The organism is Bacillus sp. PSXD-155 (assembly GCF_049310765.1).
Classification (GTDB): Bacteria; Bacillota; Bacilli; order Bacillales; family Bacillaceae_G; genus Bacillus_A; species Bacillus_A cereus.
This window is the reverse complement of sequence record NZ_JBMOWC010000024.1, coordinates 1-57,671: the sequence shown is the minus strand read 5'-3', so window position 1 is coordinate 57,671 and position 57,671 is coordinate 1. Positions and strand designations below refer to the sequence as shown.

Below are 57,671 nucleotides of genomic sequence, written 5' to 3'. Positions count from 1 at the left end.
CGGGGTCGTGTAAAAAACGAATGATTTGACCACATACCCCTTCTTCAGAAGGATTAAAATCAATATACAGCTTTGATGTTCCACCGTTGTTCATACAATCTGAAAAGTGAATATACGTGCCAGGGAGAAGACCTTCTGGATTTATCTTAGAGTCAACAGCATCCTCGTCATCTTGGTATTCAAAAAGATAGGAGACGTCTTCTCCTTCTTTTGAACTTTCGATCATTTCCTGTGTAGAAAGCAAATAATATGGATACTCTTCAACATCTGAACCTAAAATACATACCGTGACTTCGTTTTCTCCATATTTCCGCCAATATGTACCATCGATATTTTCAAGTAAAGTGATTAACGATTGTGGACAATTTGGATATTTCGTTCTTAATATATCAATATCCCCTTTTGTAGCACCGTATGCTTTATTTAGTGCTTCGAGATCATCTGTTGATAATGCTACTTTCAAACCGTTTAAAAAATTTTTTACCAAATCCATTATTTTGTCCTCCCCAAAAACGAATATAAATTTTCTTAGTCTATATACCTAACATAAATAAGATTTGACCTTTAACCGTTTACACATCTAATTTAATTAGTACCATTACGTTCTAGCTCTTCTCGATTAAAGTATTGTTCTAGTAACTCTTTACCTGTTTTGATTGTAGTATAGTACTCTCCACCATACAGTTTCCCTTCTGATGGTTTATGGAAATCTTCGTATTTAGGGAAGTCTTCATTCTCTTCAAATGATTTCTTTGCAACTTCCATGTCTTCTGCTTCTATTTTAGCAAACAATCTACCTATACCGAATAACCCTTCATCATCAATACTTTCTTCTATAAGATAGTGTTCCTCTTCCTCTATAGGTGTCATTTTACTTTTTCTAACAGAATATAGATGACCCGTTTCTTCTTCTCTTACCGTAATAAAAATCCAACCAACTCTTACAACTGTACAAGGTTCTAATCCTAATAGTGTATAAGCAACTACCTTTTGGTCTTTCACATATTTCCCCATTTTATCTACCCCTTGTTGTTTATTTTGTTTAAAAGTTAAAATATTTTCAACGTGGTGATACATATCTATAACCATATAAAACCGTAATTCCCTTTACTACAACTGTTTTTTTTCAATGCTTTTCACTACCTCCTTTCCTGTTAAACAATTCATATATTAAATATAAATTGCAAATTCTATAGGTTCCTTTTTATTCCCATTTTGGTCATCCTTTTCGTTCCTATTAATAATTTTTTCAACTTCTATTAAGCCAATTATTGTCTATGAAAACATTGAATATTCCCATTTTTATCATACAGGATAAAGAATGATTGCACCAATTATTACCATGCGTTTCTAAAGTTTTTTGAAATGACGTTATTACTTTTTAACAAGTTTATTATTCGCGTACATCAAGTGTACAATGATATTTATTTTGCCATTATTGAAACAGAGTAAGATAGTAGCTAGTTCATCTTAAAGCGAGCTTTTTAATTCTAAATACAAACTAATTTCTTGATTATTTTTTTATAAATCCCCACCAACTAAAACAAGTTGTAATTGTTCATATATTTCCTGTGTATCAGGTGTACTTTCTGCCTGCTTACGTTCACGTTTAACTGTAGTATCATTTTCCACTAGTATTTCTTCTTTAGTTTCTGCGACCATTTCTATGTGCTCTAGTACAGCTACACGCTCTAAGCCTTCCATTTCATCTAAATCTTCTACATCATCTGCATCGTCAATTATTTCTGATTCTTCTGTTTTTATAATCTCTCTCTGTTCTTTTTTCAATTCAATTACTGCTGATTGCTCTTGTACTATGCTCTCTTTTTCAAGGCTAAATTGAGCAACTTCAATTACCTCTAAAGGTTTATGTTTAGTATTTGCAATTTTATTTGCTTTTGCTATAGCAATTTTCACTTTCATCGCTCTTAATGAAGAGGATATTTTATTTAGTATTCTTCCTAATCCATAGAAACGAATTGCCTCAACTATAACACCCATTGCAATTCCAAAAATCCATGAGCTTGAAAAATACCCAACTAAGCTAAATGTTATAACTCCTGGTAAATATAAGCTAGCATAGGCTATTAAATTAGGTATAGCTTTTTCTACTGTTAATTTGAAGCTATATTTAATTATTAAATATATAGCACTTAACCCCACTATTAAACCAGCCAGATTTAATAATAAATTTTTAAAAGTTTCACCTATCATTATAATTTCCTCCCTTTATGAAAGAAAATGCTCTAAAGGCAAATCTATTAGAGGGTTATAGGATGGTTTCACCTCATGTAAAACCTTCTCTACTATAATTTCTGCATATTTAAGCATGTAGTCAGTTAAACTATTACCCTCTTCTAACACGCTTCCATAATCCACCTTCGGAAACAAGATTTTCTACTCTTTTACCATTTCACTAATACAATAATTCATTTCAAATTCATTGAAATTGAACTTTAACACCTAGAAATATTTAAATAACTTATTGTCATAATAACAAGGTACAGTCTCCATCTCTTTTTTTCTCTAATAATCTTTGATAAATAGGTTCTCCCAATTCTTTTAAAGTACCAATTCAATACTTTTCTCACCTATAACGTTACGTATTGCAGCAGCTGGTGATTCTTCAAATGAAAAAGGTATATGATCTTTCTCTTACCAAATCATGTACCCTAATGATTGGCTTACGGCCATTAATTATAATTAGAAATATTGTATATTTTCCCTTTTCAGCATAAAACTGAAACTGTGATTCAAATTAATAACTTATTGAGTTTTTTCTTCAGTACCAAACTTCAAATTGGAAATCCCATTATCAATTGCATCTTTTATACTTTGAACTGTACTCTCAATGCCCCCAATTATTGTGAAAAGTAGTAAGGAAACACACTGTCCTATATCCGCAACAACATGTGCAAAGCAAAAGGCAGATTGATATGTTTTACCTTCTACTAGAACTTCTATCATCTGCTGATGAGTAGCAGATCTCTCAACTTCCTCTAAAATCTTAGCTATTCGCTCAAATCCATTTAGTTCATTCGTTTTAGTAGTAACATACATTATTTTTACTCCTACTACTTAGTATGAAATTTGTTTAATAAGTTAGTGGAAGTGTTACAAACCCTTTAGAGTAACTGCATAATAAAATTCCTTTTCAAATATATACAACACCCTTCATCCTTTCCTTATGGAAATATCTATATAAACGGCATAAGCCTAATTGTTTTTAAACACAAAAAACCCTTTCGGGTATATGAATTTTTGTAAGCAAGGCTGCTTTACAAAGTCATTTCCCCGAAAGGGTTGTAGTATTTATGGATTAAGAAAAGAAAAAAGAAAGTCTTACATACATTATATAAATTATCATCATCATATTCAATTTATTTTCAACAGAATATTCAGACTCCTATTTGTATTCAAGTTCTATTTTTCTTTATAATATGGATATATTTTAAAGGATTAAGCTATAATTCCTCATTACCTTCTGATATGCATGTAGAAAAAAGTCAAGATTCTAATAATTTTCCTTTTTTACTATAATTAGATTGATATATGCAGACTATTTGTTTGCTATAGTTCCTTATCACTTCTTGATATTATATGATATTTCACCACTGAAGACCTCTAAAATAACATTATTTAGGGACCTCCAATTATGTATAAAAGCGCTAACTTTATATACTTAAAATATAACATGTGTAACTTTTGACTAAGTTTGATAATTCGCCTTTAACTATTAGTTCTATATTAGGAGTGGATCTTATGGAAGGAAAAACATTGATAAAATATATTTTTTACTTTTTTTCTTATTTACTTGTTTATATACCCTCATTTCCAGTTATAGTTATTCTTAGTATGGCTGGTGCTTCTCCTGATGTAGAACATACTATACTAGAATGGATAATTACGATTTTTGAGTTATCTGTTACAATTTTAGGTGCTTGGTTTTTTAACTTTATTTTCAAAAATATTATAGGAATTAAGAAGAATACAAAATTCACCTGGACTATCTGTATTCTTCATTTAATTCTTATTCCTTGGACATGAAGACTTCTTCTTTATTATTAAGTTATCAATCTTTTTTATTAATAAAACTACATTTCAAATCCTGATTATTTAATCGTGTACTTGCATACTAAAAAAATAAATTCCTGTGTTTGTCTTAAACAAATATTCTTCATAACAGCATGCATAATAACCTCCTGGATCTAATTTAATCCAATAAACCTCATCTGGTTCTTGTTTGTATACATTTAATAACTGCTCTATTATAAATTCCTTCGGAGTCAATCCATGTAAATCATATCCGCACGGTATTTTCCCAAACCAAGAAGACTCTCCATTGGAATATTGGCAAATTAGGAATTCTTTTTTCCATTCTTTCAAGCGGATGAGTTCTAATGTGTCATTACTAGTAGCATATGTCGCCTTTTTGGCAAGTACAAAAATATTGTCCTCTTTATTTTCTGACATAATACTAAGCTCATAATAATTCCTCACGTATTCATCTGTATTTATATCTGCAAAATCACTTAAGATTTTATTAATTGTATTCATTTTTTACTCCTTTTAAACGTTGCTTTAAAATAAAGTTTAATCAAAAATCTCTTACCAAATTAGATTCTATGACTCACAAAAAAGAATCGATTTAAAAAAAAGATTGATTAGAATCAACTCTTTCTTTAGGATTGCATGAACAGTTTTCATAAAAAAATTTGTTCATTTTCTGTTCATGTTCCTAGAAAATATAAACTTTTGGTTGATTCATTCTAAAGAGATATTTCATACTGATATAACTTAATTCATAACTTTATACTTTTTAAAATTATACGACTTTCATTTAAAAATATAGCATTTAGAACTAACATAACCATCTATCGTTTAAGAGTTAGATGGTTATGTTAGTTATTGAAAAACTAATACAAACTTTCATTTTCTGTAAAAAGCAGCAAAACCATTCATGCACTTTGCGTCGAAAAAACAAAGTTATCAATAGAACCTATTACATATTATTTTTGATATACAATTATTTTATAAGTTCATAGATGTTACTACTGTTTTGAACTTTCTCTGACGTTAGCCAGAGTGAATAGCTTGTTCTATCTTTGTTGGATACAAATATATCAAATTTCTCGTTATGTAGTTCTTCTTTAAGAATCGTGACCACCTTTGTCAAATCCTCCATTACATCGGGATCATTTTTATACTCCATAGAACTGTCATTAAAAACTATCGTAGCTTCATATTTTGGGCATTTCCCTTCCTTCGGATGTGCACAAGTAATATCTTTAATTACAAAGCGGTCATTTTGAATTTCTTTTAATCTTTCAACGACTTTTGTTTGAGTTTCAATTAAATATGTCCAATAACCGCTTACTGTGTCTTTCATTGTTAGTAGAAGTTCTTCTTTCGTTATACCCTTTTGCACATCTTCGAAAGGAAGACCAATCGATTTACCATTATGATCCTCAATTTCAAGTTCTGTTATCTTTCTATTACTCTTTTGATTGAGTTGAAATAATGTATGTAAACGATCTAATTCTATAGTTTCAAATTGACTATAATCGATTTCCTTACTCATTTTTAAGGTTAATAACAACTCATCTGTTGGTTTTTCTGCTGCATTGTTATAATCTACTATATATTGAAGAACATTTTTATTTTCAGATTCCTCGTAACCTAACTTTTTCATTTCTTCAAGAATGGGTTTGAATTTCTTATATTCCTCGTATGTGTTTTTCCCATATTCGTATTCATCACCTTGTATTGTGGAATAGAAGATACCATTTACCTCTACTCGAAATTGAATATTTTTATTATCCTTTGCCTGAACAGTATGGTACGTATGTCCCATATTTCCTTCATGTATCCCGCCCCAATCTGTTACAACAACATCGAAACCATGTTTTTCTTTTATATATTTTTTCACCTGATCTTCATTTTCATAATTGCACCCACTCAAACATAAGAAACATAACACTAATAACCATACATTTTTCATTCTTTTCATATAACCCCTCATATCCCTTCCTTACATAAGAAACGTTCTCTGGTTGAATACTGTAAAAATATTAAAAGGTAAAGTAATCTTTTGAATAACGTACTTCATTCGTTCAATTATTTTCTCGCTAGCGCCAAGGTAGGTTACTCCATAATCTCGGCGGGAAAAATTACAAAAAACATTGAATTGCTGAGAATTTCAATTCTTAACATTAAATCAGATTTGCATCATAAATGTACATCCTCATTTACCAGGTATTTTCCTTTATTAAGTCTTTGTCTTATAAATAATTCTGCAATAATTAAATTTGGTACCCATGCTAACCAAGCAATAACAGTGTAACTAACTTCAAACTGTTGTAATCCAAATAGCAATACAAACAAAGGTAGCCAAATTCTTAATGTAACTGCCGCAAAGGTTAAAGAATAATTTCTAATCACCCAATTTTGATGGTCTTGAATTTTCTTATTCTTAACTCTATTTAATGCTTGATATGCTGATGTTAGCCAAAATACGGATAACAAACCGAGACCAAGCTTTGCTACCAATCCCCCATAGCGTAAAAGGATAAGTACAGTCCTGAAACGCCGCCTAATAATATATCAACCATATAGATTCTCCCAACTATTCGATGACGGTTAATATTCTTTCCTCTAAATTTTGTGGATAATGTAAACGGACCGATTACTAATGCTACTATACTAGTTGTAATATGTATAAATAACATTATATACCAAAAAACAATTAATTTAGATACAAACATAAACTTCATTTTGATAAGTCCTGTTTGAAATCCATCCATAATAAAATATTGGGCCACAACATAACTAGCTACTAAAATAGCTAAAAAAATGAATATAAACCAAATTTTACTGCCCCCTTGTTACATTTAGGGACATTTGATTATACATTACTGTTCATTCTAGGAAGGAATAGAAAAGCCTTATTTAATTATCTATTCAACATATTGTTTTTTCATTAAAACAACTCTAATTGAAGTCTATAAAAAATGAAATTAGATATATTGCAAACAAAAATCGAGTTGTGAATATCGATTCATCGTTAAAACAACAAAGAACCGCTTCAGCATATTTACCTGAAGCAGCTCTTGTTATCTCAAAAATGGTAATGGTGCTTGCTGAATTCCGTTTTGAGTTGAGATATAAAAAGATTTTGCGAATCCCTCACTGTGAATACATTCATCTATTAAAAGCATTATAGGAATCTTTTGTAAGTCTAACATTAGCTCCTTTCTAACATGTTCTGCTAAAGCAAGATTAGATATAGATAATATAAAAATTCCTGGTAAACTCTTCGTATTTTCGAAATTCAATAAATTATTTGGTCCATTTTGAATTTGCTCTTCCCAAATTTTCAATCGCGATTTTAAATGTTGTGCATACCGCTGACCTTGTTGTACCCTTTCAAATATGAAGTTTTGATTTCCAATCGGAGTTTTAATTTCTCCAACAGCAATTGGATTATAACCAGTACCAGTACCTTGTAACTTTGGATACCAGCACCAGTTTTTTAATAATTGTTGGCCTATTGCAAACTCATATTTTATTTGATTCATAGTGACAAATCTTTGTACCCCCACTACTCCAAGTTTTAACCACTGTTCTGGCTTCAAAGAATAGTTTGTGTTGCGATTATGGTAAGCCCACATCATTAAATGACCAGCAGTATTTAATGTAATTGGAGCAGAAGTTTTGGGTTGATCCGGAAATAGCCCCGATTTTATCTCCCATCGACTAACAAATCCATACAGTACCAGTTTTTTCAACGATTCTGAAACCTGTGACCTACTAATTTTAGATTCCAAAAAATTTTTGATTTGTGCTTCAGTAATCGCTAATGAATCCCAAATAAGCTTTAGTATTAAATTATCTTTTTCATTTATAAAACCTGAATTAATCCTGTCATAAATACTACGTAAATCTGTGAGTGGTTTGAATTTATCTGGAAGAATTGGTCCCCCCTGCAAAGAGGGGTCATCCCAAAGTGATAAAGATTGGTCCCTATTAAGCCAATATTGAACCGCCTTTCCATTCTCTTGTACGGAAACCTGCGACGCACTCATTAGTTATATAAAAACGCCGTTGGGTCGTTAACTTTTTTGCGCCCAAAAGGAAACTTAAAGATAACCCCCGACCCTCTCTCTTTTTCTACATCCACATTCACAATTCTCATACTAACTACTTCATCCAATACTGGCTGTTCGATTGTTTTAGGGACAATTCCTTTAATTGTGCAGCCTTGGTCCAATTCAACAAAAACTCCAAAACGCGGGTCAACATTTACAACTCGCCCTACAATTGTGTCCCCTTCAGCTAATTCAGATAACAACTGATAAGGATTTTCCACTGCCGCTTTCCTAGAAACGTGAATTAGTCGTTGTTCCGGATTAAATTGTAGAACCTTAACTGGGATGCGTTCACCAATAGGCGCATAGCGATCCACAGCGTTTTTATATACCCTTCCATAGTTTAATTCATGTAATTTCATGAAGCATTCCGCACCATTAATGCGTAAAAATATAGTAGGAACCTGAGCGTTCATGTTGTACCCTGTTACTTCTGCTTCGTAAGTTGGCTCTTGCAATTTTTCATCCTGCTCCAATTCTATTAATTCACGAATTAAAGCGTCTACCGATCTCCTACTTGCTTCTTTTACTGATACCTGAACTTTATTAACATCCAGTTCATCAGACATCTGAGTGATTACTACATTAAAAATATTACCTGTGAATTGTGTAATACTTCTAAAAGAATAATCTGAGAAGTCTTCTTTTTTACAAATACCTATAATCTTTCCGTTTTCAAGGGCGAACTCAGCATATTCAGTATCTGGATCATCTTTATCTTGTCTTTTAACCGTTCTCAATACTGCTTGAATTGGCTCTTTATATCTACGTAGTCCCTGTAGCTTTTCATAAGTTTTTGAATCCATAAAAATATCTCCTCTCCCTCGTTCAATATTTATAAAGTTCAAAAATAATACTTCTACTTGAATTATTGATACTTTTAGCTAAGAAACTAAGCTTTTTAGAAATATTTTCTAAAATTTATAATCTTGCTATTTTTCATATTTATAATCTCTATTATTCTTTCATTATTTTCAAAAGGTGAAACTCAGCAAGAAGCAAAAGAAGTTGTAAACGACATTATTACCGGTCCTAATGGAAAAACACTCTTAATCGTCGCTGTGGTATTTGTAATTGGAGGAATATTTATTGTTGGTAGTATTGTAAATAATGACTATGAACCAAATACACATCCAAGTATGCGAAACGATCGTACCCCTTTGAAGTGTGCTCATTATGGTGGCGAATGGGACACTGGCGGTCTTTTTGGAGAAGCTAAATGTGTTTATAATAAAACTGATGAATCGGATAATAGATAATATACATAAAGAAAAGGCTCCCATATAAGGGTGCCTTTTCTAATAGTTTTTTAGCAGAAGCAAGAAGCTCCAACAATAATTAATAATATGAACAATACAACTAATAAAGCAAATCCTCCTGCAAAGCCACAGCCGCCACCGCAGCTACCACCAAAGCCCATAATAATTCCTCCTTTAAAGAGTAGGAGAAAAATAAGGAGTCACTCATGTATTTTAATGGATTCAAATTACTTTATGTTTTTATGGATTAAATGAGCATGGCCTTTTGAAAATAAAAAAAAGACGCTATAAAGCGCCTCCCATTTGGGTAAATAAGAAGTAAGGTTTCTAAGATAACTGAAAAAATAGATCAGGTGCTTAGATTTTATCACGATTTTTTTCAGAATGAACATGCATTATTACATATCACAATAAATCCCTCTATTTTCCATTTGATAAAATACAATTCCAATATTGTTAATAATTAAATAAATATTTATATAAATTGAAAATATTTACAAAATTTATATAAGTGATACATTTAAGGTGCAAGTTATAAAAAATATTTAAGGGGGATTTATTATGTTTAAGAAATTAGTAGTAGGAACATTAGCAACTGGTATCGTATTAACTGGAGGGATTGGAGCAGCATCAGCAAGTACAGAAGGTGTAGATAATACTAAAAATTCAGCACCAATTGTCCAACGTACCCAAATACTTAAAGATGATTTCAGCCTGATAAATGGTGAAAGAGAAGTATCGTTCGAGCATGTAAAAAAAGCGGATATGAGAGTTCATATGACAAACAATACTAAAGGTACACTTGACTGGTCTTTAAAAGACTCAAAAGGTAATGTTATTGGTTCTGGATCGTTAGCAGCAGGAAAGGGTTTTACAAATACGTACAATACTCTTTCAAAAGGTAAATATAAGCTTAAAGTTACTCACAGAAATGGTGGTTCTGGATCGTTCTATGCAGCTGCTCGTACTTTAGACTAGTATACATAGAACCATTTTAAGCGTATTGCAGAAGAACGATCAGAGAGTTTGGGGATTAAGGAGTTTTGTCATAATATCATCGTTTGCAAATACAAAGTCACAAAATGCCTACCTAGGGAAATAGGTAGGCATTTTTAATGCAGAAAAAAGACACCCAAAGGTGCCTTTTACGCTGTAATAAATTTAAATACATAGTACATAAAGAATAACAAAGATAGACTTGCTAATCTGCCAGCAATTGATTCTTTCATAAATTTCATAAGTATCACTTTGACAATCAATGCTAAGAATAACGGTATAAACAGTACCATAGCAAGTTTGATAGCTAAGTCGTTTATAGTTGGATTAAACGCTTCAAAGTTAATAATGATATTCACTTATCCCTCTTTTTATCTATTTATATTTATAATTAGATTTATATTGTTTTGACTAATAAAGAGACGTTAATTTGAGAACCATTTATTTTTGGATTATAAGAGTACTCTCACATTTACGACAAGCGATCTTCTCTTCTTCAAAAATGAATAGATTCTCAGCATCACATTCTGGGCATACAACTGCAAATGGTGTTTTTATATTTTTATAGCATAGGAAAGAAAAGAATGCCATGATTAGAGCAGGTATAATAAGCATCATAATTAAGAATAGGCCCGCAAAAACGCCTGTAATTATGGAAAGTGGTTTCATTAGTTTTCTACCTACGGAGTTTACTTGATTATCCTTTTTACGAAAAGCAGTAACAAGGTAAGTTTGGGTTTCTTTTACTGGCTCAAATGCATTTACCGTATTGTAATCTTGTTCATCCATAGTGGGATAGGAAGTGTTTGGTCCTTGATATCCTCGTTGTATATAATAATTGTTTGACTCAGCTATTCGTGGTGTATACGAGATTCCAGTTCCAGGTACATAAGTTGTTGTTCTTGATTCAGGTGGAATGGAGTTCCCTTCCATACCTGTGTATGTAAAGTTAATTTTCACACCCGGGGAAAACTGGATAATTCTACGAAATTTATAACCCATAATATTGTATCCTCTCTATCTAATTAGTATAATTAGCAAATAATTATATTAAATTTTTAATATAATATTAATATATTAAGTTAAAATAAACTAATAAAAAAGAGTAATATTGAAGTTTACTAATTTAAGGCGTTTTAGGAGTCCATTTTCACATGAAAAAGACACCCTAAAACGCCTTTCTCCGACTTGAACCACTTTAATTTTAATAATATGTATTGGACGCCAATCCAAATATTATTTTATTACTTGCTACACATATTTACTTTTTCTTGGTACTTTACAATACTTTCTTTTATGGCCGGATTCTGTTCGGCATTTTTTAATTGTTCAAGGACATTTCTCGCGTCATCACAACTCATTTTTTCTCGTTCTTTATCCTCAAATGATTGTGCTTTCCTTTTTGCATACTCCAAACCTTCTCGTTCCTGGCGTTCTTCTCTTTCTTTAAGTTCTTTTTCAATCTTTTGCTCATTTTCCCATTCTTTTTGAACGTGTTCACATGTTATTCCAACTTCTGGCGAACCGCAAAGTTCAGGTTCTTCTTTCTTTTGTTGCTTCACTTCACGTTGCTTTTGCGCTTGTTGTTTACGGGCTTGTTCCTGCTCTTGACGTTGTTGTTCTTCTTTCTCTTCTCTTTCTGCTTGTTCTTGCTTCGCTTTTTCTTCTGCCTGTCTTTGAGCTTCTGCTTCTTGTTTTGCTTTCTCTTCTTCCTCTTTTTTAACTTCTGCTTCTTGACGTTGCTGTTCTTCTTGCTTCGCCTTTTCTTCCGCCATCTTAGCTTTTTCTGCTTCTTTTTGTATTTTCTCTTCAGCTTTAGAGTCATTAGCTGTACTTGCGTTTTCGTTAGATGAGCATGCTGCCAATCCTATAATTAAAACGCAGCTTGTTAGTGCGAGTAATAGTTTATTGTTCATAATATGTATCCTCCGGTGTCTAAAATGTAAGATTACCTGAACTATGATAACAAACTATTAATCGTTATATTGTCATATTATGTCGAAAATGTGCAAAAAAAGACACACTAAGGTGCCTTACGAGTTGAACCACTTTAAATTAATGATACATATTAGGGGTCACGTCATCAAAAGTAAAACGGCCACTAGTGGCGGGCGTCTTTTTAAATTTTTTAAAGTTTATTTTTTTGTTGTAATCATTATGATAAAGGTAATTATTTAAAGAAGTTGATGAGAAAATTTAAAAGATTTTTATAGGCATATGTTTTTAAAAAACCTTAAAGAAATATGTATTGTATAATGGAAACAAGCCCATCGTATTGGCGTACGAAAGGCTTGAAGGGTGGTGAATCTACAATGGATGCAGACACTGTTATAGCAATTGGAACATTGCTATTAGTTGTTATTGGAATTGTTCAATTAAGTCAAAAAGAAAACAAATAGTTATGATAAAAGCTTTTCAGTATTGGCGTACTGAGGAGCTTTTTTCATATTTATCTTTACTTAAATCATATCATGCTATGCATCTTAACTACAAGAATATGAAAGGGGGCAACGTTCGTCATTAAATAATTTATATTAGGTAAATTCCATAAAGAAAAGACACCCTAAGGTGCCTTCCTCGGCTTAATAACCGTATTTTATTTTCCTCGTAGACTCTGTTCATATGCTTTAACTTCATTAGTTGATCCGAATGTTTTCAAGTCAAATATTTTGTTGCCATCAACACATACTACTAATAATCCATCTTTAGCTTGAATAACACTTCCAACATTGCCCTTTTTTAGAGAAATACTAAAAGGATGATCTACATTCATCGTTTTTTTCTTCTCTACATATTGATTAAATTCCATGCCAACTGGGAATGCCTCTTTTAATTGTTGAAGAGTATACTCAGTTGTAGTTGGCGGATCACTTTTAGGCTTTTCTTGTTCTTGTTCTGGTTGTTCTTGCGGTTTAGGTGTTTCTTGACTCGGCTGTGTCGTTTTTTGAAGTGACCTAGTTTGCTCTTTTTCATAGGAGTCTACTTTAGATTTCAACTCTTTGATTTGTGTTTTTAATTCTTGCTGTTCATTAAAGTGTTGATCGATAAGTTTATCCATATCTTTTTGTGAATACTTAGGTTTCATATCTTCTGATTTGGAATCTTTAAAAATAGCTACGGAAGCAATGATAGCTACTAGTACAGCGATAATTCCAATGATTAGTTTTTTATTCATTTATGTTCCTCCTAAAATACAATGATATTATTATATAACAATTAAGCGTTTATAGGTAGAAAAAAAGACACCCTAAGGTGCCTTCTTCTGACTTGGACTATCTTGTATTAATGCCGTTACTATTAATAAATTAAATTATAAAAATAATTTGTTATACTTCTATGTACCCTAGCTGATATAATGTATAAGGCAATTATTGGTTAATTAAAGGTACATATATATTAGGAGGTACATAAGTAATGATAGATATAATATTCTCATTCTTCTTAGTGGTTACTTATTTCATTATTTATCTCTTTTCAAGTGGAGAAAAGAAACAACAAGCAAAAGAAAATCTAAAAGAAGTTATTACAGGTGCGGATGGTAAACTCCTATTAGTTACTGTTATGGGAATTCTAATCATGGTAATCTGGTTATATTTTTATGGTTTAGGTTTATGAATATAAACTAAAATCATATCCAAGTATACGAGATAATGGTTCACCTGGGAAGTATGCGTATTATGGTGGAGAATAGGACACTGGCGATCTTTTTGGAGAAGCTAAATGTGTTTATAATAAAATTGATGAATCGGATAATAGGTAGTATATAAAGGTCTTATCTTTTTTATAGGAAGATAAGGCTTTTTTATGCATAAAGAAAAGACACCCAAAGGTGCCTTTCTCCGACTTGAACCATCTTAATTTTAATAATATGTATTGGATCCCCATCCGAATATTGTTTCACCGTATTTATCCATATCTTTAATTAGAAAAAAAGAACAGTATAGTATCTTATTACTGTTTGTTCATAGCCTTTATCTGTTCTTCATAAACATATTTAGTAGTCATGAAGTCATTAGGGAAGTCGTTGATCACTTTCTTCATAACGTTTAGTTCTTCCTGAGATTTGAGTTCAATACCATTTAGATAATCAAACGCCTTAGATTGTTCATCTGCTACATAATTCTGTGTCATGTAATCATCTGGGAAGTCTTTCTTTGCTTTTTCTTTGACGGCATTCATAGCAGCTGTTTTATCGATATTTTTTATAGGATTTGTAAATCCCGATGCAGATTGTTGAACATCTTGTTTAGGTTGTTCTTTCTTTTCTGGTTGAGCTTGAATATCTTGTTTAGGCTGTTCCTTCTTTTCTGGTTGAATTTGAACATTTTGTTTGGGTTGTTCTTGTTTTGTTTCTTTTTTGGGTTCGATTGGAGTTGTTGTAGCTTCTTCTTTAGTTTTTTTTCCGCCAACAACAACAATTACGACAACGGCAATGATAAACCAAAACCACCACTTTGTATAAAATGAGTTTTGCATAATTTGTTTCCTCCGATTATAGGGAATGTAGAATTTCTCCTCCAAGCATAACAAATCCAGTAATAACTGTTTTGTTGTATCATGTCGACGAAAATAAAAAAGAGAGCAATAGCTCTCACTCTCAATTAATAGTAACCAAAGATGCTTCAATGATGTATCGCTCAGGTGCATCCCCAATATAGTTAAATGGATAACATGTAGTTAGTGTTAATGTTGGTTTATCTCTTGCGATAATTACGGTACGATCATTCGCATCTGTAATCCAGTGTTTTTGAATTTGATAAGTATATATTTTTTTATCATACTCAACTAAAATATAGTCATTTTCTTGTAAATCTCCTAAATTAGTAAATACCGTATCACGATGTCCACTTAAAACAGTATGTCCATTTCCAGAAGGAGTGGTTGTAATGTCACTAACAAACATTCCTACTCCTTTTTTTAAAGTTTTAGCATCAGCACCCCAGTAAACTTGATATTTCTGTTTAGTTTTCGGTATAACCATGTAGGCAATTTGTTCTCCTATTTGATGTTGAACTTGAGAAGCTGGGATTTGTTTTGGTGATTCTGGTAATGGTTCACTAGTATTTGTAAGATTAGGTTCTTGATTTGGTAGAACATGTTGGGAGTGTTCTTTATGTGCTTCATTTTTGACATCTTGTTTATCATTAGTAACAGGTTGTATATCTTTATATTGTTGAATTTCAGTACTTGTTAAGGCTTCAACAGTTTTTCTTGCGTCATACCAATCTATAAAGTAATAAACAAAAGTAAAAGAGCCGATAGTAATTAATAAAGCTCCCAACCAAACAAGTTTGTTCAAACTTATCACTCCACATTAAAAACGACAGGAATATTCCTGCCGTTTTTAGGTATTAGTTTAGGCATTCGTTTTTTTACGACGGAATACAAGAACTGAACCTGCTAATACTAAAGCAGCGCTTGCTAGCATCATCGTAACACCGTTTGATGCTGTATTAGGTAATTTTTCACCTTGTTTTTTTGTTTCATTCTTTACAGCTGTTTGTTTAGTTTGCTCTTGTTTATTGTTAGTTGCTTGGTTGTTTTGTTGTGTATTTTCTTGTTTTACAGGTTCTTTTTTAGTATCTTCCTGTTTAACTGGTTCTTGTGGTTTTGTTTCATCCTTTTTCGTAGTTTGTTTGCTAGCTACAAATTGATCGTAGTCCCCTTTTTTCACTTCACAAGGTAAGCCATCATTGTCACGATCTAAGTCATGAGGATCGTTAGTTGCACTGTATCCATTGCTGTGCCAGAATTCCATAACCTCCTGTTTGTTTTTAAAGTGACCGCAATCCTTGTCGTTTGGATTTTTTTCTGCAAATGCAGCAGAACTGTACCCCACTGTTAATAGTGTTACCGCTGTTGCTGAAGCTAATAATTTTTTCATGATTTTCCCCATCTCCCTAAATGGTATGTATTTACATCGGAAATTTTCACATTTAAAAACTTTAAAATATAAGAATATTATGTAGATAAATGTAAGATTTCTATATGATAATAGCAAGCTATTTATTCGCATGTTGTCATATTATGTCGAAGGTAAATAAAAAAAACACCCTAAGGTGCCTTCCTCCGGCTTGAACCATCTTAAATTTAATAATAAATATTGATATTTTTATATATATGAATTAAAATCGTAATGTCTAAAAATTGAGGAGGCTTATATGAAAAATCCATTCTACTCGAGACGTAAGTTTCGCTGTATTGCTGTAGTTTGTATATTTGCTTTTACCCAGGCATTAATTTTAAACTGCGGCTTACACTTTCTAGGGTTTGTACCTTACATCATATTATTTTGTTCACCTGTGTACTTTATATTTAAGTGTAAGAAAGAAAAAAATAAGTGTGTTGAATTAGTATGCAATCAATATAATCAAGAAAGATTCGCAGAGATGGAGGTATACCATCCAAATTTAGAATGGGGATTTCTTGTTTTAACAAAGCAAGCGCTGTTTTTTGTTCCCAAAAAAGGGGGTATCTGGTCTATTAATTTAGACGAAATATCTCGTTATGGAATGGATGGTATTGGGACTGGAGTATTCAATTCAACAACTTCGTCACTTACTGGGGACACTACTACAAGAGAAGATGTAAATCGTATATTTTATGTGTATAAGGGTAAAGAGTGTTACTATTGGTATACTAACAAAAATGAATTAATGTTTGAAAATATGCAGATATTATTTGGAACACATACTAGTCAATTAAAAAGTAATTACTAAGTGAATTTAATGCAAATGCAATTATATATAATTAATTTTGTATTTTGATTTAAATTATTTTTTATATTTCCCCCTCAGAAATGAGGGGTTTTTGAGCTATATCTTTTCGGAAAATAATAAAAAAGACACCCTAAGGTGCCTTCCTCCGACTTGAACCACTTTAATAATATGTATTGGACTCCCATCTGATTTCCACTTCACTATAAAAAATGTAATCATTTTGATTTAAAATTACATTTTATGAACTTCACCAGTATTAGAATTCACATTGAACCAACCATAAGTTGCTGTATGTCCGCCTTCTTCGTCTGACACAATTTGATATACATGTATGACATACTCTTCACCTTCAACGCCTTCGTATTGGCAGTAAACTTTAGGATTGTTGGTAATGTTTAAAGTTTTTCTAACTTTGTTTTCTGCATCTGTAGGAGAGAGCTTTTGTTTGCTGCTTTGAGCGGTTTGCTTTTGCTGTTCTTTTGCTTGTTGTTGCTTCTTTTGCTCCGCTGCTTTTTTCTGCTCTTCTTGTCGTTTTTCTTCTTCCACTGCTGCATTTTTCTCTTTTTCCAGCTTCTCTAACTGTTCCGTTACCTTTTGATTTTGTTCCGTGAACATTTTATCTGAAGTTGTTTCTTGTTGTACTTTTGTCAATATTACCTTTGATTCATCAAATTTCTTTTCGCTTAGAAGGTCTTGAGCTGTTTGTAATTCTTTATTGTAATTCTCACGTTTATCTTTATATTGAGTGAGTGTTTCTTTCTCCTTCTTCGCCTCATTTTTCACCGTCTCTAAACCGTCTTTCATGGTTGAAACTTGGTCGAATAACTTAATTGCATTGTCGATGTCGAGTTTTTCTTTTGCAATCAGCGCTTTTTCCATTTTGGATGCTTGCTTTTGCAAAGTTTGAACTTCCTCGTCCTTTTTTTCTTTTAATGCAATTTCAAATGAAGCATTTGCATTTGTATATTCCTTATTTGCCAGTGCTAATTTTCCCTGTTCTACCGCTTTATCGAATGTTTCGTTACTACAACCGAATAATAAGGTTGCGATTAATAAAATAGAAAAACTCATCAAGAATTTTTTCAAATTTCTCCCGCCTTTTTATATGTATTTTCCTTATATAAGGATAAATAAATTAAATGTCGATGATTCGCTGCATCTTCTTTTTCTTCGCAGCCAGTCATCATAATCATAGCTAGCAATAGACTATATGCAGCGAAATACTGTTTTTAAACTTCGTAAAAATCTTATGTTTCAACATGGTGTATCCTCCCTGATTGTATGATTACAATGAAATCATTTAATATTATAATATTTTTATATAAAATGAACCATATCATTTTATTAAAAAATGCGATGTATGTAAAAAAATTGGTGGTAATCCTATTGTAGGTTGGGAATATAAATGGGACGCATCAAATCATCAAGAAGGGACTTTTGAATATCAAAAGACTTCAATAAACTATCCAAGAGATACGTGGCGCACTTCGTTATATATTAAATAATTAGTTATATATATTCGTAGCATGATAATCCCTTCACAATGTGTGGGGATTTTTTCATAAAAAAAAGACACCCTAAGGTGCCTTCCTCCGACTTGAACCACGTTCATTTAGTATAAACCTATCCGTATTATCCCTTTGTTATACGTGTAAACACATCCTATAAAACAGAATCGTCTATATACACCAGATTGCTAGTTCACAAAATATCAAGAGATTTGAAATCAATATGTTACGTCTTTCAAAAGAATCTGCTTTATAGAATGTATCTACAATATATATTTTACTACATGTAATATTTATATAGTGTATTTTTTTACAAATATGTATAATTGTATAAAGTTTACAAGAAAAATAGAGTATACTTTGGTATTGTGTAATAAAGATATAGCCCACCTCCGGAAATAGATGGGCTTGTTTATGTAATGTAGAATAGATTCAATGTATACTGTGAGGGGGGTCAGTAGGTATTAATCATAGCGCCAAACTTTGTTCATATTTCTCTACATCTTCCATAGTTTTAAATATTAATACATCAAAAATTCTTTTTTCATTCCCACATACGACAACAAAACCATCCGTTGCTTCCAAAACCCTACCGACGACGCCATCCGTAAGTTTAATACTGGTGAGATGTTTTACGTTCAGTTTTTCTTCTTTTTGAATATAAGGGATCACCTTACATGCCCATCAACTTAAGAAAACAAATCCACCCCAAAACGAAAAAATGAGCTTTTTCATTACAAATTAGCAAAAAATCTTGTTCTGGGGGTAGTTGCATTTTCTTAGCTTGATAGCAATGGGGTGGTACCCCTACTTGGCTAGAAAAAAACTTATAAAATATAAGGTAATAAACAAAAAAACCTACCAATATGAGGTGAACCCGAATATTGGTACATGAAAAAAAACACCTCCTGAATTCACATACTAAATATGCAAATTCAATGGAGGTGTTTTTTTTTCATCTCCCCTCTTCCAGTCGCTAACATTTAAAATACAGAAAGCCTTCCTTTGTTTTACTTTCGATATTGTAGAGAGATAAAACTTTTATAACAATTGAAGATTTTAGTAAAGTAACTTTGAATATATTTTTCATATAAAAATATTCCTTAACATACAATTTTCTTTTTTGGGTCGCGTGCTCCCTATAAGTTCTTGAACTAAATAACATTACCCTCCAAATGCTTTAGTATCAATATTGTTCTTATTAAGGAAATTTTCTATTTTTTTCTGCTCTCTTCCATTCACTACATCGACTTGATCAATTATTGGTTTCTTTGGAAGATCTCCGTTACTTACGTCATCTATAAAATGATCAAGTCTTTCATCTAGTTTATAAAGGGTCTCATTTAAAGCTGTGATGTACTGGCTAATTCTTTTAGATTCTTCTTGATAGCTTTCGGGCAATGTATTATTTAAAATATAGTTAGAAAAATTTTTATCATTTTCTTTTAGAAGCTTGTAAATTTGGCCTAATTTCTCTAATTCATTTCCTTGCAATTTTTTTTCTTCGTCTATAATCTCTTGAAATGGTTCACTAGCATTAGATAACTCTTCATAGCTATCCAAGTATGTTTTTATACTTGATTTTATTTCTTCTTCGTCTATTATTCTATTTTGTTTTTCAGAGGTAAAAATATTACTAGAAATCTCTACGTTTTGCATAGGAGGCATTTCATCTTTTGTAGTATCAACATTTTCATTTTCCTTTTGTGAACATGCGCTTAATATAAAAAGAATAAAGGCGCTATAAAAAATCTTTCTCATCATAGTTTATTCCCCCTGGCAATTAACATATTCCATCTCAAGTATTTAATGAATAGTCTAAAAAAAGACTTCCCAATATAATACCCTAGGAATGCTAAAATAGAACCCACGATAACCCCTTTTATAGAATCGAAAACTTCTCCAACTCCAATTGTACTAAATCCATTAACAAATCCCATTATAATTAAAATCAATGGAGACAGAATCATGATAGGGACACTGATGATATAAGCTAATATAAATGGTGTCAATATTACCAGTGTAATTAAACTCACTATAATAATAATACAATTTATTAAACTTAATCCCATAATTGACAACATTGCTGTAAGCATATTTTTAATATTTTTATGCTCGTCAACCTTCTTAATAGAATAAATTGCATTTAATTCTTTAGCAATCTCTACAGGATTTCCTAATTCTTTAGAGATTTCCTCTTCACTTTTATTTGTATGTTTTCCCTCAGTAAAGTGAATAAGATATTCAGCTATTATATCCTTTTTTTCTTTTTCAGGCATAAACTTCAAACTATTTTTGAGTATTTTCAAAAAATTCTTCTGGTTCAAGTTTATCATTCTCCTCGATAAAGCGATTAATTATTAGGAAAAACTCATTCCATTCAAATTTCAAATCTTCAAGTTTATCAACCCCATCCTTTGTGATTGTGTAGTATTTTCTAAATGGTCCTTCTGTTGATTCTTGATGATAGGTAGTTAGATGTTTTTCTTTGACTAGTCTTCTTAATATTGGATAAACAGTGCCTTCAGATATGACAATTTTACTCGATATTTTTTTTACTAATGCATATCCATATTCATCCCTTTTATTTATTATCAATAAGACTATTAACTCAAGTACGCCTTTTTTAAACTGAGCATTCATACTTTATCACCAGCATTTTTAATTATTTCTAATCGAAATATTCTAATAATAGTTTATATTAAAATGGAAAATAAGTCAAGAATTCCCTTTTAAGTAAGAAAACGAATCATCTTCGTTTTCTTACTTAAAAGAGAATTCTAAGAAACATATAACAAATCTTTGAACATTAGGCATACTAATATTCGTACTAAAAAAAGAACGTGAGGGGTATGGAAAATCAAAACTTATTCAAGTAAAAACACTATCAGTCTGATGCTGTTTCTATTTAAATACATATTGGTTTTCCATACTAGAACCACTTATTACATTACCATAGATATAAACTCTTTATATCTATTATTTATTTCACTAACTCTTTCATGTGAGCCTTTGCATACAATCTCTCCATCTTCAAGGAATAATATATTATCATCCGGTTTTACTTCTTCTAAATTATGAGTTACTTTAATTACTGTCTTCCCCTTTGTAAGTGTCTTTATAGACTCTAAGACTAAATTTCTGGATTCTATATCTAGATTAGATGTAGGTTCATCTAACAAAATTATATCCGGGTTTTTTAAGAATAATCTAGCTATATTCAACCTTTGTTTTTCCCCCCCTGATAATTTATCACCACTCTCGCCTATGTTCGTATCAAGTTTATCTTTTTGCTTTTCAACAAATTCTTCTAAATTTGCATATCTTAAAGCTTCTCTTATATTAGATTCATCAATATACTTTTCATCAAGACCATACAGCAAATTTTCCAAAATAGTACCACTAATTAATGAGGAACCTTGACTTACTATACCTATGTTTTTTCGCAATTCATAAGTATTCAATTGATTGATATTTACATTGTCTATCGTTATTTCACCATTTGTTGGAAAGTAAAACTTCTCCAATAAGTTAATTAAAGTTGTTTTTCCGGATCCAGACGGCCCAACAATAGTTAAAGCTTCTCCACGTTTTATATTGAAAGTAATATTTTTTAGAATCAAGTTATCTTTATATCCAAAGTTAACTTGTTTAAAGGATACCTCGTTTTGAAATGCATATTTAGTATTGCTAGTTTGTTCAATTTCATTATTATTCATTATAGTATTTAAACTCTTGATAGCACCGTTTGCTTTGTGGTACTCTCCAATAAATCCACTAATTGAGCTCATTGGGGTCATCATTTGAAATGCATAAATAACGAACGCAATTAATGTACTGATAGATAACGTTCCTACCGATATTCTATAAGCTCCATACCCCACCACTATTAATAAACCTAGAATAAGTAAAAGGCTCACTAAAGGTGCTACCATGGCGAAAATTTTACTTTCATATAAGTTTGCATTATACAGCCTGTCAATACACTTATACATTATTGACTTTTCATGCTTTTCTGCTGTAGAAGCCTTCACCATTTTTATATTTTTAAAAGTCTCTTGAGTTTTTGCAATAAAAACAGAAATTTCCTTTTGTTGTCTATCCCCCGTTTGTTCCGTCTTTCTCATAAGAGGAAAGATGATACCAAATATAAATGGGGAGATTATTAGTATAACAATTGTTAATTTCCAATCTAAAATAATTGTTAATGTTAATCCACCAAGTATCATAATAACACCCGTAACTAATTTAGGGATGTGGTATGTTATTAGATCCTTTATAATTTCCGTATCATTAACAATTCTACTGGACAATTCCCCACTATGGTGCTCATCAAAAAAGTCAACTTTAAAATGGAGCATCTTAGTATATATATTTTTTTGTAAATCACGAATTATCATGTTACCAAATTTCGCTATTATATACTGATTTACTGATTCAATTATAGACTTTGCTATTAGAAATAATACCAACCCACCAATCATCCATAGACTGATCTTATTAACTGAAAATTCATCAACGATATCTTTCACTAAAAGCGGGAATACTAGGGATGCTACTGTAAATAAAATTGATACAATTATTATCGTACTTAGAAGTAACTTTTTTCTTCTATCGTTAATTGCTAGAAGGAGCACTTTATATGCATTCATTTATATTCACCTCATTAAATTAAGACAATAAAGTTTGATTGATCAAACTCTATTGTCTTTATGGAGAAACAAGTATTTAAAGTTTAGCAGAAGAACCAGCTTGCATTGCTACTTGTTTTACATTGAACACTTTTAGAGGATTTCGCCTTCAGTTGAACATCTTTAGAAATAGATTCTTTTTGTAAAGATAGTACTTTATTCATTTAATACCCCTCCGTTCTTTCTATATTTGGTGTTTTAATGCTTAGCAGAAGAACCAGCTTGCATTGCTACTTGTTTTACATTGAACACTTTTAGAAGATTTCGCCTTCAATTGAACATCTTTAGAAATAGATTCTTTTTGTAAAGATAGTACCTTATTCATTTAATATCCCTCCGTTCTTTCTATATTTGATGTTTTAATGCTTAGCAGAAGAACCAGCTTGCATTACTACTTGTTTTACATTGAACACTTTTAGAAGATTTCGCCTTCAATTGAACATCTTTAGAAATAGATTCTTTTTGTAAAGATAGTACTTTATTCATTTAATACCCCTCCGTTCTTTCTATATTTGATATTTTAATACCTAGCAAAAGAACCAGCTAGTATTACTTGATGGGGAACACCCCAGACTTATGCTTGATTTTGCTGGATTTTGGCCCTTACCCTTTTGTTTTGTTTTATTCATTTTTTGTAATGCAAGAACATCTTTCATTTTTATCACCCCCTTTTATATAAAGTAATTTCCCTATCCGTGTAAATAATTCCTAAAGTAAATCTGATGTTTTTCTTTGGACTATATCGTTTATAAATCTCAGTATCCTTATGGTTGAAGGGTCATCTTACGATAGAAGAAAGGGGTTCAACTATATTTTGTAAACTTTCTTCTGTAAAAGTTGAAGAACTAAATACTTTTTCTAAATTGAGTATGGGTATCCATGAATGGTTCTTACTTTCTAAAATATCATTTATCGTTAACAATAAACCAGAAGAGCCAGACATGATATCACCAGAAATTCTAAAACACGAATCACCAGGAACAAATATACAATCAGCATCCTCTAATAAGTGTAAATTAAGTGTAAATAATGCCGAATTAACCAAACTACTTTTTTGGGTATATAACTCTAATAAATTTGCAACAGCTAAAATGCCCGTAGTTCCTTGAAATAATCCAGCATTATAAAAGCATTTACTTTTTGATATTTTACTAATACCCTCAATTTCTTTATTCCATTTCTTCAATTTTGCATTTATCTCTAATTCAACAATCGGTAAAGCTAAACCACTTCCCCCACCGGCAAGATAAGGTAATATCCTAAAATCATCATCAATTTGATACAAGCCAGTATCATCGAATATCCCTAGTTTCATTTCCTTTTCCAATGCCTGTTCTGATAATACTAACCATTTATTATCGTTTGTTTTTTTATACAGTGCAGTAAAATACAGGGAAACCCCAGCCCAACTGGTCATAACCCCTTTATCAACAACATCGTAATCATAAGTAATAATTGGTGCATCAGCATTCAACTTGTTTATTAATAATTCTCCGATATAGAGACAAATATTTAAATATTTAGGATCATTGACTTCGTAACTAAATCCTAAGTATGCAAATCCAATTCCACTTAAACCTGTTGCAAAAGAAATATCTTCAATGTGTTTAAAATCAATAAACGTGTCGAATAGAGCCTTTGCTTTCTCCTGATAACCTAGTTCCCATAAAACCGATGCTATCCCCATATTACCGGTGAATAAACCATTTTCTAATTGAATAAGTTTATTAACATCTTGATTTTCAACCCAATCTTTTGCTTTCTGATTTATTCCTCCAGTTCTATGTAATGCCATTGCAACACCAAAACCACCGGTTAACACATTTAGCATGCCTGTCTCCATTTCATATTGCCGAATGTCTCCAGGTAATAGCCTCTCTTCATTTTTAACGTCCTTTAAAATAGAATTACGCAATTTTAATTTCATGGCTGATAGGTCAAATTTTTGTTTCATTTGTCCATTTGTAGTCAGTAATTCTTCCATAGGACGTGATCCGTAAAATTCACATAATGACTCAATACGTTCAATTATTGTATTTGCTTTTTCTCCAAATACAACTCGAATCCAATTACTATGAATAGTGTCCATATTCCAGGATATATCTTGGACACAACCAATTGGTACAAATAGCTGTTTTGCTATCCTTAATAATGCAAACCAATCACTTTGTTCTTTATTCATTTCTTGATTCCCTATGAAACCGGGAGTCATTAATCCAGAAAGAGAATCGCTTGTTGAACTTGCAGTTTCAAAATCAATTAATCTAATTTTCTCTTCTGGTGTAATTATGATATTAGCAGGTTGTAAGTCCCCCATACCTATATCATTTCTATGAAGTTCGTGTATAGACTCAATTAGTTGATTGATGATATTTATACAAGATTTTGTATAAGATTCGTTTTTTATATTAGAACTAAAAGGGTAGTTCTTCACTAGCCATTCAGATAAAGAATCACCTTCAATATACTCTTCTTCTATAAAATAATGTTCCCAGGCACGGAAAGAACTTATTTTTTTAACTGGGTATTGTGCCTTTTCTAATTTATCTAATATCTCGCTTTCATTAACAATTCTAGAAAAGGCATCCTGCCCTTGAGCGTCTACTGCAGCATGAGGCCTTCCTTCTTTTAAAATGACTTTCATATTATTACTTTTATTTTTACAGATATAAACGCCACCACCATTACTAAAATGCAATGCTTCATTTATATCAAAATTATCTAGAGGAGATGAGGTGTCAACTTGATTCAACTCTTCATCCATTTTTCTAATTTCTATTGGCTCTTCTACAAAATTAGGTAAGTAATAGTAAGGAACTCTTTTATCTTCAATAAGTTCACCTTCTAAATTTTCTATAGCATCAACTTTCTCGCCATCTATATATACATACCTAGACATGAAAGCACCATATCTAAAATATATATTAGAGTTATACCATCTTTTGTCATTCAATATATAAGGGCCAGGTTTTAAATGGGCTAAGTTGCTTTCTAATAACCTCAATAAATCAATAAATTGATCATCATTTTCAGGATATATAGTTATAAACTTCCCTGACGAACCTCTATCTCCGTATTTAGAATCCTTCAGTACTAGCTCCTTATTACTTCGGACATATTTAAACGATATGTTTCTTTCTATCATTAACTTGGAAACAATATCTAAAGTTTTTTGCGATTCTCTGATATCCGTACTAACATGAATTTTCCATCCTTGTTTAGGGAGTCTTGCACTTTTAGGCATTAGGTTTGTCCAATGCTCACCATCAATTAATACATAATTATCAAATGGATAGTCTACGTTTAATAACCCTTGACTAATTTCATCAGCAACACTATAGTAAGGATTTTTATTTATATACTTTATATACCTATTATCCATTAGAACCCCCCTATATAATACATAAGCACAAATTAACTAAATTGATTTGTGCTTATGTATTTAAATTATTATTTAGGACTAACACAGAAAAAAAGGCTTAAACCACTTTGGGTTTTACAATTAACACTAACATTTGAACCAATGGGCTTATCATTATTTTTATGTTTTTTTAAACTTTGCAATGATAAAACATCAAATCTAGACATAGATATCACCACCTTTCTATACTGTGTACCAATTTTACTGTATCACCTTAATTGGCAACCTTATTCAACATGCGGATACATCAATTTTTAAAGAGGGCTTATATAGTTTATAAATATTCATAGTTTATAAATATTTATATTTTCTAAGTTACTAACCTTTTTATTTGCTTGTAGAAATAAATTTTCTATATGTTCTCCCCAATAAGGTCCCCAAATTATATCTTTAACACTATTAAATGACAAACTCGTATTAGAAAATTGAAAATATTCATTATTCATTTTCATTATCCAAGGACTTCCTGAACTGCCCACGCCCAACTTTCCTTTTAAACCTAACAATGTTGAATTATATATATGGTCTTCAAAAGTAATATTTCTTATTACCTCGACTTTTTTCTTTCTGAGGAACTTTTTACTTATGTAAGGTACTAATGCATTCTGTTTTTTTGATGAGTTATTAAATATAGGTTTGATTAAATTGTCCATTTCTACAGGAGGTTCCCTTAATGTCAAAAAGGCAGTGTCATAGTCTACTATTCCATTATCAACCCACTCAGTACTAATGTAGATTTCTTCAATTTCATATTCTTTATTATCATTCGTTATAAAGGTTACTTCATTTGCAGATAATTGTTTATACCAGTCAAAGACACAATGTGCAGCAGTACAAACTATGGGATAGTCCAATCCTTTAATTAAGGAAGCATTACTTATAAACTTGGTTTTATTTTGTTTTATTTTCAATAATCCTGTATTCATTGTTTTTTTTTCATTATTTTCCATAGTAGATAATTTGATAATTATTCCTCGCTTCTTTAATTGGTATAAATATACAATAATCCTAAAATGAGGATAACTCAATATTTTCTTTGTAAAGTAATGTGTTATGTTTAATAGTGTTCTATACATAAGACTAGGGTTTCAAACGCAAAACTCTTAAAGTAACTGTAGGGTACAAGGAGTATTACCAGCATTTTTTAAAAACCTTCACGCTAAGAATGGTTCTGTTGCAAGGTTTTTAAAATTGAGCTTAAATTCTGCAACAGAACCATAAGTTCCCCACTCAGCCTCCTGTAAAAAGGGAGGAAATGATTTATAAAATAAGGATTCATGAGGTACCATACTAGATATTTGGTAGGTGACGTGCCTCTTCTATCTATATTCTCTTCAACAATCTTCTATATTGCTTGTTGGCATCGTATTATAAAAGATCCTTAATCCTTTGAACTGTATCCATAAATCATGGACACTAAAAAAAAACCATGATTCGGGGTTTTTGTGTATTTTTATCAAAAAACTTCGTTATAATGGAACCAACGATTGGAATGCCATTTGTATCGGTAACTGATTGCCATTCTATTCTTGCTCTTCTACTATGTTTCAAATGCGGCAATTACTTCTTATGAAAAAAACGAGAACTAAGTGAATATAAGGCCATATATATGATTAAAGATTACTTTCTTCTTTTCCAATCTATACAGAAAGACACCCAAGTGCTATCAAAGATCCTAATTCACCTGTTCAACCTCCTACAGCAAAACAGGCAAAAATCTCATCGATATGAGAAGCAAATAGTCTTTGATATATTAGGTGTCGTTTACAATTGTACTATGTCTGATAATCAAGCGGCTTAAATCAAAAAATTGAAACCCATTAGGGTTTATTTCGTATGCAAATCTTTAAATTCCCTACACGTAGCTTTAAAAAAAGAAACAACCTCTACTATAATTAACGTTGTATGGGCTTAGCTTGATAACGATGGGGGCCTGCCACATCAGATATTATCTACATAATTGAAGAGATAAAACCCCCATACATTAGTAATTACTTCACGACCCTATTGTAAGTTTACAAAATTCCCAAAAGGCCCCTCTCATTAAAAATAAAAAGAGGCACTTTTTTAGTAATCTACATGTTAAGTGTGTACAAATCCTAAGGCATACGATCTTTTAAATCTGCTAAAGGTATAAGCTTGTCGACAAGCCATAATTTCTTATTTCCATCATAGATAAGGTTTATTTGCATTAATGACATATTATCAGATGAAACACCATTAACTGTAATTTTACTTTTCACTTTTGCTAATACATTTGCTTTGGTGGTATCCAAAAATGCATAATATAACTCGCCACCTGTGTATTCAGATTGAAATGAAACTTTCTTCTTTTCTTTCTCATCTCCAGTTCCAGGAGCAGATTGCGTTGGTCCACCTGGTGGTGTTAATTCTTTCTTTGCATTTGGTGTTATATATGCATCGATATTAGCAAGGTAAGATTCGCCTTTACCTGTATCATAAGTACGGAAAGCTTTAAGAAATCGTTCTGCAGCTTCTTTTACTTGTTGTTGATTATTACTCTTTAGAGCTGACAATTCCTTTTTCGTATCGATGTATTGTGCCTCCACCTTTTCCACTTTTTTCGTTAATTTTATATTATCAGTTTTAAGTTTTTCGTTATCAGATTGATATTTTATTAAAAAACCTACACTAGCTATTAATAAAATTGCTATTATAATGTTGATTTTCTTCATGATTTACCTCCTTTTCGCAGTTTCATAAGTTGCTAGGTGTGTTACATGCATTATTATCTAACTACACGACCATACCCTGCAAAATGCTGTTGAAAATATGGTTTACTTAAATCAGCATAGCCAATCGGATCGCCAGCATGATACATTGTATTATTTCCTACATAAATGCCAACATGCGTAATGTAGTTACTTGTAGCATAAGTGCTATGGAAAAATACTAAATCCCCTGGCTTAGGATCTGTTACACGTTGGGTTTTATCCCATTGGGTTTGTGCAGTACCAAATAAATTAATACCAACCCTTGAATAGGTATACTCAACAATTCCACTACAGTCAAATGATGTATTTGGTGTTCGCCCTCCAAAAACATATGGCCATCCTTGATACTTTAGTGCTTCTGCCATAATTGCTTGGAATACATCATCACCTAAAACACTACCACCAGCAATTCCTCCAGAACCACCAGGGGTTTGACCAGGTTGATAGTATCTCATAATATGTGGGACATAATCGGGATCACCATAGCACCAATTATTAGCTACAGCCTCAGCACTTCTCCACGAACCACATTTATAACCATTTTTAGCTGATTGCTCTGCAGAAAATGCCCTTGCATTCTCATGAGTATATCCACCTTTCGAAACTGCATAGTTAGCGTAGCCAGTTCCATAGTTATAACATTGTAATGTAATATTTTGATCACCATTGGATTTTTTATGACAATCAGCAAAATGCATTAAACCATATTTTATACTTTCCTCTGGATCAGTAAAATACCCTGGAGGATGCCCCTGTGATTCCGAGCTTTGCATTACATCTAATTGTGTTCCAGAACTTTCTTGTTGGATAAGAGCAAGAATTAAAGGAGTCATTGCTTCAATACCATGCTGTGCCGCATATTTCCTTACCAATGGCTCCCATCTCATTACTTCAGGACTAACACTTGCTGTACCTGGGGCAAAAGGACCACCAATTCCTCCAGGACTGACTTCATCTTCACTCATACTAGCAGTTAATAAAAATATCACTATACCTAAACCTGCAACAACAGCCAGAATAACACCGGCTATTATTAATAATGGCTTTGCAAAAGCAACTGTAGCTGCCTTTTGAGCTACCTTAACCGCTACTTTCTTACCAACTTGTGCAACTGCTTTACCCGCTATTTTGGATCCTTTTCCAGCCGCCTTTCCTAAAGAATGGCCTGCCTTTTTCAAGGCAGGCTTAGCATTCCCTAGTTCAGCTTCAGGATGATGTTCATTTTCAAAGTCGCGATTTGGTTCCGCACTCAATGTATAAACCCTCCCTCACGAGCTGAATTATTTTGGTTTTATCGTTTCTTTTGCTTTTACATTTTTTAAAGCTTCTTGTTGTGTTTGTGCTTTCGTTTCAACTTTTTTAATTGCCGCTCCATCTTTTACATGTTGCTGATTATTCTCTTTAGGAACATTCTTAATTTGTTGTGGATTAACCGGTTTTACCTCTACTTGTTTTTGTGGAGTACTTACATGTGAAGTAGTAACTGGTTTACTTTGAATTGGATTCGCTGGTGTTGTTCCTGACTGTGATGTTATGGTTGGCTTGCTCTCTATCGGATTTGCTGGCAATGGTGTTGTTCCTGACTGTAGTGTTATAATTGGCTTACTCTCTAACGGATCTGCTGGCAATGGTGTTGTTCCTGACTGTGGTGTTATAATTGGCTTACTCTCTATCGGATCTGCTGGCAATGGTGTTGTTCCTGACTGTGGTGTTATAATTGGCTTACTCTCTATCGGATTCGATTGTAATGGTATTGTTCCCGACTGTGGTGTTGTGACTGGCTTGGTTTGACCTGTTGGTGTTTTAATCGTTGCTGCTGGTTTTGCTTCTGCTTTTACATCTGCTTGTTTATTCTCAAGTCCACCATTATTTTGACTTGCTACTGGTCTAACTTGAGTTTTTACATCTTCTTCTTTATTATTTAATTCCTCATTTGATTGCGCTACTGGTTTAACGTCCGCTTTTACATCCTCTTCTTTACCTTTTAGCTCTGCTTGTTGCATTTCAAGGTCATTACCTTCATGATTCCCTCGTACTGCTAATTCTGGATTCTCTTTAGTTGCGGCTACTTCTTCCTTAACCCTTTCTTGCTCCTGATTTCCTTTTCTATCGCGAACACCTAAATTTTCTTCATTTTTCATTTGATTTATATTTTGTTCTTTTTCTGCTTGCATTTTTTCTTTTTCCTTGCGTTTACCATCTGCTACTTTTTCTTTTCTATCTGCATAGTTTTCTTTCAACTGTTTAAACTTACTGTAGCCTGATTTCCCCACTTTTCCTGCCACCGCAGCACTTGCAAGACCCGCGGCGCCAGCTACTGCTACACCTCTTCCAACTGTCTTAGATCCACGTCTAACATCACGATATTTCTGCCTAATATTACTCATGGCATCTGATGCGCGTGCAGCTCCGGCACTTGCTGGTACTGTAGTAATAGCATCGAAAATTGTTTTACGGTATAACCAAACACCTAAGAATGAAAGTACTTGTAATGCGGCAACTACTAAATAACCATACTTATCTGTTGCGCTAAATAAGATTGAAGAAACCCAAAACATTAGAGTTATAAGAAAACCAATTGCAACTTTCATAAGTAGCGTTCGAAACAATTCAGATAAAAATCTCTTAGCTGTCCCAGTCCATGCAGGTACTAAAGCCATCAATAACATTACTGGTGACATTAGCGCTACGATGATAAACATCAATTGATAAAATAACATCGCCATACTACACAAGCCTAAGACAACCCACAATGGTCCATTGATTAAGAAAAGTAGTAATACTAACGCGCCACGCTCAAAAGTAGCATCCAAAGTTAATATTGTATTTTTCTTCTGTTCAACTTCCTCTTTTAATAGATCCTGCCTTTCATCTGCTCCTGTTGTTGTTAACATTTTCTTAATTCTTTCATCACCAATTTTCTTCATATCTGTTGTACCAAACTGCAGTAATGTATAAGGTTGTTTTATTAATAGAGTGTGTGTTAAATCAGTAATGGAATCGACACCGCTTGAATATCCTTGACTTGCTCCACTAATACTTTGAGTGGAATCAAGAACAGTTTTATTTACTTGTTCAGAGAAAGTGTTCAATCCTTTGATAATATAACTTGAATTTGCGAAAAAAGCTAAAGTGAAAACTAAAATACCTAATGTCTTTAACAATCCTCCTAGCATCTCTGACTGGCGTCGTTGTACAAAACCTACCCAGATAACCCAGCAGGCTAATAAAGCTAACATGAGTCCAATTAATTCACTATATATTCCATTACCCCAAGAACCATTGAACCCCGCTGCTTTAGATATTACATCGCCTAATTTATCTCCTACATCAGCTACAATATTGAGACTCATAGATTGGCCGACCATACTTGTAACAAAAGTACTAACTGCAAGATTAATGGTCCATCCAATACTTACAAGACTAAATAACACTGCAACCATTTGTTCTTTTACTTTGTCTCCCCATTTCCAAAACTTAAGAGATTCACCAAATCCACCTTCTGGTGTATAGATGTCAATTCCATAACTACTTGCAGGATATTCTTCATATTTTAATTTTTCCTTATTCTTTGGAATGATATCGTCTATAAGAGAAGGTCTGGGTTCTTCCTCTGCATATACTGGAGCAGCTTTAAAAAGTAAATTAAATGCTAAAAGCAAAGTACAAATTAATAACAATAGGGTAATAAACTTTTTCATTACATGTTACTCCCCCTTTTATGGGAAAACCATTAATCTTTGGAACTAAACTCATTTGTCGGTTTAGTATTTGCTACTTCATCAATTTCATTTCGTTCAGGTCCGGTATAGCTTCGAACTTTGAACCCATCTTCTGTACGAACTACTCTTACCCATTTCACTGCTTTATCGATATTCTTAGGGGGCTTCTTTGAAATAAAGTTATACATAATTGTGTCCTTATCTACCACATATTCTTTTACAGTGTAATCTTTGTAAGATAAATTATTTTGAGGTCCTTTATTAGGGTCCAATATTTTATTTTTCTCCCCATCGACAACTAATTTACGTATTGTTTTATAATCATGTTGTAAGTCGGCCTTTACAAAATCAAGCATCATTTCCCTTGGAGTGTGCCCCTGTTTATCTTTTTCTTCCCCTACATTTGTTTCGCTATTTCCACATGCAGCACTCAGAATTAGAGCGCCAGCACATAGACTAGATAGCATTAATTTTTTTAGTTTAGTTTTTACCATGTTAACTCACTCCTACGTTTATTTTTTCTCCCCCTTCTTCGACAAAGGTTGCATTAACTTCCTGCTTTTCATCATCATTTGACTTTCTATAATTCTTCCTTGCATTTGGTCTAGTATCAAATGCATCGTATAAATCTTTAAACACTACATCCATTGTGACAACACCTGTTCTTCCTTGGATATCTTGGAATAAACATTGTCCTGTTTCTAAATTAGTAATAATCGCATGATTTTCTTCATTATCAGGTAATCCAAAGAAATCTAAGATTGAAGAAATCTCTTTACTGTCGGTATTACGGAATGAGAACTTCATACCGATATTATTCTTAAATGTCTCATCTCCAAGGTCACTTGCACTTTGAGTTGCAAAGTATACTGCAGAGTTTAAGGCACGACCTTCACGAACTAGCTTACGAGCTAACTCTCGCCCTTGAGAAGTCCCCATGATTGCCCATGCTTCATCTAATAGAACAATTTTGAATTTAGTAGGATCCTTTTGAAAGAATTTTCTTGCAAAAGAAGATAGAGACATCAACATACTAACCGATAAGTTTTCTTGTAGGGTATAATCTTTCGGATCTTTTTGAATGTCTGGCATGTCAAGATGCTGAATTTGTATGATATTTACTGCCGTGTCAAGTTCAATATCTCTATTTGTTCCATCCCCAAAGATTAAGTGTGCAAAGGATAAATTCTCAAAAGCTTGAATATGAGCGGCTAATTGTTGATCCACTTTATCCTCACTATCTTCAAGGTATTGAGATACAGCTGTTAAGCACGGTTCTTCCATTCCTGCTACGAATTCTACAGCTGAAGCTAAGCGCGGGAATTTTTCCGAGTTATCTGGTTTAATACCTGTAATGAAAGTAAGAATTGTCATTGCTAACTCAATTGCATCTTTCCGACTATGTTTATAAATGATAAATGGGTCTAGTTTCCCTTCATCTCGTCTATCAGTCCCTAGTGTAATTACATTTACCTTACCTTCTAAGCCGTGTAAATCTTCTGTCCAGTTCCCCCTCTCACCTTTTGGATCGACAATCAGTGTTTGGGCTCCTCCTAGTACCGCTAGGTAAACAATTAAGTTTGTTCCAAATGATTTACCAGAACCAGTACTTCCTGTTACTGCAACTGAAAGTGCACTCGTTTTTTGATTTGCAACGGTATTTGTCGCTGCGAGAGAAGGTGTCATATAAACTGCTTTGTTTAAAATACCAGTTGTACCTATATAAAATCCGATATTATCACCTAAATCTTGTGTTGCACCAAACATACCGGCTGCAAGCACTCCAGGCTCCATAAAGTGTATATAATCATTTACATACCTTCTAGCACCAGGGATAAATTCATTAAACAGCAGGAACTGATCTCCATACGGCCTTACTAGTTCAATCATCATCTCTCTATAAATAGAAATAAGTGAATTGGTATTTCGACGCATTGTATCTAAATCTTCAGCACATATACAGAAAGATACCGAAGTTTTAACTAATGGCATACGTGTCTTTTGTATAAGTGCTTGTAATTCAGTAGCTTCTTGAACACCTTCATACACGTTTAGCCCAACAGTTTGTGCATTTTCCCTTGCATGTGCTTCTTGATCTTCTAAATCTTTTTTCTTTTTATTTAGTTTAGATAGAGCTTTGCGATGGTTAATATTTTCAGTGCGAACACTTAGTTCAATTGGGAAATCTATATTTTGGATCATATACATCCACTCTTGATCTGGAAATTCCATTGTATATGGAATCTTTGATGCTGATAAGAAACTCATATATGCTGGATACTCTAATCCATCAGAACCCATTTGAGACATTTCTATATGTCTTCCTTTAACGTCTATTTCTGATTCTGTTAAGCGCAATAAACTCTCTTGGTTTGGAAAGATTGCAGAATCGTCATCAACTACTGGGGGCGTCCATCCTGCTGTAACAGGTGCCTCTAATGTACGATAGAAGTTTCGTAACACAATCCATTGAGTTTCATTTGTTTCTAGACTTCTTACTGCTAAATGTTTTCTTATTTTGTTTTTAAAAGCGCTAGATTCCCGTTTAAACATCTCCAAATCAGTTTTTAGTATTTTGGTATCACCAAGTAATCCAAACTGTTCTGCAGTGTTTTTAAAGGTATGAAATGCAGTGTAAAGCATTTCCTTAAGTCCTTCTTGTATGTGTCTTACTTTTAATTTCACACCTATAAAATAACGATATTCTACAGCGTTTTTACCAAATTTTCTTTCTAACTCATGGACAACGTCATCAGTATGATCTATTGCCAGCTCTTTTAGTTCACCACTTACTGTTTCTTTAAACTCATCGGCTTTTTCTTTGAAATTCTGATAAACAGGAATCATTAGTAGATGTTTCTCTTCTTCATAATTCCAAAATAAACCGAGTTGTCGCATAAACAACGTATTTTTATCATCGTCTCCTTTAAATTCGTAAGGAATCCCGTATGCCTCATAATACGCCCAGCAAGAACCATCTTGGTTAAAAATCAAATTCTCATGAAAATATTTGACTGGAAATTCAACCTGATTCATTTGTGCCTCCTTAGAGAAGAATATGAGACTAAAATAATTCTTCTGTATAGATTAATTAATTACTTTTTCTTAATTGAATCATCCTTAAACCGGACTACCGTCTTATATTGATAGCTTCCAATATTACCAGTTGTATCCTTATAACGACTCAACCTCTTTCTTTCAAATGTGAATGCAAAGAATCGATATATAAATTTGTGTGGGCTCTTTCCATCTAATTCAACATTTCCAAAGAAGTATGCTATACCACCAGGTAATATTAAATATTTGAAAAAGACATTCTCTCCTAAGGGTAAAAACTGATCTAGAAATATAATTACTAAAAGTGTCCCAACAAAGATCCCCAGTTGTCTGTAAGGGACTGGGAAAGGGAGTGTTATGTCCCTTATCCCATATAAACTCTTTGGAATATCCCAAATAGAGTTGTAAGTCCTTACTTCCTTGCGAGTCGGTTTCTGAGTCACTTATACCAACTCCTTAAAAATTTATGAGTTTTACTAGTTATCATTTGAAAACTAAGTTATATAATTTTGTTCCAAGGTCTTTAAATACGTCTGGTGAGAATACAAACACTGAAACAATTGCACAAAGTACCAGCCAACCAATTAAACCTGCCATTTGTCGTTTTACAAGTAGCACTATTACACCGATGATTGCACAAACTAAAAAGATTGGACCTAACTGAGCTACTAACCAGTTTTTAATATTCACTCCAAAATTAATGTTACCTAGAACCGCTGCATCTGTAATAGCAGGTAATTGCTGAGCAACCATATCTAATCCCAAAAGCTCCATAATTATTTACCCTCCACTTTCTCTAATGTGTTTTCAAATTTCTTCATAGAGCTAATTGAAAACTTGTTAGCTTTATTTACTAGACTTAAATCATATGTGTATGTGTACTCTAAGCTGCTATCATTGTCTTTTAATTTGGCATCAACTAAGACTCTGTACCCTTTATCCTTATCTTCATAAATTCGTAGGTTTTCTAATTTGCTAAATGTCATAATGCCTTTTAGTCCATTTGTTATATTGCTTTTTTCAAAGTAGTAAGCAATTTCTTCTGGTGTTCCTTCTGTATAAACTTTAAATACAGATTGTAAAAATTGTTCTACTTTTTTTACTTCTGCATCTGTATTAATTTCTCGTCCTTCTGATTTGAAGGTAGCCACTTTATAAGATGCCTTTTCTCTCTCTCCATGAACGATTGTAGGATTGTTAGGAACGACCATTTTTCCTTTCTCCATTAAAATTGGAATAGAGAAGTACCTTGTAACTTCTTTAGGCTCTTTTGGTGTATCTGGGGCTTGAGTCATTCCTGGAGCAGGATTATTTACAGGTTCTAGTTTCTGAATGATTTTCAATGTTACTTCTGCTTCATTTCCTTTTTGGCGGACCTCTACTGCTTCCGACTTAACTAAAGTACTAGAGGCGTTTTTTAAAGTGTCTCTATTTAATCCACCTTGCGCATCGGATCCTTCAACTAGAAATTTCTCTAATCGTTTTTTTCGCTCTTCAGCTACATTCATATCAACTTTCCAATTAAAATAATTTGCGGCAAAACTATTCGCATATGCAATTAATTCTGCTTCTGACATTTTAATTTTTACGGGTTCTTCCTTCTTTTCTTGAACAGCTACTGCTCTAGGAGGACCGGCAAGTTGGATAAATGAAAGAGAGCTTCCTACAAACACGAATCCCATCACACACCAAAATGTAACCTTACCTACTTTTCTTCCTGTTATCGCCGGAACTTTCTCCCTTGTTTTACGTTTCTTCTTTTCTTTAAGTGCTTCTGAATTTTCTAGTTGCATATCTAATATTTCAGTTGTTTTATTCTTTGCTTTTTTAAAGAATGTAAATTTCTTTTTTTCGGCGTTTTTCTGGGATTTCTTTTTTACCATGTCTTCACCTCTCTTTTTAAATGGTTAGGAGATTACAAAGTTCATTGTAATTTCCACTAATCAACTATCTACTTTAAGTATGATTTACTTTTTTCGGAAATCTAAGAGAAATAAAAAAATTTATGTTTTATATCAAAATTTTTTTAGGAAGATTAAAACTAAATATAATGTTTATTAAAATACATAAAAAAAACCAATTCCATTAAGAAATGAAATTGGTTTTACACAGGGTCTATTCTCTATAGTAAGTATTACACAATATAAAAACCTAATATAATATATATCTTTAATATATATAAAGAAAAAAGATAAAACTATTATACAGAGAAAAAATCGTCTTAAAACATTGCTGTGCTAAGGGTTCATCATTACTCTAGCCGTAAAAAATCATAAAAAGTAAATACTGGGAATGTACTTAATGAGCTGGATGATGATTAAAAACTACAAAATATCATAAAGTAGGTATATAAAAACTACATATAATCATCGTTAATTTGATGCGAGTGACTGAATAAATACTAAATGCAAATTTTGCTGACTTACGAACAAACTTTCCACATTTCTTAAAAACTACACACAATTTATTAACAAATTGGTCAAAGTTAGGAACAGAATCCACTTTTTAAACATAACTAACAGAAGTTTTTCTGATTTTAAGTAGATTTAGAGGTAGAATATGATAAAAACAGTATTTAAGGCTTTATGTTATGCACATCAGGTCAAAATTATTAAGATATCAACAGAATTATAAAAAATATTTCTGCTTTTTTGTAGATGAAACGAAACGAAAAGATTAAAAATTCAGATTTAACAGTTTGTAAATTGTGAATATCTTATTTTGATTTACGTGCACTGTATGTAATTGCATAAAAAATAGAGAGTCGTGATCATTAAAATTGAAAACTTTCTCTCTGCTTTGTTTGAAGTAATGCATTTCATAGGGTATCTCCAACACGAATAGCCCTCCACTTTTGTTTTTTCAAAAATAGAGAGCTGTATCTTTACATTGCTGGAAGCAGCTGATCAACCGAATGTGGTGTTTCACTTGTTGAACGGTAGTATGCTTCTAAGGACTGTAGAAACTGAATTAAATCAAAGTCTTCAGGGACCTTAATTACACGAATCTTTTCCTTCGGCAATTTATCAACTTTTTCAATGAACAGTTCACGAATATCACTAGGCATGTTAGTGCCTTGATGCCCGCTAGACTTTAATAGTTCACGGATTTCAATTTCTAATGCTGTATATGAGTTAATATTTACTCCTTGCTCATAAGCATATTTTCTAAATAGTGATTCCTCTTGATACTGCATGTAGTTAAGATGGTAAGCATCTATAGTTACAGGTACAGCATATTTCGCATGAAGCAGGTCATGCGCTTTACGGAATAGCTTTTGAACATTGCGTAAAGAGTATATAGCAAAATGAGTACCAAATTTAAAAATGGCCTCTTCTTGCTCATGTTTAGGTACATTATGTGTAATTAAAGGATAAATTCCAGTTTTAGCAGCTGTGTCTAATACACGATATTGAGAAGATTGCTTTAATAATTTACTTAGTGTATAAACTAGCTTTTTAGGATATCCTTCTTGTCGATCAATCATTTCTCGTAAGCCACGAACTACTTGGCGAATTTGACGGTGACAAGAGTGTTTTAAAACATTAATGAATTGGTTCATATCCTTTGCAAATTCAGCAATATTCATTTCAACTAACAAGTTTTCTATGAATTTAGCTTTACGCTTATATGTATCTCGTGGTGTAAATGGATCACGGTATTCTGCTCCTTCTTCTTTTGCGCATAAGAAATCAGGATGTACAGATAAATGCAATGTTGTGTATTGCTTTTTATTCCTCTTCCCTTTTTCTAACTTGCAAATTTTAAATAAAGGAGATCCAGTAGCAGAAAGTTTTGTTTCTAATTCCTCAAGTACAGCACGAATCTGATGTGGGTATTTTTTATGTAAGTAACGATACATACCACCAAAGTGTGTTGAGCTTCCTTGCTCATCAACTTTGAATAAAGAACGTTTCAGGGTAGTTTCGCGTTTCTGTTGCATTGCTACATCCATGAATAGTTTCTTAGCTGCAATGGATAACTCAAAGAATTCTTTGGTAAATACTATCGGGCTAATAAATGTATATGCATTTGCTTTATTCGTTTCTTTATTCATGAAATCAGTTAAGGTAATTTTATATTTACCACTGTACTCATTTTCGATTGTAATGATGTTATGGAAACTTAACTTCTTCAAAGCTACATAAAATTGTGAGTGGTGAATATGTGCAAATGCTTCTTTATAATTTTTATAATCTTCCCAAAGCATATGGATCGATACATGCGAAAGCTCACCATATGTATTACATTTTTTATGAAGAAATAGAAATACTTCTAAATCAGCATTTGTAATTCCATATAGCTTATGTTTTCTGCCTTCGTTTTTATCAAATTCACTTACTTTATCTACAATCTTTTTCATTTTCAGTGAAAAAGATGGCTTTGCTTGTTCAACAAATCCCTCTTCATCTGCAATTCGTTCTTCATAGGACATTGAATTCACAATGTCTTCTAGATAAGTATCTTTAAAACTGTAATACTTACTTTCTAAAGCATCTACTAACTTTTGCCATGATTTAATTGTTACAATTACCGGTGTTGTTGTTTCACCATTCAAACTACGTTTGTTCTTTATAACGAAAGGTTTTGCCATCTTTTTCACCTCCTTTTATGTTAAGTTGCAGTTTTCCCCACAATTAGATATAGAATTTCATTTTTGATTATATCAAATCGAATACTGGTGAAATCTGTCCCTTTAAGAGGAAAAATAAAAAAATGAAACGTGCCCAAATCCCTTGGGGGACAAGGGATTTAACGTTTCATAAAAAAAAGTTTGTTGCCACCATAGGGCTATGAAGTTTTTTGAATATGAAACGTAGTATGTTGTGGGATGAATCTTACTAAACCATTGATTTTATAGGGTTTTACACTAATTTCGTTTTAAAGTTGTAGCCATCATATAGCTATAACGTTTCATGTTTTGGATTGACTAAGAAATTTCTATAAATTTCGTATAAATACTGATATATAGGGAGTTATAACTGTTTTTAAATGAAAAGTTGTGGCCATCATACCGCTATAAACGTTTCATTTCGTTTCATGTTTCCTGCCGTCATATAGCTATAACGTTTCATGTTTTTAAAATAAGTTATATTTTATTGAAAGCTGCTGTAACCCTTGGTATATATAGGTTTTTTGAAGTTTTAAAGTGAAAGTTGTAGCCATCATATAGCTATAATAATTTTATTGCGTTTTCTTTCATATTTAATGAAATGGCTTTATATCAACGTTTATTAGTAATTTACATAGAATAAAAATTTTTTTAGTTGAATGATTTTCAGGATATTCTCGTTTCATTTTTTTAAAGTTGTAGCCATCATATAGCTATAACGTTTCATAAATTACGAAATTATAATCACAATATAGCTATTCATTATTATAAGTAAGAAGTAATAGCCGTTATAAGGCTACATAGTTTCAAGTAAGAGCTTATAGCCGTGATAAGGCTATATAGTTTCAAATAAGAGTTTATAGCCAAGATAAGGCTATGCAGTTTCAAATAAGAGTTTATAGCCAAGATAAGGCTACATAGTTTCAAGTAAGAAGTAATAGCCGTTATAAGGCTACATAGTTTCAAGTAAGAGCTTATAGCCGTGATAAGGCTATATAGTTTCAAGTAAGAAGTAATAGCCAAGATAAGGCTACATAGTTTCAAGTAAGAGCTTATAGCCGTGATAAGGCTATATAGTTTCAAGTAAGAGCTTATAGCCCCGATAAAGCTATATAGTTTCAAATAAGAGTTTATAGCCAAGATAAAGCTATGCAGTTTCAAATAAGAGTTTATAGCCAAGATAAGGCTATGTAGTTTTAAATAAGAAGCAGTTTTATATAATTAAAGGCAAGTAAAGAGGATTTAAATGATCCAAAATAAAAGGAGTAAAAATCAACAATTGTGCGGATTATTCAGATAACATTTCACCTTAAAGGTTATGTAGTTTTTCATCTAAATGGGAAAAATAAACGCATTTTGATTCAGTCATTCGTTTAAAGTGAAATTCCATCAGTAGGAGTCTTATAGCCTGCGAATTGTGGGATGAAAAATGGACTAAGAATTTAATCTTAGTCCATTTCTTATTTTATATCCATTTTGTGTGGAATGTACCTTCTTTATCTACTCGTTTATACGTATGCGCTCCAAAATAATCGCGCTGCGCTTGTAACAAGTTTGCAGGTAGTTTTGCAGTACGATAGCTGTCATAATAAGAAATTGCTGCTGAAAATGCAGGTATCGGAATGCCCTGTTGTACCGCCATTGAGATAATTTGGCGTAATCCGCCTTGATATGACTCTACAATTTCTTTAAAGTATGGATCAAGTAAAAGGTTCGGTAAATCAGTGTTTGTCTCATAAGCCTCTTTAATGTTCTGTAAAAAGGCAGCACGGATAATGCATCCGCCTCTCCAAAGCATAGAAATGCTGCCAAAATCAAGGTTCCAATCATATTCCTCAGAAGCTGCCTTCAATTGCGTGAATCCTTGTGCATAAGAACAAATTTTACTCATAAATAAAGCTTGGCGCACTGCTTCAATTAATTCAGCTTTTTCAACTCCAATTGCTTTTTTATCTTTAGGGCCAGATAAAATTTTGCTTGCGTTCACACGCTCTTCTTTTAAAGCAGAAATGCAACGTGCAAATACAGATTCCGTGATAATAGGCAGCGAGATACCTAAATCAAGTGCGCTTTGACTAGTCCATTTCCCTGTACCCTTTTGTCCTGCAGTATCAAGAATAACATCCACTAATGGCTTACCAGTTTCTTCATCTTTCTTCTTGAAGATATCGGCTGTAATCTCAATTAGATAGCTGTTCAGTTCACCTTTATTCCATTCAGCAAATATTTCATGGAACTCTTCTGCAGTCAAATCAAGTGTTTGTTTCAAGAAGAAATATGCTTCACAAATTAATTGCATATCTCCATACTCAATACCGTTATGAACCATCTTTACATAGTGGCCTGCCCCATTAGGTCCGATATAAGAACAGCAAGGATCGTTATTCACTTTTGCAGAGATGTTTTCAAGCATATCTTTTACTTTTTCGTATGCATCCTTCTGTCCACCTGGCATAATAGATGGTCCCTTCAATGCACCCTCTTCGCCGCCTGACACACCTGCCCCGATGAAATTGATTCCTTCTTCGGCAAGACGTTTGTTTCGGCGAATTGTATCGACAAAGTATGTATTACCACCATCAATTAAAATATCACCTTTATCAAGGTGAGGGACTAGAGAATCAATCGCCTTATCTGTAATTTCCCCTGCATTAACCATTAATAAAATCTTTCTAGGTGATTCAAGTGAGTTAACAAACTCTTCAACTATATGAGTACCCACTAAGTTTTTACCACGGTTTTCCTCAATGATTTCATCAACTTTTTCCTTTGAAATATCATATAGGGCAACAGAATACCCTTTGCTCTCAAAGTTAAGTGCGAGGCTTTTTCCCATAACGCCCACACCAACAACTCCAATTTGTAACTTTTCCATATTCCATCGTTCCTTTCCATGTATGTTACTCTGTATTATAGTATATATACCTAAAATATCACTTTAATCAAATAATCAATCTTTTTCATTTCAATAGGCTCCGCCAGTATTCGTACATAAGGTTATAGGGACACGGCACATCACTATCAAGTTAAAAAATAAAGAGAAATTGTCATCCTTATTAATCAATCATGAAAAATAACCGGTTAATTATGAAAAATCACATTAAACAGCTTCCGTATCCCTTTTACTGTTTAGAAAGATCTATACAAATAAACTTAATAATAAAGTAAACCCTAATCCGGCTACAGAAACGATAGTCTCAAGTAACGTCCATGTTGCAAATGTTTCTTTCATGCTTAAACCAAAGTACTCTTTGAACATCCAGAAACCAGCATCGTTCACGTGTGAAGCAATTAAACTACCAGCCCCTGTTGCAAGGACAACTAAAGCAAGGTTAACATCAGATTGACCTAACATCGGAATCACTAAACCGACAGTTGTTAATGCAGCAACCGTAGCAGACCCCAATGAAATACGTAAAATGGCAGCGATAATCCATGCGAGCAAGATCGGTGATAATGAAGTACCTTTGAATAATTCGGCTACATAGTTACCAACGCCGCCATCAATTAATACTTGTTTGAAAGCGCCGCCTCCACCAATAATTAAGAGCATCATCCCAATATTCGAGATCGCTGTTGTACAAGATTCCATCACGTTTTTAATTGGAATATTTCTTGCCAATCCCATTGTATAGATCGCAACTAGTAAGGATATCAACATGGCAGTATCCGCATTCCCAATAAACTCGATCGTTGCTAGTAAACTATTATCTTTGAATCCCATTGTTTTTTGCAGCAAAGTAATAATTGTAGCGACTGCCATTAAAAGAACAGGCAGTAAAGCGGTAAAAACACTGATTCCAAAGCCAGGAGTTTCTTCAAGTTTAAATACTTTCTGCTCACCTAAAGATTTGATATTACCGGTTTTTGTGAACGCATCAGGTACTAGCTTTTTTGCAAGTTTAGTAAATACAGGTCCAGCTAACACAACCGTTGGAACCGCTATCATAAAACCGTAAAGTAATACTTCACCGATGTTTGCATGCAATTCACCAGCGATAGCAGTTGGTCCTGGGTGTGGTGGTAAAAATCCGTGTGTTACAGATAAAGCAGCTGCCATCGAAATACCGAGATATAAGATAGAAACTTTTAATTCTCTTGAAATTGCAAATACAATCGGAATTAATAATACTAATCCTACTTCAAAAAATAATGCAATCCCGATAATAAATGAGGCAGTCACAACAGCCCATTGAATGTTCTTTTCACCAAATTTTTTCACAAGGGTCATGGCAATGCGTTGTGCACCCCCAGAATCTGAAAGCAACTTACCTAACATCGCACCAAGTCCAAAAACGAGTGCTAAATGACCAAGTGTTCCCCCTAATCCCGCTTCAATGGTTTTAAAAATTTTTTGAGGCGGCATTCCAAGTGCTAAAGCAACCCCGACCGATACAATGATTAATGAAATGAAGGTATTTAATTTAAAGCGCATAATCAGTAAAAGTAATGCTAAAATCCCAATTGCTACAATGACTAATGGCATCGTAGTTCCCCCCTAATCTTAGCTGTATTTGTATTTATCCCGCTATTCGTGGGCAGTAAGGCCCCCACCTCGAGATTTAGATAGAAGCGAGGCGTGGGGGATTACTGATGAAAGTTTTACTTTATTAAATTTCTTTGATAATTTGCAATTCGTGTATAATCATCTTCTAGCGCCCTTGATAGGTTAATAAATATCGGCAGTAATTGTCTGTATTCTTTTGTTGCTTCTTCTTTCGGTGTATGTTTGTAGGTACTGCCAACCATTTCGGAAACGATTTCAAAAGAATCAATTTTTCCTGTGGCATAGAGACCTAATATACATGCACCTAGACAAGAGCTTTCGTAGCTCTTTGGAACAACGACTTCAGATGCGAAAATATCGGACATCATCTGTCGCCAAACGTCAGACCTTGCGAAGCCGCCTGTTGCTTGAATACGGGTTACAGGACCATCCATGCATTCGGTTAACGCTAAGAATACAGTGTATAAATTATATATAACGCCTTCTAAAGCTGCACGAATCATATGTTCCTTCTTATGTGACATCGTTAAACCGAAGAAGGAGCCACGTACATCTGGATTCCATAATGGTGCACGTTCACCTGCGAGGTATGGATGGAATAATAATCCGTCTGCACCAGGTCTCACGCGTTCAGCTATTTTAGTTAATACATCGTATGGATCAATTCCTAGTCTTTTCGCAGTTTCTACTTCTGATGAAGCAAGTTCATCACGAATCCAACGAAGGACCATTCCGCCATTGTTTACCGGTCCACCAATTACCCAATGCTTTTCAGTTAAGGCATAACAAAATATTCTTCCTTTTTTATCTGTTTGTGGCTTGTCAATGATGGTCCGAATAGCACCACTTGTCCCAATTGTGACAGCAATCTCACCTTTTCGAATTGCATTCACACCTAGATTAGAAAGCACCCCATCACTGGCACCAATAACAAACGGTGTTTGTGAATCGATACCAATCTTTTGGGCTAAATCTGGATTGCAGTTACTAAATATTTGGGTGGTTGGTACGAGTTCAGATAATTGAGCTGGTGTTATACCAGCAATTTTTAAAGCTTCCTCATCCCAATCTAGTTTTTTTAAGTTCATCATACCCATGCACGAGGCGATGGAATGATCAACAACATATTGATCAAAGAATTGTTTGAAGATATATTCTTTGATTCCAATATATTTCTTCGTTCTAATAGCAATTTCCGGATGATCATTCACAATCCATGTAATTTTACTTAATGGTGACATTGGGTGAATAGGTGTTCCTGTTCGTCTATAAACTTCATGGCCATTCAGTTCATCTTTGATTTTATGTGCCCATGCCTCACTGCGATTATCTGCCCAAGTGATACAAGGTGTCAGCGGCTGATCATTTTCATCCATGGCAATGACACTATGCATAGCACTGCTAAATGAGATAAACGATGGTTTTTTATCTGAATGCTGTTTCGTTATATTTGATATCGCTTGTAAAACAGCTTGGAAAATCTCTTCTGGATCTTGTTCCGCTGTGGATATATCCGGTGTGCGAAGTGGATAACCAATATTCTCGGTTTGGATGACTTCGCCTTCTTCAGTAAATAAAACTGCTTTCGTACTTGTTGTACCGATATCTATACCTAACATATAGCTACTCATGTCCTTGCTCAACTCCTTTAGATAACATTTGTTGTGACATCCAGAAATCTTCAACTTTCCCTTGAACATCATCAAAGTTTAGATGTAAGGCCTCAATCATGAGGGCTCGATCTTTTGATTCGATTGCTTTTATATAAAGCTCATGATTTTTAATAACCCGTTCAAAGTCTTCGTACTTTTCCTTGAAACGAGTACGCATTGATAAAAGGATTAAGCTTTCCATAACAGGCTTTAAATTATTCCAAATCATCAGGATGTAGGAATGCTCAATGGTTCGAATAATCGTTTCATGGAATAAAAGATCTTGATAAGAAAACTCATCAGAATCATGATATTTAATGGCGATTTTCATCATTTCCATTATTTTATTTAGTTCTCTTACTAAATCATTTGTGTCCATCTTTACAAGTCGCTCAAAGATAAACTTTTCTATAAGTAAACGAACATCATATATTTCTTCGATTTCTTTCTCTGTTAAACCAATGACAACTGCGCCCATTCTTTCTAAGCGAATAATATTTTCAGAAGCTAGTACTTTTAATGCTTCACGAACGGGTGACCGACTTACAGAAAAATCGGCAGCTAATTTATTTTCCGACAGGATGGTACCGCTTTCAATTTCCCCTGCAATAATGCGCATTCTCAGTTCGCTCGCAACACGATCCCCTGTAGAAGCTTTTGAAAGCCATTTTTCAGGATAAAGAAATTCCATTGATTTCGCCATAAATTCACCTCATGTTAATCAAGTATACTTGTATACAAGTATTATAACTCGGATTTTTAATTATGCAAGCGCTATTATTGTTTGCTTTGGTTCTTTTAGAGGAAAGCCCCATAATTATCAAGCTAACAAATCGAGTCGCCCCAAAAACTATTATTGTTGATGAAGAAGATTTAGGGAATGGAAAACTGAAGAATATGATATTCAAGGACTTACATCAACATATTTACCACTCAGGTTTACAACTTTTTGAGTCAAAAATATAGATGTAAAAATGTAACAGTAACTGAATTTGAGCAATAAAAACTTTTAAAAATTGAAATTGTATTGTAAAGTAATGATTTTACAAATAGAAGCAGTTTTATATAATTAAAGACAAGTAAAGAGAATTTAAATGATCCACAATAGAACGAGTAAAAATCAACAATCGTGCGGATTATTCTGATAATGTTTCAACTTAAAGGTTATATAGCCATCATATAGCTATGACGTTTCACATTTTTAAGATTCAAATTATATTTGTAATTAACATTGTTAGGAGGTATTTAATTATGGAGAAAGTGTTAGCATTGTTTAGTGATGCCCTCCTACTTGCTGCTCCAATTTATGAAGAAAACAAGCAGTTATGGGCCAAATGGAATAAATATTATAAAGAAGTACAAGAGAATCATGATAAATTAGTAACATCAGCTAATATGTCCCCTTCCTTTTCGACACTTGTTTCTTGGTTAGGTCAGAAACAAGAGCAAGGAATATCGTTGTTAAACATTTATGCCAATCTGAATAAATATAAAGTTGAGATTCAAAATGTACTAGATAAGATCATTGAACAAGAATTCGGAGAAAAAGTTGAAGCAGTTGAACCAACTCAAATTTCAATTTTTGAAGATAGTCAGGTAACAGAACATATAGAAGATATATCGGATGATTACTATCCTGTAACCAATGACGCAATGTACTATCAATTACGTGATGGAATAGCAAAAAATCATTTTGAGGAAGATGAAGCAGTAGCAAAACCGGTACTGCCATTAGAAACAAAAAATTCAAGCGGAGTTGCACAACTATCATCACATAAGGATGAGGATTTGAGATTAGTGAATACAAACGAAGCAGAAAGATGGTCTATATTGGTTGATGGAGTAATTAGTAATATGGATGATCTTACAGCAGACTGTTTGGATACCATTACAATACAATGGTTAAATCAAGCTAAATCTCCAGATGAATTCATAGATTTTAGCTATGAAAATGTGTTGGAATTATGTAATATGCCAAAAGCATCAGCAAACGGTGTAGAGTATTATCGTGCAGAAGATAAGATAAAAGTAGCGCAACGTATTGCAGCGTTAGCGAGCATCTTTATTTATTTGAATGATGATAATGAAGTTGTAGTATTGAACGATCAAGCTGAAACAGGGGAAAAATTTGAAGTAAAACGTGAAGTAATCAAAAGGCTATTCGTACTGGACTCTGTAGTGTTATGGAGAGATAAGAATACTAATGAATATATGGGGATAGAATCCTGTAAGATTAAACCAGGTAGTTTTTTATCGGGCTATTTGTATGGATCTAATAGCACAACTGCTTTATTATCGAAAAAAGCATTAGAGTATAATAGCTATAGACACAAGTTTCATAAACGTTTAATACGTTATTTATCCTGGCAGTGGCGAATCCGTCAACAATACAGTACTTTAAAAAGACCATACTCCATTGGTGGAGAAAAAGGTTTACTGTCTGTAATGGGTATTACAACTACAAAGGGGCGCCCAACTCGAATTCGTGAACAACTAGAAAATGTTTTAAATGATTTAGAAAAAGAAAATGTCATTTCACATTGGGCATATGCAGAAGAATTGGATGAAACAAAGATAGGAGAACGCAATTGGTTTAAGAATTACTTTGAAAAGTTGGGAATCATTATTTTACCTCCAAAAGAATTGATGAATAATATAGATAGTATGGTGAAGAAAAAATCAATAGATACGCAAGAGAAGCAAGAGGAGCGTTATATTGTAGATACAGTAAAACAACCTACTGTAGGATCAGAGGATATGGTTCGAGAGAAAATTATGCATCAGCATATGCATCAAAATAAAACAATGCGTGAGATAGCAGATGAAATAGGTCTATCCCCTGCTACGCTATCAAGATTCTGTAATAACAAAATGAAGCGTATTTCAAAAAGTGTTAATGAAAAACTAAACAAGTGGTATGAAAGACAAATGATTATAGAATCTATGTAAAAAGAAGCAGATACCTTTAAATTTATTATCAATACCTAAAACACAAAAAGTCATAAAAAATAAAGGGTGATACATATTAGTCATGTGTAATATGTATCACCCTTGTAATTCTTGTTCAACAATCGCGCCCGATTGTTGAAGATGCTTATTGAAGAAAAGCGCCCGTTTGTTTAAGTGTAATTGTTCACAAAGCATTAAAGGAATGCTTTGTCCGTTGTTGAAGAAAGAAAACACCTCTGTCATTTTTCTTCAGGGTAATAGCCATATGTATTCTTCCGTTCATCATGACGGGTAATTGAGAATCCATTGATAGTCTAAAAATTTTCTAGCAGTAATAAAGTCCACTTCTAAAAGACTATGTAGCAATAGACTATTCATATGTCCAGATTCAAATACGTAGTACATTTATGCGTTTCTATACTTTACAGGCGAAATGCAAGTCAAGCGGATCGGAAATGAATTGAGCCTTGGTGCGTTTTTGCTAAAATTTTTAATTGATATGCGGCTTCCAATGTTTTATGCTAATTATGCTCTTTATTGCAAATATTTCACATAAAAGGACGGGTCAACTTGAGAAAATCGACAAAGCTAATCATTGCCGGAGTTGTAGCAGCAGTACTATTGCCCTTGGTTTATCTTCAATTAGAGACAGGAGCTGTAACAAAGAAAGCAAGCAATGTCATCTATGACAGCAAATATGGTAAGTGCGGGTTTCTTGACAAGGAATGGGACCAGTTGGAAGAAGCTGGGATCACAAACGCCAGCATAGATGAAATGGTTGCAAATGCTTCGAGTCCTGGGGTTGTGTGTGACGACCTGGAAGACATGCTGTATAACATTCAAAATCCAGAGTTAACGGAAGAAGAGGAAGCCGCTAAAGAAAAAAAATCTGCTAAGTTGGAGGAGGCAGCAAACCAGGCGATTGAGAAAGACAATAGGAGAATCGAAAAAGCAAGAACCTTCATAGATACTGACCTTAAAGCCATGATTGACCCCGTGTTGGTCGATGGTTTCAATATGGAGTATAGGGTTGAGGCGGATGAACATTATGCAGGGAATATTAATGTGTTTGTAGATGCCGAGCAAGAAAGCAAGCAGGGAAAAAAATTGCGAAAAGCCTTTATTCAGAAATTTGGTGACGGAGATGTGGATGCCAATTATCAAATTTTGATTTTAACTGAAGACAAAAGTGTTATTGCAAGGGTTTCATTACCTGAATTATAAAAGGAAGGGGCAGTCTGTTGCCCTTCCTTTTTGTTATTGTCTTTTTAATTGAATTTAAACTAACCTGCCCCGTTTGTTTAAGTGAAAATCATCACAATTTTGATTTTACATTTTAACAAAATATCTCCCATAGTATTGAACACGTTCCTCCAGTAAGTATTTCAATTAAAGATAATCTATTTCTCGTCTGACTTTTCCAAAAGAAAGTTTAAATTGCCATGATATAAACAATTCCAAAAGTGTCTATTGTAGTTATCTTCATTAATTAATATGTTATTATCAAGCTCGACTAATTTGTTCTTCAAATCATGAAAAGTCTTTATTAGATCACAATCTTTGTAGTGCCTCTGCCCTATTAGCTGAACCCAATACTTTTTAAAGCAATTGAAGCAGCAATACATTTTCTCTATAGAAGAATTAACAAAATATCTTTCTACTCTTTCCGTAATCTCATGTTCTAGCTCATATATTTCTCCTGTGGGTTGGTAGATAGTAATTAGATTACCTGAGTCTATATTGCTCCCAATAACAAGGTATGGTTTAAACTTCTCTAAACTCGCTAAAAACGCTTCTGTATATTCTTTATCCAATATCGATAAAGAAAAATCATTTTGTTTTGTCCATTCCACTACATCTAAAAGAAAACCATTTGAATAGGTGTAAAATTCTACATTGAGACATTCGAATTCATTTCCTTTAATTTGATGCTTAAGTAAAAAGTGCATACTATCAATGGGCAAATTTAAATTGGCAATCTCCACTGTCATTCCTCCAACCCTTAATATTTAATTCATTTTCTGCTTCTACACAAACTCAATTAAATTTTAGCATAAAGAAATGGTCTTCTTGCGGAGAGTGGAATATGAAATAATAAAAAGGTATGAGTATACAACCCACACCTTTTTATCGTTATAAATATTCGTTATATGCTTAGTGCATCAATCATGATCAATGTCACCTTCGATATATTGACTGAGTTTATCCTTAATTGCCGCGCTTTCTGGGGTTACTTCTGCTACTTTACGATTGTGAAGACGAGAGCCACCTTCCGTTTCATCTAAAGGTAATGTATTTTCTTCTTCTTGAGGAACAGTGGCAGCCATTTGTTGCTGTAACCATTGCAATGTTAAGTTAGATGTTGTATTTTTACCATTGATTTCTGCAGTTCGTTGAATTTCCTGTTCCTGCTGATTATGGGTAACAGTCGATGTGTAAGCAGGCTCTCTATATTGTGGTGTATGCTTCGCTCTTGGCACTTCTATTGGAGTTTCAGTAATAACTGGTGCTTTCTTGATAAGTTCAATAGGTTCTCTATGTTTACTGGTATCTGGTACATTCTCTTTTTGCACATTAATCACTTCATTAATTTTTGCGTGTTCCGTTGTATTAGAAGTAGGAATTGATGCTGTAGCGTCCCCCTTTTTTAGCTTAGGAGCAGAATTTCTTGAGTAATCTTGCACAGACTGATTATTTGTTAACTCACCTTCACTGTCAGTATAATCGTCATTATTATAAAAATCGTAAGTATCAGGGTTTACCGTTTGTAACCAACCTTCTATTGCAGTAGGCGCTGTTTTAGGCATACTCAATTCCTCAATTACAGTTTCTTCGCTATCAACATCTGTATCTGTGACATAATCATCATATTTAATTTCTGCATTCAATGATTCTTCACGAATTTTTAGCCAATAAACAGCTGCTTCTGCATCAACTTGAATCTTAGCTGTTTTAAACTCAGTGGCAGGAACAAAGTTTGCATTTACTTGTATTCCTCCTTGAGGAGCATTATCTTTTACAATTTTAGCAGCACACTGGAATGCTTTTTGAATCAATATATCATTTTCAGAAAGAATGGGTACCTCTGTTTTCGAATAAGAGTAGGATGTTCTACGTGTACTTTGAGTTTTCGTTTCAGCTGTTACCATATCAATTTCTTGATCACCTTCACGTGCTTCATAAATTGTTTTCGTACCCATAAGCTTACTAAACAATTTAGCATCTTCATTAGTAACATCACCATAAACAAGTTTATTACGAAATGTACCTAACAGGATATCCATGAATCTTGGGCCATGTTCAATTGCTAATTGACTAATTGTTTGTGCAATAACAATTAAAGGAGCTTTATATTTACGTGATTGAGCAGGAAAACTTTTAAATGCTTTATAAATGTAATCAGCAAACTCATCAACTAAAACGGGATGGTATGGAGATACGTTAGGTTTACGACGGAAAACAGCATTTTGCACTGCATATAAACATAATTTGCCGAATACATCAGATAGGTCAGAAAGTTCCCCTTTCGCTGTATTGATTAAAAGGATACCTCCAAATTCCAAATGCTTTTCAAAGTCAAAATCTGATGGACCACATAATACACGACGGAGCAGAGGTTGAGCTGAAATATCATTTAATGTGTTTCGTAAACCACGAACGAAGGTTTCTTGTTTATCAATAATCTTTGGCTGCCCATAGTATTTCCCTTCAGTATGATAAACAACTTCCCCTCCCCCACGACCGCCAGAAATTTCAGGTACATAATTTAAATCAAACCATTCATCAACTTGCTTCATTATGCGCCAATGATTTCGTTCATCTCTATCAGGTATAGATTCAATATCATTAGGAAGTCGCTCTTTTAACTTGAGATGCATCTCAAAAACGAGATTAGCATCATTATACAAATCAATTAAATGTTCAAATCTAGCTTCAAATTTTGAATCATGGAGTTTTAACAAGTAAATATGTTGTTTAAGATGCGAACGCTCAGATTGAACAAAGAAAGGATTTCCCGCGCCATTATCAGAGAGCCCCGTTAATACTGAACATAACATCTCAGCAACCTTATCGACTGGACCACGTACAAAATTTATTGAAGGGGTATCAGGATTTGTTGGGTCTAAATAGAAAATAACACTTTCGGGAATTTTGTGTGCTAATACCAATTTATATACTTTTTCGCAGAAGTCATTTGATGGCTCGATAACAGTAAGACCATTAACCTGCGTTCCTTTTACATCCTCTGAATGATAATCTTTTCTTGCATATAAAGTTTTAAAGTTATTAATCATGGAAGCCATATAGTCAAGAATTTGATTGGCAATTGGCAAACCTAGTGCAGCGGATTTCCCTGTACCAATGTTACCGATGATCATTATATTAAGCGTTAGAGACTTGCCCTGTATAACTGCCATTTCCCGTGTAGCACTGTTAGGACCAAGAAAGATATCAGGTTCTGGCAATTTTGATGGATTTTTCTCAGTGAAAAATTTGTGTAATGAAGTAGCAAGTTTTCGTTGTCGATCATCATTCAAAAAGGAAAGCATCCAACCAGGTATTTTAAATACGTATTCCCATTTTCCGAATTCATCTAAAAGCTCTCTTTTATGTTCAAAAAAAATCTTAAAGAGCCATAAGAGTACGAGAATAATAATAATTACAGGTATAGCAAATACAAGGTGCATGATATTACTGAAATTTGAAAGGATAGTATCTTCTAATCCTTTGTCATTTAGTGAAACCTCTCCAGCTTTCGAGTTTAAGAATGGAATAAATATCTTAGCTAATGGAACACTAAACGCCCATAAGTACTGGGCAACTATACCAATTAACATCATCGAGAATATAAACCATCTACGCTTTATCTCCTGGTAGGTCTTAACCTTGGTTGATAGTTGCCAAGTATAAATTAAAATCCAAAAGCTAAAAAAGGTTTCAATGTAATAATTAGTTTCAAATGGATTACCGAAGATACTTAAAGTAGGTAATGAAGCCCCCATTTGTATCGACCAGAAAGAAGCGTATTTATAAATTCCTCTAAAAGCAAAATACCAAGCTAGCAGAAGTAGTAATGTCACAACATAGTAAGATGAGCGGGCTGCTAAACGACATTTCCAGCTTTTCGAAATATCGATTGTAACTGTATAGGAATTTTTTTTGCTCTTTCCGGCTTTTGGGTCCTCCCCATTACCTGGTGCATTATTGAGTTCAGTATTCTTTTGAACTGCATTCTCCAAATTCTTGTTTCACCCTCTCTTTTAACGAATAAAAAGCAGCGGTGAAATTAAGCAATTCAGCAGAAGTAGCCAATAATATATTCTCTGGTGCTATGGAATTGTGAAACAAATCAGTAAAAATGACTTGCTGCCCATGCTCTAATTCATCCGCTTCATATATCCCCAAAATCTTAATTGGGTTTAATGTTCGGTGTTGATTTTGCATGGCCAACAATCCTGATAATTGCTGTAATTTAAAGTGTGTATTAACCTCCCCTACCTTAAGTATTGTTAATATACATAATATTTCTAAGTAATCTAAAGATTTTTTTTCTTCATCAGGTGCTTTTTTTCGTAATACCAAAATGTCATCTGTTAGCTCAAGTAGTTTAGAATGTTGAATCCCCTTCGCTTGAATTTCATTTTTATTAGAAATCCACTCTACCGAATAAGGGAAAGAAGAATTTATGTTTAAACGTTCAGCGATTTTTTTGAGCAAATGACTTTTGTTTAAACTATTAATTTCGCGAATTTCATGAAGAATATTATTTATTACAAGTGCAGATCCACCCATATTGCTTACGTAAACATTTAGGTTATTCACTACACTTAAACGTGGTATATTGCTGAAAGCCTTTTTTAAATTTGTTACACGAGTAGTTCTTTTTTTGTAAGTAGAAATTGTGTGATAGGAATCATCGATTACTGAAAATAATACGTAAAACTGTTTAGACGGATTAGAAGCAGCGATATCAAGATATTTTTTTAGCTTGTTTTCTAGAAATGGAATGTTTTCTGTTCCTGTATCAACTTCAATATTGATAATAGAATCGTTACATGTAAGAACCCAATCAGGAATGATTAATGGGTTTCCCTTTGAATCTAGGTAAAACTCTTTAGATGGACGAAATGAATAAACGAGTTGAGGTAGATCTGCTTGGAAGGAAACGGGTTGAAGTTCTGGCTGAAACATTTCGCGATACTCTTCATCTTCGTATAAGAAGTAAACATCATTTGAATCGGAATACATTAGGTTAGGTAAATGTAAGTTTTGCTTCACAATTGAGTTTAATGGAAAAAGATAATCGCCATTACCACCTACAATTGCACCGGTATGTTCATTTTGGGATTCTGCTTCAAGTAGATTTAGCACAAATTGTGTAATAGCTATATTGTGTTCATATTGCCTTTTGGTAACAAACGAGGTGGTGTAATCAGTAATTAATTTTAAACGATATAATACTTCTGTTCCCTTTGAAGCTATAGAAACGAAATCCAATGTAAAGCCACGCTTTTTTCTCACACTTATATTTTCTTTTTTTATTAATTTCATTTTTGCCCACTTAGTTAACTTTGATGAAAATGTAGTTCGACTTATTGGCTCCCCACTTATCAATTCATAAAATTTTCTTAATTGAATTTGAGATACTGTTCGTTGTTCATATAAAAATAAAACTGTAAAAATGTCAGAACGATTAAAATAAACTCCACGATCATTTTCCCCGACGATATATTTAACGGTATAATCAAATGATTTTTTCAATTTTAAACACTCCCTTGATATGAAAATAATATACGGAAACTTGCATAAAATTGAGTGCAATTGTCAACAAATGAACGTAATTAATGTTAGATAAATTAAGCAGTTCAGTACATAAAAATGATTAAAGTATATTTTAACTGAAATTTACAAAAAAGTAACCCATTATCCCCCATGAACTCTCGGTTTAAAATCATATATCATTTCGTCAGGTGTGGGTAATTAAATCTAATGATATCAAGTAGAAAATTTCTATTAGAGTTCGTCATATATTCTTCGACATTGATAAGAGAACATATGACGAACTCTAATGATAAAAAAAGGATTCGTCATATGTACTTCGTCATGTAGGTGTAGAGTATCAAAAATAGTTAAAATGTACAGTGAATATACTTTTGCATGGATAAAATTAAGTATTAAACAGAATTGTATTTAATTCTGTAGAGGTATCCGTTTGTCAGAAGGAAAAATTACATCATAAAAGAAATAAGTAAATAAACATAATAAAGTAAATGAAAATTGTGTATATTTCATATTTTGCATGTTACAATCTGATTTAAGGGGTGAAAAAATGCTGAATTGGAACACAGAATATGGGTTAATAACAAGGGTAATACAAAGTGAATTTGAAACAGACTTTCTTTATACTAAAGTAATCAACACATTAAATAATGAGTATGAGATAATTCCATTACAGTTTGCAGCACTAGATCCTTATAAAACGTATAATACCTCACAGGTTAGTAGAATTTTGAGGATAAAATCAAATCAGTTAAGATATTTAATTAACAAATACGGTGAATACATCCAATTAATAAAAAAAAGAGCTAAATATGTTATTTCATTTAAAGCTTTATACAGGATTTATTTAGTAAACCTATGTCTAACAAAGAAATTATTTAATTTAGCTGAGTTTAACAGCATTATGACTTCACAT

Annotated in this window: 52 protein-coding genes and 6 pseudogenes (1 of these 58 running past the window's edge); 11 read left to right on the top strand and 47 right to left on the bottom strand. The window is 33.0% G+C overall.

Going from position 1 to position 57,671, the window contains the following annotated elements; genetic code table 11:
• From ACO6VI_RS22280 to ACO6VI_RS22260, 5 genes and pseudogenes are all read right to left on the bottom strand, one after another.
• On the bottom strand, positions 1-493 hold the 5' portion of the coding sequence (locus ACO6VI_RS22280) for an SMI1/KNR4 family protein (RefSeq protein ID WP_161520256.1). Its footprint begins 95 nt before the window's first position; 493 of the gene's 588 nt are visible here — the first part of the coding sequence; the start codon lies at positions 491-493; the stop codon falls past the left edge of the window.
• A 92-nt stretch (positions 494-585) separates the two neighbouring features.
• On the bottom strand, positions 586-1,014 hold the full coding sequence (locus tag ACO6VI_RS22275; RefSeq protein ID WP_031312909.1) for a hypothetical protein: 429 nt from the start codon (positions 1,012-1,014) through the stop codon (positions 586-588).
• A gap of 46 nt (positions 1,015-1,060) precedes the next feature.
• Positions 1,061-1,206 (bottom strand): annotated as a pseudogene (locus tag ACO6VI_RS22270) (transposase); the annotation flags it as partial.
• A 315-nt stretch (positions 1,207-1,521) separates the two neighbouring features.
• Positions 1,522-2,214 carry a hypothetical protein gene (locus ACO6VI_RS22265; protein WP_161520255.1) on the bottom strand — a complete coding sequence of 231 codons (693 nt, stop codon included), beginning with the start codon at positions 2,212-2,214 and terminating at the stop codon, positions 1,522-1,524.
• 552 nt (positions 2,215-2,766) lie between these two features.
• Positions 2,767-3,060 carry a hypothetical protein gene (locus tag ACO6VI_RS22260; protein WP_017657372.1) on the bottom strand — a complete coding sequence of 98 codons (294 nt, stop codon included), beginning with the start codon at positions 3,058-3,060 and terminating at the stop codon, positions 2,767-2,769.
• A gap of 702 nt (positions 3,061-3,762) precedes the next feature.
• On the opposite strand from ACO6VI_RS22260, the gene ACO6VI_RS22255 reads away from it, so the two are divergent.
• Complete coding sequence (locus ACO6VI_RS22255) at positions 3,763-4,047, top strand: hypothetical protein (RefSeq protein WP_161520254.1); 285 nt, start codon at positions 3,763-3,765, stop codon at positions 4,045-4,047.
• A 69-nt stretch (positions 4,048-4,116) separates the two neighbouring features.
• Here ACO6VI_RS22255 and ACO6VI_RS22250 read toward each other — a convergent pair whose 3' ends face one another.
• The 5 genes and pseudogenes from ACO6VI_RS22250 to ACO6VI_RS22230 form a co-directional block, all read right to left on the bottom strand.
• On the bottom strand, positions 4,117-4,557 hold the full coding sequence (locus ACO6VI_RS22250; protein WP_161520253.1) for a hypothetical protein: 441 nt from the start codon (positions 4,555-4,557) through the stop codon (positions 4,117-4,119).
• 469 nt (positions 4,558-5,026) lie between these two features.
• Positions 5,027-6,010 carry a hypothetical protein gene (locus ACO6VI_RS22245; RefSeq protein ID WP_161520252.1) on the bottom strand — a complete coding sequence of 328 codons (984 nt, stop codon included), beginning with the start codon at positions 6,008-6,010 and terminating at the stop codon, positions 5,027-5,029.
• Between the two features lie 218 nt (positions 6,011-6,228).
• Positions 6,229-6,803, bottom strand: a pseudogene (locus ACO6VI_RS22240) (DUF2306 domain-containing protein).
• A gap of 309 nt (positions 6,804-7,112) precedes the next feature.
• Positions 7,113-8,084, bottom strand: coding sequence for a hypothetical protein (locus ACO6VI_RS22235; RefSeq protein WP_161520251.1), 972 nt, complete (start codon positions 8,082-8,084; stop codon positions 7,113-7,115).
• Positions 8,084-8,953, bottom strand: a complete 870-nt coding sequence (locus ACO6VI_RS22230) for an RNA-binding protein (protein WP_161520250.1) — start codon at positions 8,951-8,953, stop codon at positions 8,084-8,086. The genes ACO6VI_RS22235 and ACO6VI_RS22230 overlap by 1 nt, the downstream gene beginning before the upstream one ends.
• Positions 8,954-9,076: 123 nt before the next feature.
• Here ACO6VI_RS22230 and ACO6VI_RS22225 point away from each other — a divergent pair, with 123 nt between their 5' ends.
• Positions 9,077-9,406, top strand: coding sequence for a hypothetical protein (locus tag ACO6VI_RS22225; protein WP_161520249.1), 330 nt, complete (start codon positions 9,077-9,079; stop codon positions 9,404-9,406).
• Positions 9,407-9,456: 50 nt separating this feature from the next.
• Here the strand turns inward: ACO6VI_RS22225 and ACO6VI_RS22220 are convergent, their stop codons facing one another.
• A complete protein-coding gene (locus tag ACO6VI_RS22220; RefSeq protein ID WP_000505681.1) occupies positions 9,457-9,567 on the bottom strand; it encodes a YjcZ family sporulation protein in 111 nt (36 codons plus the stop codon).
• A gap of 400 nt (positions 9,568-9,967) precedes the next feature.
• Between ACO6VI_RS22220 and ACO6VI_RS22215 the strand changes: the two genes are divergently transcribed.
• Positions 9,968-10,384: a hypothetical protein gene (locus tag ACO6VI_RS22215; protein ID WP_149214632.1), complete on the top strand. Its 417-nt coding sequence runs from the start codon at positions 9,968-9,970 to the stop codon at positions 10,382-10,384.
• 167 nt (positions 10,385-10,551) lie between these two features.
• On the opposite strand, the gene ACO6VI_RS22210 is transcribed toward ACO6VI_RS22215, so the two are convergent.
• The 3 genes from ACO6VI_RS22210 to ACO6VI_RS22200 form a co-directional block, all read right to left on the bottom strand.
• Positions 10,552-10,761, bottom strand: coding sequence for a hypothetical protein (locus ACO6VI_RS22210; protein ID WP_001021325.1), 210 nt, complete (start codon positions 10,759-10,761; stop codon positions 10,552-10,554).
• A gap of 82 nt (positions 10,762-10,843) precedes the next feature.
• A complete protein-coding gene (locus tag ACO6VI_RS22205; protein WP_065212549.1) occupies positions 10,844-11,404 on the bottom strand; it encodes a DUF4236 domain-containing protein in 561 nt (186 codons plus the stop codon).
• Positions 11,405-11,646: 242 nt separating this feature from the next.
• Positions 11,647-12,318, bottom strand: coding sequence for a hypothetical protein (locus ACO6VI_RS22200; RefSeq protein ID WP_098529577.1), 672 nt, complete (start codon positions 12,316-12,318; stop codon positions 11,647-11,649).
• Between the two features lie 339 nt (positions 12,319-12,657).
• On the opposite strand from ACO6VI_RS22200, the gene ACO6VI_RS22195 reads away from it, so the two are divergent.
• Positions 12,658-12,801, top strand: a complete 144-nt coding sequence (locus ACO6VI_RS22195; RefSeq protein WP_161520248.1) for a hypothetical protein — start codon at positions 12,658-12,660, stop codon at positions 12,799-12,801.
• A gap of 197 nt (positions 12,802-12,998) precedes the next feature.
• On the opposite strand, the gene ACO6VI_RS22190 is transcribed toward ACO6VI_RS22195, so the two are convergent.
• Positions 12,999-13,577 carry a hypothetical protein gene (locus tag ACO6VI_RS22190; protein WP_071732377.1) on the bottom strand — a complete coding sequence of 193 codons (579 nt, stop codon included), beginning with the start codon at positions 13,575-13,577 and terminating at the stop codon, positions 12,999-13,001.
• 239 nt (positions 13,578-13,816) lie between these two features.
• Between ACO6VI_RS22190 and ACO6VI_RS22185 the strand changes: the two genes are divergently transcribed.
• Positions 13,817-14,017, top strand: a complete 201-nt coding sequence (locus ACO6VI_RS22185) for a hypothetical protein (protein ID WP_000565399.1) — start codon at positions 13,817-13,819, stop codon at positions 14,015-14,017.
• Positions 14,018-14,353: 336 nt separating this feature from the next.
• Here ACO6VI_RS22185 and ACO6VI_RS22180 read toward each other — a convergent pair whose 3' ends face one another.
• The 3 genes from ACO6VI_RS22180 to ACO6VI_RS22170 all read right to left on the bottom strand — a co-directional run bounded on the left by ACO6VI_RS22180 (position 14,354) and on the right by ACO6VI_RS22170 (position 16,286).
• Positions 14,354-14,878: a hypothetical protein gene (locus ACO6VI_RS22180; protein ID WP_422424094.1), complete on the bottom strand. Its 525-nt coding sequence runs from the start codon at positions 14,876-14,878 to the stop codon at positions 14,354-14,356.
• Positions 14,879-14,999: 121 nt separating this feature from the next.
• A complete protein-coding gene (locus ACO6VI_RS22175) occupies positions 15,000-15,701 on the bottom strand; it encodes a class D sortase (protein WP_161520245.1) in 702 nt (233 codons plus the stop codon).
• Between the two features lie 57 nt (positions 15,702-15,758).
• Complete coding sequence (locus ACO6VI_RS22170) at positions 15,759-16,286, bottom strand: excalibur calcium-binding domain-containing protein (protein ID WP_065212552.1); 528 nt, start codon at positions 16,284-16,286, stop codon at positions 15,759-15,761.
• 277 nt (positions 16,287-16,563) lie between these two features.
• Between ACO6VI_RS22170 and ACO6VI_RS22165 the strand changes: the two genes are divergently transcribed.
• The gene (locus tag ACO6VI_RS22165) at positions 16,564-17,121 is read left to right on the top strand and encodes a hypothetical protein (RefSeq protein ID WP_098562633.1); all 558 of its coding nucleotides are present in this window, start codon (positions 16,564-16,566) and stop codon (positions 17,119-17,121) included.
• 231 nt (positions 17,122-17,352) lie between these two features.
• On the opposite strand, the gene ACO6VI_RS22160 is transcribed toward ACO6VI_RS22165, so the two are convergent.
• Entirely contained in the window at positions 17,353-18,207 is an 855-nt protein-coding gene (locus ACO6VI_RS22160) for a hypothetical protein (RefSeq protein WP_098818821.1), read from the bottom strand.
• Positions 18,208-18,491: 284 nt separating this feature from the next.
• On the opposite strand from ACO6VI_RS22160, the pseudogene ACO6VI_RS22155 reads away from it, so the two are divergent.
• A pseudogene (locus ACO6VI_RS22155) lies at positions 18,492-18,626 on the top strand (DUF4879 domain-containing protein); the annotation flags it as partial.
• 471 nt (positions 18,627-19,097) lie between these two features.
• On the opposite strand, the pseudogene ACO6VI_RS22150 reads toward ACO6VI_RS22155, so the two are convergent.
• The 12 genes and pseudogenes from ACO6VI_RS22150 to ACO6VI_RS22095 all read right to left on the bottom strand — a co-directional run.
• Positions 19,098-19,301, bottom strand: a pseudogene (locus tag ACO6VI_RS22150) (hypothetical protein); the annotation flags it as partial.
• Between the two features lie 492 nt (positions 19,302-19,793).
• Entirely contained in the window at positions 19,794-20,393 is a 600-nt protein-coding gene (locus ACO6VI_RS22145; protein WP_086396669.1) for an NDxxF motif lipoprotein, read from the bottom strand.
• A complete protein-coding gene (locus ACO6VI_RS22140) occupies positions 20,390-20,965 on the bottom strand; it encodes an HAAS signaling domain-containing protein (protein WP_098818864.1) in 576 nt (191 codons plus the stop codon). Before ACO6VI_RS22140 ends, ACO6VI_RS22145 begins: the two co-directional genes overlap by 4 nt.
• Positions 20,919-21,272, bottom strand: a complete 354-nt coding sequence (locus tag ACO6VI_RS22135; RefSeq protein WP_098818863.1) for a PadR family transcriptional regulator — start codon at positions 21,270-21,272, stop codon at positions 20,919-20,921. Before ACO6VI_RS22135 ends, ACO6VI_RS22140 begins: the two co-directional genes overlap by 47 nt.
• Before the next feature lie 302 nt (positions 21,273-21,574).
• On the bottom strand, positions 21,575-23,281 hold the full coding sequence (locus ACO6VI_RS22130; protein WP_098818862.1) for an ABC transporter ATP-binding protein: 1,707 nt from the start codon (positions 23,279-23,281) through the stop codon (positions 21,575-21,577).
• Between the two features lie 83 nt (positions 23,282-23,364).
• The gene (locus tag ACO6VI_RS22125) at positions 23,365-23,484 is read right to left on the bottom strand and encodes a class III lanthipeptide (RefSeq protein WP_189340010.1); all 120 of its coding nucleotides are present in this window, start codon (positions 23,482-23,484) and stop codon (positions 23,365-23,367) included.
• A gap of 41 nt (positions 23,485-23,525) precedes the next feature.
• Positions 23,526-23,645, bottom strand: a complete 120-nt coding sequence (locus ACO6VI_RS22120; protein WP_189340010.1) for a class III lanthipeptide — start codon at positions 23,643-23,645, stop codon at positions 23,526-23,528.
• A 41-nt stretch (positions 23,646-23,686) separates the two neighbouring features.
• Positions 23,687-23,806: a class III lanthipeptide gene (locus ACO6VI_RS22115; RefSeq protein WP_189340010.1), complete on the bottom strand. Its 120-nt coding sequence runs from the start codon at positions 23,804-23,806 to the stop codon at positions 23,687-23,689.
• Between the two features lie 41 nt (positions 23,807-23,847).
• Positions 23,848-23,976 carry a class III lanthipeptide gene (locus ACO6VI_RS22110; RefSeq protein WP_189340009.1) on the bottom strand — a complete coding sequence of 43 codons (129 nt, stop codon included), beginning with the start codon at positions 23,974-23,976 and terminating at the stop codon, positions 23,848-23,850.
• Positions 23,977-24,098: 122 nt separating this feature from the next.
• Positions 24,099-26,702 (bottom strand): class III lanthionine synthetase LanKC, encoded by a 2,604-nt coding sequence (lanKC, locus tag ACO6VI_RS22105; protein ID WP_098818861.1) that lies wholly within the window; start codon positions 26,700-26,702, stop codon positions 24,099-24,101.
• A gap of 68 nt (positions 26,703-26,770) precedes the next feature.
• On the bottom strand, positions 26,771-26,908 hold the full coding sequence (locus ACO6VI_RS22100; RefSeq protein ID WP_100910529.1) for a class III lanthipeptide: 138 nt from the start codon (positions 26,906-26,908) through the stop codon (positions 26,771-26,773).
• A gap of 117 nt (positions 26,909-27,025) precedes the next feature.
• Positions 27,026-27,667 (bottom strand): trypsin-like serine protease, encoded by a 642-nt coding sequence (locus tag ACO6VI_RS22095; RefSeq protein WP_237655418.1) that lies wholly within the window; start codon positions 27,665-27,667, stop codon positions 27,026-27,028.
• A gap of 555 nt (positions 27,668-28,222) precedes the next feature.
• Here ACO6VI_RS22095 and ACO6VI_RS22090 point away from each other — a divergent pair.
• A pseudogene (locus ACO6VI_RS22090) lies at positions 28,223-28,542 on the top strand (IS4 family transposase); the annotation flags it as partial.
• A 298-nt stretch (positions 28,543-28,840) separates the two neighbouring features.
• Here the strand turns inward: ACO6VI_RS22090 and ACO6VI_RS22085 are convergent.
• The 13 genes from ACO6VI_RS22085 to gntR all read right to left on the bottom strand — a co-directional run bounded on the left by ACO6VI_RS22085 (position 28,841) and on the right by gntR (position 47,729).
• Positions 28,841-29,437: a hypothetical protein gene (locus ACO6VI_RS22085; protein WP_098818859.1), complete on the bottom strand. Its 597-nt coding sequence runs from the start codon at positions 29,435-29,437 to the stop codon at positions 28,841-28,843.
• Between the two features lie 53 nt (positions 29,438-29,490).
• Entirely contained in the window at positions 29,491-30,729 is a 1,239-nt protein-coding gene (locus tag ACO6VI_RS22080; protein ID WP_098818858.1) for a lysozyme family protein, read from the bottom strand.
• A 27-nt stretch (positions 30,730-30,756) separates the two neighbouring features.
• The gene (locus tag ACO6VI_RS22075) at positions 30,757-33,177 is read right to left on the bottom strand and encodes a CD3337/EF1877 family mobilome membrane protein (RefSeq protein ID WP_098818857.1); all 2,421 of its coding nucleotides are present in this window, start codon (positions 33,175-33,177) and stop codon (positions 30,757-30,759) included.
• A 32-nt stretch (positions 33,178-33,209) separates the two neighbouring features.
• Positions 33,210-33,692, bottom strand: a complete 483-nt coding sequence (locus ACO6VI_RS22070) for a hypothetical protein (RefSeq protein ID WP_071680271.1) — start codon at positions 33,690-33,692, stop codon at positions 33,210-33,212.
• A 1-nt stretch (position 33,693) separates the two neighbouring features.
• Positions 33,694-36,234 carry an ATP-binding protein gene (locus tag ACO6VI_RS22065; RefSeq protein ID WP_327898202.1) on the bottom strand — a complete coding sequence of 847 codons (2,541 nt, stop codon included), beginning with the start codon at positions 36,232-36,234 and terminating at the stop codon, positions 33,694-33,696.
• 59 nt (positions 36,235-36,293) lie between these two features.
• On the bottom strand, positions 36,294-36,698 hold the full coding sequence (locus tag ACO6VI_RS22060) for a TcpE family conjugal transfer membrane protein (RefSeq protein WP_422424087.1): 405 nt from the start codon (positions 36,696-36,698) through the stop codon (positions 36,294-36,296).
• Positions 36,699-36,738: 40 nt separating this feature from the next.
• Positions 36,739-37,029: a hypothetical protein gene (locus ACO6VI_RS22055; RefSeq protein WP_000421395.1), complete on the bottom strand. Its 291-nt coding sequence runs from the start codon at positions 37,027-37,029 to the stop codon at positions 36,739-36,741.
• A 2-nt stretch (positions 37,030-37,031) separates the two neighbouring features.
• The gene (locus tag ACO6VI_RS22050) at positions 37,032-38,138 is read right to left on the bottom strand and encodes a conjugal transfer protein (protein WP_422424085.1); all 1,107 of its coding nucleotides are present in this window, start codon (positions 38,136-38,138) and stop codon (positions 37,032-37,034) included.
• 1,001 nt (positions 38,139-39,139) lie between these two features.
• A complete protein-coding gene (locus ACO6VI_RS22045; RefSeq protein WP_422424083.1) occupies positions 39,140-40,849 on the bottom strand; it encodes a hypothetical protein in 1,710 nt (569 codons plus the stop codon).
• A gap of 1,483 nt (positions 40,850-42,332) precedes the next feature.
• Complete coding sequence (gene gndA, locus ACO6VI_RS22040; protein WP_422424081.1) at positions 42,333-43,742, bottom strand: NADP-dependent phosphogluconate dehydrogenase; 1,410 nt, start codon at positions 43,740-43,742, stop codon at positions 42,333-42,335.
• A 264-nt stretch (positions 43,743-44,006) separates the two neighbouring features.
• A complete protein-coding gene (gntP, locus tag ACO6VI_RS22035) occupies positions 44,007-45,353 on the bottom strand; it encodes a gluconate permease GntP (protein WP_327898199.1) in 1,347 nt (448 codons plus the stop codon).
• Positions 45,354-45,469: 116 nt separating this feature from the next.
• Complete coding sequence (gene gntK / locus ACO6VI_RS22030; RefSeq protein WP_422424079.1) at positions 45,470-47,005, bottom strand: gluconokinase; 1,536 nt, start codon at positions 47,003-47,005, stop codon at positions 45,470-45,472.
• Positions 46,998-47,729, bottom strand: a complete 732-nt coding sequence (gene gntR, locus ACO6VI_RS22025) for a gluconate operon transcriptional repressor GntR (protein ID WP_048565380.1) — start codon at positions 47,727-47,729, stop codon at positions 46,998-47,000. The genes gntK and gntR overlap by 8 nt, the downstream gene beginning before the upstream one ends.
• A 548-nt stretch (positions 47,730-48,277) precedes the next feature.
• Between gntR and ACO6VI_RS22020 the strand changes: the two genes are divergently transcribed.
• Both ACO6VI_RS22020 and ACO6VI_RS22015 read left to right on the top strand, forming a co-directional pair.
• Positions 48,278-49,975, top strand: a complete 1,698-nt coding sequence (locus ACO6VI_RS22020) for a helix-turn-helix domain-containing protein (protein ID WP_098629872.1) — start codon at positions 48,278-48,280, stop codon at positions 49,973-49,975.
• Between the two features lie 570 nt (positions 49,976-50,545).
• A complete protein-coding gene (locus ACO6VI_RS22015) occupies positions 50,546-51,199 on the top strand; it encodes a hypothetical protein (protein ID WP_422424076.1) in 654 nt (217 codons plus the stop codon).
• A 176-nt stretch (positions 51,200-51,375) separates the two neighbouring features.
• On the opposite strand, the gene ACO6VI_RS22010 is transcribed toward ACO6VI_RS22015, so the two are convergent.
• The 3 genes from ACO6VI_RS22010 to ACO6VI_RS22000 all read right to left on the bottom strand — a co-directional run bounded on the left by ACO6VI_RS22010 (position 51,376) and on the right by ACO6VI_RS22000 (position 56,737).
• A complete protein-coding gene (locus tag ACO6VI_RS22010) occupies positions 51,376-51,966 on the bottom strand; it encodes a hypothetical protein (protein ID WP_422424074.1) in 591 nt (196 codons plus the stop codon).
• Between the two features lie 171 nt (positions 51,967-52,137).
• Positions 52,138-55,215 (bottom strand): type IV secretory system conjugative DNA transfer family protein, encoded by a 3,078-nt coding sequence (locus ACO6VI_RS22005; RefSeq protein WP_422424073.1) that lies wholly within the window; start codon positions 55,213-55,215, stop codon positions 52,138-52,140.
• On the bottom strand, positions 55,187-56,737 hold the full coding sequence (locus ACO6VI_RS22000) for a replication-relaxation family protein (protein ID WP_422424071.1): 1,551 nt from the start codon (positions 56,735-56,737) through the stop codon (positions 55,187-55,189). The genes ACO6VI_RS22005 and ACO6VI_RS22000 overlap by 29 nt, the downstream gene beginning before the upstream one ends.
• A gap of 538 nt (positions 56,738-57,275) precedes the next feature.
• Between ACO6VI_RS22000 and ACO6VI_RS21995 the strand changes: the two are divergent.
• Positions 57,276-57,671 (top strand): annotated as a pseudogene (locus ACO6VI_RS21995) (hypothetical protein); the annotation flags it as partial.

Coding starts and splice junctions, on each gene's coding strand:
- ACO6VI_RS22020 (WP_098629872.1), top strand. CDS start 48,278: ATGGAGAAAGTGTTAGCATTGTTTAGTGATGCCCTCCTACTTGCTGCT.
- ACO6VI_RS22145 (WP_086396669.1), bottom strand. CDS start 20,393: ATGATGAGAAAGATTTTTTATAGCGCCTTTATTCTTTTTATATTAAGC.
- ACO6VI_RS22235 (WP_161520251.1), bottom strand. CDS start 8,084: ATGAGTGCGTCGCAGGTTTCCGTACAAGAGAATGGAAAGGCGGTTCAA.
- ACO6VI_RS22165 (WP_098562633.1), top strand. CDS start 16,564: ATGAAAAATCCATTCTACTCGAGACGTAAGTTTCGCTGTATTGCTGTA.
- ACO6VI_RS22255 (WP_161520254.1), top strand. CDS start 3,763: ATGGAAGGAAAAACATTGATAAAATATATTTTTTACTTTTTTTCTTAT.
- ACO6VI_RS22170 (WP_065212552.1), bottom strand. CDS start 16,286: ATGAAAAAATTATTAGCTTCAGCAACAGCGGTAACACTATTAACAGTG.
- gntP (WP_327898199.1), bottom strand. CDS start 45,353: ATGCCATTAGTCATTGTAGCAATTGGGATTTTAGCATTACTTTTACTG.
- ACO6VI_RS22135 (WP_098818863.1), bottom strand. CDS start 21,272: ATGAATGCTCAGTTTAAAAAAGGCGTACTTGAGTTAATAGTCTTATTG.
- gntK (WP_422424079.1), bottom strand. CDS start 47,005: ATGAGTAGCTATATGTTAGGTATAGATATCGGTACAACAAGTACGAAA.
- ACO6VI_RS22195 (WP_161520248.1), top strand. CDS start 12,658: ATGGAAACAAGCCCATCGTATTGGCGTACGAAAGGCTTGAAGGGTGGT.
- ACO6VI_RS22260 (WP_017657372.1), bottom strand. CDS start 3,060: ATGTATGTTACTACTAAAACGAATGAACTAAATGGATTTGAGCGAATA.
- ACO6VI_RS22010 (WP_422424074.1), bottom strand. CDS start 51,966: ATGACAGTGGAGATTGCCAATTTAAATTTGCCCATTGATAGTATGCAC.
- ACO6VI_RS22190 (WP_071732377.1), bottom strand. CDS start 13,577: ATGAATAAAAAACTAATCATTGGAATTATCGCTGTACTAGTAGCTATC.
- ACO6VI_RS22110 (WP_189340009.1), bottom strand. CDS start 23,976: ATGAAAGATGTTCTTGCATTACAAAAAATGAATAAAACAAAACAAAAG.
- ACO6VI_RS22205 (WP_065212549.1), bottom strand. CDS start 11,404: ATGGGTTATAAATTTCGTAGAATTATCCAGTTTTCCCCGGGTGTGAAA.
- ACO6VI_RS22220 (WP_000505681.1), bottom strand. CDS start 9,567: ATGGGCTTTGGTGGTAGCTGCGGTGGCGGCTGTGGCTTTGCAGGAGGA.
- ACO6VI_RS22050 (WP_422424085.1), bottom strand. CDS start 38,138: ATGGTAAAAAAGAAATCCCAGAAAAACGCCGAAAAAAAGAAATTTACA.
- ACO6VI_RS22070 (WP_071680271.1), bottom strand. CDS start 33,692: ATGGTAAAAACTAAACTAAAAAAATTAATGCTATCTAGTCTATGTGCT.
- ACO6VI_RS22095 (WP_237655418.1), bottom strand. CDS start 27,667: ATGAATACAGGATTATTGAAAATAAAACAAAATAAAACCAAGTTTATA.
- ACO6VI_RS22230 (WP_161520250.1), bottom strand. CDS start 8,953: ATGGATTCAAAAACTTATGAAAAGCTACAGGGACTACGTAGATATAAA.
- ACO6VI_RS22130 (WP_098818862.1), bottom strand. CDS start 23,281: ATGAATGCATATAAAGTGCTCCTTCTAGCAATTAACGATAGAAGAAAA.
- ACO6VI_RS22245 (WP_161520252.1), bottom strand. CDS start 6,010: ATGAAAAGAATGAAAAATGTATGGTTATTAGTGTTATGTTTCTTATGT.
- ACO6VI_RS22100 (WP_100910529.1), bottom strand. CDS start 26,908: ATGTCTAGATTTGATGTTTTATCATTGCAAAGTTTAAAAAAACATAAA.
- ACO6VI_RS22055 (WP_000421395.1), bottom strand. CDS start 37,029: ATGGAGCTTTTGGGATTAGATATGGTTGCTCAGCAATTACCTGCTATT.
- ACO6VI_RS22140 (WP_098818864.1), bottom strand. CDS start 20,965: ATGATAAACTTGAACCAGAAGAATTTTTTGAAAATACTCAAAAATAGT.
- ACO6VI_RS22045 (WP_422424083.1), bottom strand. CDS start 40,849: ATGGCAAAACCTTTCGTTATAAAGAACAAACGTAGTTTGAATGGTGAA.
- ACO6VI_RS22200 (WP_098529577.1), bottom strand. CDS start 12,318: ATGAACAATAAACTATTACTCGCACTAACAAGCTGCGTTTTAATTATA.
- ACO6VI_RS22265 (WP_161520255.1), bottom strand. CDS start 2,214: ATGATAGGTGAAACTTTTAAAAATTTATTATTAAATCTGGCTGGTTTA.
- lanKC (WP_098818861.1), bottom strand. CDS start 26,702: ATGGATAATAGGTATATAAAGTATATAAATAAAAATCCTTACTATAGT.
- ACO6VI_RS22180 (WP_422424094.1), bottom strand. CDS start 14,878: ATGCAAAACTCATTTTATACAAAGTGGTGGTTTTGGTTTATCATTGCC.
- gntR (WP_048565380.1), bottom strand. CDS start 47,729: ATGGCGAAATCAATGGAATTTCTTTATCCTGAAAAATGGCTTTCAAAA.
- ACO6VI_RS22085 (WP_098818859.1), bottom strand. CDS start 29,437: ATGAAGAAAATCAACATTATAATAGCAATTTTATTAATAGCTAGTGTA.
- ACO6VI_RS22065 (WP_327898202.1), bottom strand. CDS start 36,234: ATGAATCAGGTTGAATTTCCAGTCAAATATTTTCATGAGAATTTGATT.
- gndA (WP_422424081.1), bottom strand. CDS start 43,742: ATGGAAAAGTTACAAATTGGAGTTGTTGGTGTGGGCGTTATGGGAAAA.
- ACO6VI_RS22120 (WP_189340010.1), bottom strand. CDS start 23,645: ATGAATAAGGTACTATCTTTACAAAAAGAATCTATTTCTAAAGATGTT.
- ACO6VI_RS22250 (WP_161520253.1), bottom strand. CDS start 4,557: ATGAATACAATTAATAAAATCTTAAGTGATTTTGCAGATATAAATACA.
- ACO6VI_RS22185 (WP_000565399.1), top strand. CDS start 13,817: ATGATAGATATAATATTCTCATTCTTCTTAGTGGTTACTTATTTCATT.
- ACO6VI_RS22115 (WP_189340010.1), bottom strand. CDS start 23,806: ATGAATAAAGTACTATCTTTACAAAAAGAATCTATTTCTAAAGATGTT.
- ACO6VI_RS22275 (WP_031312909.1), bottom strand. CDS start 1,014: ATGGGGAAATATGTGAAAGACCAAAAGGTAGTTGCTTATACACTATTA.
- ACO6VI_RS22215 (WP_149214632.1), top strand. CDS start 9,968: ATGTTTAAGAAATTAGTAGTAGGAACATTAGCAACTGGTATCGTATTA.
- ACO6VI_RS22125 (WP_189340010.1), bottom strand. CDS start 23,484: ATGAATAAAGTACTATCTTTACAAAAAGAATCTATTTCTAAAGATGTT.
- ACO6VI_RS22075 (WP_098818857.1), bottom strand. CDS start 33,177: ATGAAAAAGTTTATTACCCTATTGTTATTAATTTGTACTTTGCTTTTA.